Annotated in this window: 48 protein-coding genes and 1 tRNA gene (2 of these 49 cut by a window edge); 36 read left to right on the top strand and 13 right to left on the bottom strand. The window is 69.2% G+C overall.

Annotation, left to right across the window (positions count from 1 at the left end):
* Window positions 1–1,913, bottom strand: partial view of an Rne/Rng family ribonuclease gene (locus tag JCR33_RS03815; protein ID WP_198880692.1) — the 5' portion only. The gene continues 1,000 nt to the left of window position 1, outside the view; the window shows 1,913 of its 2,913 coding nt (coding positions 1–1,913); its start codon is at window positions 1,911–1,913; its stop codon lies off the left edge, out of view.
* A 774-nt stretch (window positions 1,914–2,687) separates the two neighbouring features.
* Between JCR33_RS03815 and JCR33_RS03810 the strand changes: the two genes are divergently transcribed.
* The 4 genes from JCR33_RS03810 to JCR33_RS03795 all read left to right on the top strand — a co-directional run bounded on the left by JCR33_RS03810 (window position 2,688) and on the right by JCR33_RS03795 (window position 8,447).
* On the top strand, window positions 2,688–3,917 hold the full coding sequence (locus JCR33_RS03810) for an N-acetylmuramoyl-L-alanine amidase (protein WP_198880691.1): 1,230 nt from the start codon (window positions 2,688–2,690) through the stop codon (window positions 3,915–3,917).
* Window positions 3,918–4,126: 209 nt separating this feature from the next.
* Window positions 4,127–6,592 (top strand): penicillin-binding protein 1A, encoded by a 2,466-nt coding sequence (locus JCR33_RS03805; protein WP_198880748.1) that lies wholly within the window; start codon window positions 4,127–4,129, stop codon window positions 6,590–6,592.
* Between the two features lie 114 nt (window positions 6,593–6,706).
* Window positions 6,707–7,835, top strand: a protein-coding gene (gene prfB / locus JCR33_RS03800) for a peptide chain release factor 2 (protein WP_198880690.1) whose coding sequence is annotated in 2 segments (ribosomal slippage) — window positions 6,707–6,775 and window positions 6,777–7,835 — 1,128 coding nt in all. Because the reading frame shifts where the segments join, the coding sequence is not laid out codon by codon here.
* Between the two features lie 204 nt (window positions 7,836–8,039).
* Window positions 8,040–8,447 carry a hypothetical protein gene (locus JCR33_RS03795; RefSeq protein ID WP_198880689.1) on the top strand — a complete coding sequence of 136 codons (408 nt, stop codon included), beginning with the start codon at window positions 8,040–8,042 and terminating at the stop codon, window positions 8,445–8,447.
* Window positions 8,448–8,462: 15 nt separating this feature from the next.
* Here the strand turns inward: JCR33_RS03795 and JCR33_RS03790 are convergent, their stop codons facing one another.
* The 3 genes from JCR33_RS03790 to bcp are packed head-to-tail and all read right to left on the bottom strand — an operon-like array spanning window position 8,463 to window position 10,589.
* Complete coding sequence (locus tag JCR33_RS03790) at window positions 8,463–9,233, bottom strand: extensin-like domain-containing protein (protein ID WP_198880688.1); 771 nt, start codon at window positions 9,231–9,233, stop codon at window positions 8,463–8,465.
* Window positions 9,230–10,063, bottom strand: coding sequence for a ferritin-like domain-containing protein (locus JCR33_RS03785; RefSeq protein WP_198880687.1), 834 nt, complete (start codon window positions 10,061–10,063; stop codon window positions 9,230–9,232). The genes JCR33_RS03790 and JCR33_RS03785 overlap by 4 nt, the downstream gene beginning before the upstream one ends.
* Before the next feature lie 55 nt (window positions 10,064–10,118).
* Complete coding sequence (gene bcp / locus JCR33_RS03780; protein ID WP_198880686.1) at window positions 10,119–10,589, bottom strand: thioredoxin-dependent thiol peroxidase; 471 nt, start codon at window positions 10,587–10,589, stop codon at window positions 10,119–10,121.
* Between the two features lie 124 nt (window positions 10,590–10,713).
* On the opposite strand from bcp, the gene JCR33_RS03775 reads away from it, so the two are divergent.
* The gene (locus JCR33_RS03775) at window positions 10,714–13,959 is read left to right on the top strand and encodes an AsmA-like C-terminal domain-containing protein (protein ID WP_198880685.1); all 3,246 of its coding nucleotides are present in this window, start codon (window positions 10,714–10,716) and stop codon (window positions 13,957–13,959) included.
* Between the two features lie 108 nt (window positions 13,960–14,067).
* Here JCR33_RS03775 and tyrS read toward each other — a convergent pair whose 3' ends face one another.
* The gene (gene tyrS / locus JCR33_RS03770) at window positions 14,068–15,312 is read right to left on the bottom strand and encodes a tyrosine--tRNA ligase (RefSeq protein WP_198880684.1); all 1,245 of its coding nucleotides are present in this window, start codon (window positions 15,310–15,312) and stop codon (window positions 14,068–14,070) included.
* 67 nt (window positions 15,313–15,379) lie between these two features.
* Here tyrS and JCR33_RS03765 point away from each other — a divergent pair, with 67 nt between their 5' ends.
* Entirely contained in the window at window positions 15,380–16,522 is a 1,143-nt protein-coding gene (locus JCR33_RS03765) for an anhydro-N-acetylmuramic acid kinase (protein ID WP_332461116.1), read from the top strand.
* 28 nt (window positions 16,523–16,550) lie between these two features.
* Here JCR33_RS03765 and JCR33_RS03760 read toward each other — a convergent pair whose 3' ends face one another.
* Window positions 16,551–17,207, bottom strand: coding sequence for an alpha/beta hydrolase (locus JCR33_RS03760; RefSeq protein ID WP_198880682.1), 657 nt, complete (start codon window positions 17,205–17,207; stop codon window positions 16,551–16,553).
* 19 nt (window positions 17,208–17,226) lie between these two features.
* Here JCR33_RS03760 and JCR33_RS03755 point away from each other — a divergent pair, with 19 nt between their 5' ends.
* The 7 genes from JCR33_RS03755 to sufA all read left to right on the top strand — a co-directional run bounded on the left by JCR33_RS03755 (window position 17,227) and on the right by sufA (window position 24,139).
* Window positions 17,227–18,426 (top strand): cysteine desulfurase family protein, encoded by a 1,200-nt coding sequence (locus tag JCR33_RS03755; protein WP_332461115.1) that lies wholly within the window; start codon window positions 17,227–17,229, stop codon window positions 18,424–18,426.
* 57 nt (window positions 18,427–18,483) lie between these two features.
* Complete coding sequence (gene sufB / locus JCR33_RS03750; protein ID WP_198880680.1) at window positions 18,484–20,001, top strand: Fe-S cluster assembly protein SufB; 1,518 nt, start codon at window positions 18,484–18,486, stop codon at window positions 19,999–20,001.
* A gap of 82 nt (window positions 20,002–20,083) precedes the next feature.
* Complete coding sequence (gene sufC / locus JCR33_RS03745; protein WP_198880679.1) at window positions 20,084–20,842, top strand: Fe-S cluster assembly ATPase SufC; 759 nt, start codon at window positions 20,084–20,086, stop codon at window positions 20,840–20,842.
* Window positions 20,842–22,134 (top strand): SufB/SufD family protein, encoded by a 1,293-nt coding sequence (locus JCR33_RS24815; protein WP_232372206.1) that lies wholly within the window; start codon window positions 20,842–20,844, stop codon window positions 22,132–22,134. The genes sufC and JCR33_RS24815 overlap by 1 nt, the downstream gene beginning before the upstream one ends.
* Window positions 22,125–23,357 (top strand): cysteine desulfurase, encoded by a 1,233-nt coding sequence (locus JCR33_RS03740; protein WP_332461112.1) that lies wholly within the window; start codon window positions 22,125–22,127, stop codon window positions 23,355–23,357. Before JCR33_RS24815 ends, JCR33_RS03740 begins: the two co-directional genes overlap by 10 nt.
* A gap of 10 nt (window positions 23,358–23,367) precedes the next feature.
* Entirely contained in the window at window positions 23,368–23,745 is a 378-nt protein-coding gene (locus JCR33_RS03735) for an SUF system Fe-S cluster assembly protein (RefSeq protein ID WP_198880677.1), read from the top strand.
* Window positions 23,746–23,776: 31 nt separating this feature from the next.
* Complete coding sequence (gene sufA, locus JCR33_RS03730; protein WP_232372196.1) at window positions 23,777–24,139, top strand: Fe-S cluster assembly scaffold SufA; 363 nt, start codon at window positions 23,777–23,779, stop codon at window positions 24,137–24,139.
* Window positions 24,140–24,204: 65 nt separating this feature from the next.
* On the opposite strand, the gene JCR33_RS03725 is transcribed toward sufA, so the two are convergent.
* Both JCR33_RS03725 and JCR33_RS03720 read right to left on the bottom strand, forming a co-directional pair.
* A complete protein-coding gene (locus JCR33_RS03725; protein WP_198880676.1) occupies window positions 24,205–25,140 on the bottom strand; it encodes a hypothetical protein in 936 nt (311 codons plus the stop codon).
* 117 nt (window positions 25,141–25,257) lie between these two features.
* The gene (locus JCR33_RS03720) at window positions 25,258–26,700 is read right to left on the bottom strand and encodes a DEAD/DEAH box helicase (protein WP_198880675.1); all 1,443 of its coding nucleotides are present in this window, start codon (window positions 26,698–26,700) and stop codon (window positions 25,258–25,260) included.
* A gap of 209 nt (window positions 26,701–26,909) precedes the next feature.
* Here JCR33_RS03720 and JCR33_RS03715 point away from each other — a divergent pair, with 209 nt between their 5' ends.
* Window positions 26,910–28,496, top strand: a complete 1,587-nt coding sequence (locus JCR33_RS03715) for a gamma-glutamyltransferase family protein (RefSeq protein WP_198880674.1) — start codon at window positions 26,910–26,912, stop codon at window positions 28,494–28,496.
* Between the two features lie 82 nt (window positions 28,497–28,578).
* Here the strand turns inward: JCR33_RS03715 and JCR33_RS03710 are convergent, their stop codons facing one another.
* Entirely contained in the window at window positions 28,579–28,872 is a 294-nt protein-coding gene (locus JCR33_RS03710; protein WP_198880673.1) for a hypothetical protein, read from the bottom strand.
* Window positions 28,873–28,993: 121 nt separating this feature from the next.
* The gene (locus JCR33_RS03705) at window positions 28,994–30,556 is read right to left on the bottom strand and encodes a S8 family serine peptidase (RefSeq protein WP_198880672.1); all 1,563 of its coding nucleotides are present in this window, start codon (window positions 30,554–30,556) and stop codon (window positions 28,994–28,996) included.
* Between the two features lie 269 nt (window positions 30,557–30,825).
* On the opposite strand from JCR33_RS03705, the gene JCR33_RS03700 reads away from it, so the two are divergent.
* The 10 genes from JCR33_RS03700 to JCR33_RS03655 all read left to right on the top strand — a co-directional run bounded on the left by JCR33_RS03700 (window position 30,826) and on the right by JCR33_RS03655 (window position 41,249).
* On the top strand, window positions 30,826–31,344 hold the full coding sequence (locus JCR33_RS03700; protein ID WP_198880746.1) for an RNA polymerase sigma factor: 519 nt from the start codon (window positions 30,826–30,828) through the stop codon (window positions 31,342–31,344).
* Window positions 31,341–32,153 (top strand): zf-HC2 domain-containing protein, encoded by an 813-nt coding sequence (locus tag JCR33_RS03695; RefSeq protein ID WP_198880671.1) that lies wholly within the window; start codon window positions 31,341–31,343, stop codon window positions 32,151–32,153. Before JCR33_RS03700 ends, JCR33_RS03695 begins: the two co-directional genes overlap by 4 nt.
* Window positions 32,154–32,653: 500 nt before the next feature.
* Window positions 32,654–33,625, top strand: coding sequence for an ABC transporter substrate-binding protein (locus tag JCR33_RS03690; RefSeq protein ID WP_198880670.1), 972 nt, complete (start codon window positions 32,654–32,656; stop codon window positions 33,623–33,625).
* Window positions 33,626–33,657: 32 nt separating this feature from the next.
* Window positions 33,658–34,449 (top strand): ABC transporter permease, encoded by a 792-nt coding sequence (locus JCR33_RS03685; RefSeq protein WP_198880669.1) that lies wholly within the window; start codon window positions 33,658–33,660, stop codon window positions 34,447–34,449.
* Window positions 34,446–35,234, top strand: a complete 789-nt coding sequence (locus JCR33_RS03680; protein WP_198880668.1) for an ABC transporter ATP-binding protein — start codon at window positions 34,446–34,448, stop codon at window positions 35,232–35,234. Before JCR33_RS03685 ends, JCR33_RS03680 begins: the two co-directional genes overlap by 4 nt.
* The gene (locus JCR33_RS03675; protein ID WP_198880667.1) at window positions 35,234–35,977 is read left to right on the top strand and encodes an ABC transporter permease; all 744 of its coding nucleotides are present in this window, start codon (window positions 35,234–35,236) and stop codon (window positions 35,975–35,977) included. The genes JCR33_RS03680 and JCR33_RS03675 overlap by 1 nt, the downstream gene beginning before the upstream one ends.
* 26 nt (window positions 35,978–36,003) lie before the next feature.
* Window positions 36,004–37,548, top strand: a complete 1,545-nt coding sequence (locus JCR33_RS03670; protein ID WP_198880666.1) for an amidohydrolase family protein — start codon at window positions 36,004–36,006, stop codon at window positions 37,546–37,548.
* Window positions 37,545–38,405, top strand: a complete 861-nt coding sequence (locus JCR33_RS03665; protein ID WP_198880665.1) for an FAD binding domain-containing protein — start codon at window positions 37,545–37,547, stop codon at window positions 38,403–38,405. Before JCR33_RS03670 ends, JCR33_RS03665 begins: the two co-directional genes overlap by 4 nt.
* Window positions 38,402–38,893 (top strand): (2Fe-2S)-binding protein, encoded by a 492-nt coding sequence (locus JCR33_RS03660; protein WP_332461111.1) that lies wholly within the window; start codon window positions 38,402–38,404, stop codon window positions 38,891–38,893. The genes JCR33_RS03665 and JCR33_RS03660 overlap by 4 nt, the downstream gene beginning before the upstream one ends.
* Window positions 38,886–41,249 (top strand): xanthine dehydrogenase family protein molybdopterin-binding subunit, encoded by a 2,364-nt coding sequence (locus JCR33_RS03655; protein ID WP_198880664.1) that lies wholly within the window; start codon window positions 38,886–38,888, stop codon window positions 41,247–41,249. Before JCR33_RS03660 ends, JCR33_RS03655 begins: the two co-directional genes overlap by 8 nt.
* A 6-nt stretch (window positions 41,250–41,255) precedes the next feature.
* Here JCR33_RS03655 and JCR33_RS03650 read toward each other — a convergent pair whose 3' ends face one another.
* From JCR33_RS03650 to JCR33_RS03645, 3 genes are all read right to left on the bottom strand, one after another.
* Entirely contained in the window at window positions 41,256–41,858 is a 603-nt protein-coding gene (locus JCR33_RS03650) for an LOG family protein (protein WP_198880663.1), read from the bottom strand.
* Window positions 41,859–41,941: 83 nt separating this feature from the next.
* Complete coding sequence (locus tag JCR33_RS25210) at window positions 41,942–42,073, bottom strand: hypothetical protein (RefSeq protein WP_269751134.1); 132 nt, start codon at window positions 42,071–42,073, stop codon at window positions 41,942–41,944.
* A 119-nt stretch (window positions 42,074–42,192) separates the two neighbouring features.
* Complete coding sequence (locus JCR33_RS03645) at window positions 42,193–44,760, bottom strand: cellulase family glycosylhydrolase (protein WP_198880662.1); 2,568 nt, start codon at window positions 44,758–44,760, stop codon at window positions 42,193–42,195.
* Between the two features lie 213 nt (window positions 44,761–44,973).
* Here JCR33_RS03645 and JCR33_RS03640 point away from each other — a divergent pair.
* From JCR33_RS03640 to JCR33_RS03585, 12 genes are all read left to right on the top strand, one after another.
* Window positions 44,974–45,047: transfer RNA gene (locus JCR33_RS03640), tRNA-Cys, on the top strand.
* A 92-nt stretch (window positions 45,048–45,139) separates the two neighbouring features.
* Window positions 45,140–45,841, top strand: coding sequence for a protein-L-isoaspartate O-methyltransferase family protein (locus JCR33_RS03635; RefSeq protein ID WP_232372195.1), 702 nt, complete (start codon window positions 45,140–45,142; stop codon window positions 45,839–45,841).
* 254 nt (window positions 45,842–46,095) lie between these two features.
* Entirely contained in the window at window positions 46,096–47,472 is a 1,377-nt protein-coding gene (locus JCR33_RS03630) for a TolC family outer membrane protein (protein WP_198880661.1), read from the top strand.
* Between the two features lie 172 nt (window positions 47,473–47,644).
* Complete coding sequence (locus JCR33_RS24810) at window positions 47,645–48,685, top strand: PopZ family protein (protein ID WP_232372193.1); 1,041 nt, start codon at window positions 47,645–47,647, stop codon at window positions 48,683–48,685.
* A 77-nt stretch (window positions 48,686–48,762) separates the two neighbouring features.
* A complete protein-coding gene (ccmI, locus tag JCR33_RS03620) occupies window positions 48,763–49,908 on the top strand; it encodes a c-type cytochrome biogenesis protein CcmI (protein ID WP_198880660.1) in 1,146 nt (381 codons plus the stop codon).
* Window positions 49,905–50,387 (top strand): cytochrome c maturation protein CcmE, encoded by a 483-nt coding sequence (gene ccmE, locus JCR33_RS03615; protein WP_198880659.1) that lies wholly within the window; start codon window positions 49,905–49,907, stop codon window positions 50,385–50,387. Before ccmI ends, ccmE begins: the two co-directional genes overlap by 4 nt.
* Window positions 50,388–50,408: 21 nt before the next feature.
* The gene (locus tag JCR33_RS03610; protein ID WP_198880658.1) at window positions 50,409–52,400 is read left to right on the top strand and encodes a heme lyase CcmF/NrfE family subunit; all 1,992 of its coding nucleotides are present in this window, start codon (window positions 50,409–50,411) and stop codon (window positions 52,398–52,400) included.
* Entirely contained in the window at window positions 52,397–52,861 is a 465-nt protein-coding gene (locus JCR33_RS03605; RefSeq protein WP_198880657.1) for a cytochrome c-type biogenesis protein, read from the top strand. Before JCR33_RS03610 ends, JCR33_RS03605 begins: the two co-directional genes overlap by 4 nt.
* A complete protein-coding gene (locus JCR33_RS03600) occupies window positions 52,861–54,069 on the top strand; it encodes an alpha/beta fold hydrolase (protein ID WP_198880656.1) in 1,209 nt (402 codons plus the stop codon). The genes JCR33_RS03605 and JCR33_RS03600 overlap by 1 nt, the downstream gene beginning before the upstream one ends.
* A 136-nt stretch (window positions 54,070–54,205) precedes the next feature.
* Window positions 54,206–55,723: a Do family serine endopeptidase gene (locus JCR33_RS03595; protein WP_198880655.1), complete on the top strand. Its 1,518-nt coding sequence runs from the start codon at window positions 54,206–54,208 to the stop codon at window positions 55,721–55,723.
* A gap of 70 nt (window positions 55,724–55,793) precedes the next feature.
* Window positions 55,794–56,474 (top strand): response regulator transcription factor, encoded by a 681-nt coding sequence (locus JCR33_RS03590; protein WP_198880654.1) that lies wholly within the window; start codon window positions 55,794–55,796, stop codon window positions 56,472–56,474.
* Between the two features lie 73 nt (window positions 56,475–56,547).
* Window positions 56,548–57,671, top strand: the 5' portion of a protein-coding gene (locus JCR33_RS03585) for a sensor histidine kinase (RefSeq protein WP_198880653.1). The gene runs 346 nt beyond the window's last position; the window shows 1,124 of its 1,470 coding nt (coding positions 1–1,124); its start codon is at window positions 56,548–56,550; its stop codon lies off the right edge, out of view.

The raw sequence follows: 57,671 nt of genomic DNA, 5'->3' as shown, positions 1-57,671 counted from the left end.
GCCACCGACGAGGTGGAGCGCACCATGCCGGTGCCGCCGCAGACGGGGCAGGGGACCATCGAGGTCTCCACCATGCCTTGGCGGATGCGCTGGCGGCTCATCTCCAACAGGCCGAAGGGCGAGATGCGGCCCACCTGGATGCGCGAGCGGTCGAGCTTCAGCGCGTCCTTCAACCGCTTCTCCACGGCCCGGTTGTGCCGGCGCTCGTCCATGTCGATGAAGTCGATGACGATCAGCCCCGCAAGATCGCGCAGACGCAGCTGCCGCGCCACCTCGTCGGCCGCCTCGAGGTTCGTCTTGAGCGCTGTCTCCTCGATGGAATGCTCCTTGGTGGAGCGCCCCGAGTTGACGTCGATCGACACGAGCGCCTCGGTGGGGTTGATGACAATGTAGCCCTTCGACGGCAACGTCACCTCGGGCGAGAACATCGCATCGAGCTGCGCTTCGATCCCGAAGGCGGTGAAGATCGGCGTCGGCTCGCGGTAGGCCTTCACGTTCTTGGCATGGCTCGGCATGAGCATGCGCATGAAGTCCTTCGCCTCGCGGTAGGCGGCTTCGCCCGACACGAGCACCTCGTCGATCTCCTTGGAGTAGAGATCGCGGATGGCGCGCTTCACGAGGTTGCCCTCCTCGTAGACGAGGGCCGGGGCGATCGACTGGAGCGTGAGGTCGCGCACGCTCTCCCAGAGACGGATCAGATATTCGAAGTCGCGGCGGATCTCGGTCTTGGTGCGCGAGGCACCGGCGGTGCGCAGGATGATACCCATCCCTTCCGGCACTTCGAGCTCGGCGACGAGGCCCTTCAGCCGGTTGCGGTCCGATGCGTCGGTGATCTTGCGCGACACGCCGCCGCCGCGATCGGTGTTGGGCATCAGCACCGAATAGCGGCCGGCGAGCGACAGATAGGTGGTGAGGGCCGCGCCCTTGGTGCCGCGCTCTTCCTTGACCACCTGCACCAGCAGGATCTGGCGCCGCCGGATCACCTCCTGGATCTTGTAGGTCTTCTTCGGGTTCGAGCGGCGCCGCTCCGGGATCTCCTCCATGACGTCGCTGTTGCCGAGCGAGGTGACCTCGCTCGCGCCGTCGTCGGCGTCCTGGTCGTCCGAGACGACCGGGTCGGCGAGGCCGTCGTCGGACTTCTTGGTGGTCTTGCTGGTGGTGCGGCGGCGGCGCGTCGGGCGCTTGGGGGCGGGTTTTTCCTCCTCCGCGGCGTCGGCTGTCGAGGCGTCGGCGGCGCTCGCCTCCTCGCCGGACTCGGCGAGCGTGGCCTCGGCGGCTTCGCCGGGCGCCTCGTCGTCCACCGGCGCGGCGTCCGCAGGAGCGGGCGCGGCGGCCTCCATGTCGCTCGTCGGATTGTCGTCGCCGGCGTCCGCTTCGGCGCTGGTGTCGGAGGCCGGGGCGGCCTCCGCGTCGGCGGTCACCTCGGCGGCCGTTTCGGCAGGTGCCTCCGCCGGCTCTTCGATCACCTCGACGGGTTCGCTCGCGGCGTCCTCGGACGGAGCGCTCTGCGTCGCGGCCGGCTCGGAGGCCGTCTCTTCGGCGACCGCCGCTTCGGCCTTCGCCGCGGCGCCCTTCGAGCGTGAGCGGCGGCGCTTGGTGCGGGCGGGGGCGGGCTCTTCCTCTTCCGCGACGCGCTCGTCGGCGAGGAGGGCAGCGCGGTCGGCCTGGGGGATCTGATAGTAGTCGGGGTGGATCTCGCTGAAGGCGAGGAAGCCGTGCCGGTTGCCGCCATATTCGACGAACGCGGCCTGCAGCGAGGGTTCGACCCGCGTAACCTTGGCGAGATAGATATTACCGCGCAGCGGCTTCTTGCTGGCGGCCTCGAAATCGAAGTCCTCCACCCGCTTGTCGCGCATCACGACGACGCGCGTCTCCTCCGGGTGGATCGCATCGATCAGCATCTTGTTGGACATGAATGAGCTCCTGGCTCCGCGAGCGGCGGCCTTTGGGGCCGGCTTCCGCATCCGAGCGGGCCGATGTGACGGGATGAACTGGCGCGATACGCCCGCGCGCCGGCAAGGCCGGCCGGGCGGTCATGGCGCCGACGAGGTAGCTTCGGGCCGGATGGCCGAAGCGTGAGGTCTGGTGCGCTGATGGCGCGCCGGGAAGGTCGGGGCGCCGACGGGCGAGCCGTCTCGCACCGCATGAAACTCCGCACGAAACGCGCCGGCGGCCGGGATGGCCGAGGCGGCGCGGTCGAGCCGCAGTGGGTATGGGGGTATCGGCAAGCACCGAAAGCGCAGGAACGCCGCACTCCGTGGCGGCGGACGGCAACGTGGCCGTCGACGAGACGTGGCGCGGTGAGGCGTCGGCCGGGCGGGGAAGCCCCGTCACGTCCGTCCTCTCATCATCGCCCGTCGTCCATGACATTCGTCTGTCGTCTCCTGCACCAGGCGACGGAAATAAGGCCGCCGGTGCGGGCCATTCTCCCGGGTCGGCGGCATCGCGTTTGCGTGTGCCTGGCCGTGCCTCGAGATCAAGCGCCCGAAAATGGGATCGCTCAGGATCCGCCCGTTGCCCCAAAACCATACCGAGGTCAACGAGTCGCAACCTATCGGCAAAGATTGTTGTCCACAACACGTTCGTGCACCGCCGATTGCGCGACGGTGCGTCCGATAGGGACTCGATCTCCACGGCGACTTCCCGCAAAAGGGTGGGGGCCGCTCAATATGAAGGTCCGCAATCATATGGTCACGGCTCGGCTCGATAGTAAGATCCTCGCGATCGTCCTCGTGATGTTTGCGGCGCTCGCCGCGATGGCGGGACGGAGCGCGTCGGCGGCCGAGGCTGCGGCGACCAGTGCCAGCTTCACCAGCATAGACGGCGGCACGCGCTTCACGCTGGAATTGAGCGAGGAGCCCGTGCACCGCATCTTCGCGGTGGAGGGGCCACCGCGCCTCGTCGTCGACCTCGATCACGTCACCTTCGACATCGCCGAGCCGGGTGAGGCGTCGGGCCTCGTCTCGGCCTATCGTTTCGGGGCGTTGACGCCGTCGTCGGGCCGCATCGTGTTCGATCTCAAGGAACCGGCCCTCATCACGCGCCAATTCTATCTTCCCTCGCTTGCCGGCCGGCCGGGGCGCCTCGTGCTCGATCTCGCCTCGGCCGCACCGGAACGCTTCGCGCTCGCCGCCAGCAACGCTTCGGCCGCGGCCGAGCAGGAAGAGCCGGGCGCACCCGCCAAGAGCGGCCCCGTCGTGGTCATCGACCCGGGGCACGGCGGCATCGACCCCGGGGCGATCACCGAGGATGGCATTGAGGAGAAGGACGTGGCGCTCGCCTTCGCCAAGCGCCTGCGCAAGGACCTGGAGCGCATCCCCAACCTGACCGTCCGCCTGACCCGCAACGACGATCGCTTCCTCTCGCTCAACCGCCGCATCCGCATCGCGCGGGCCTACGGGGCGGACCTCTTCGTATCGATCCACGCCGACGCCGCGCCGCAGGACTACGTTCACGGCTCCACCATCTACACCCTGTCGGAGCGCCCCTCCGACGCCGAGGCCGCCGCGCTCGCCGCGCGGGAGAACCTCGCCGATTCGGTGTCCGGCTCCATCGAGCCGCAGCGTCAGGAGGAGGTGAGCAGCATCCTCGCCGATCTCCTGCGGCGCGAGACCAAGTCCTACTCGTTCGAGTTCGCCGAGCACCTCATCACCCAGCTCGGCGCGTCGGTGCGGATGAACTCCAACGCCCATCGCTACGCCCGCTTCCGCGTCTTGATGGCCCACGACATCCCGTCGGTTCTCCTCGAGCTCGGCTACCTCACCAACGCGGAGGACACGCGCGATCTCCTCACCGAGGCGTGGCAGGTGCGCGCCAGCGCCTCCGTCGCTCAGGCGGTGGCTGATTTCTTCGCGATCAACCCGGTCGCGGAGGGCAAGAGGCACGCCAGCGACCAGGGGAATATGACGACTCGGTAACGCTCTGTGGGCGCCGAGAGTCTTGCCGGGGAGGCTAATTTTAGGTACGCCCACTCGATGAGCGCGCATTGGCGCGACGGGCGCGATCGTCGGGTCTGAAAGAGAGCGGCGGAAGCACTGGTTGGGTCGCCGGTTCGACGACCTCAGCTCCGGTCTACACAAGTTGGACGCTTGTTCGAACGACCACCCTCGGGAGACGCGTAACCGTGTTGAGATTTTTCGTCGGCTTCCTCGGCTTTCTGTTTTCTGTCGGATCGGTGTTGGGGCTGATCGCCGCGGCAGGCGTCGGCATCTACATTGCCCGGATGTCGGACGAGCTGCCCTCGGTCAACGTCCTGCGTGACTACGAGCCTCCGGTGATGACCCGCATCCACGCCGCGGACGGTTCGCTGGTCGCCGAGTATGCCCGGGAGCGACGACTCTTCCTGCCGATCCAGGCGATCCCCGAGCGGATCCGCTACGCCTTCCTGTCGGCCGAGGACTCGAGCTTCTACCAGCACTCCGGCGTCGATCCGCAGGCGATCATCCGCGCTCTCGTCACCAACCTGCGCAACCGCGGCACCGATTCGCGGCCCGTCGGCGCCTCCACCATCACCCAGCAGGTGGCCAAGAACTTCCTGCTCACCAACGAGGTGAGCTACGAGCGCAAGGTCAAGGAGGCGATCCTCTCCCTGCGCATCGAGGCGGCGTTCACCAAGGACGAGATCCTGGAGCGCTATCTCAACGAGATCTATCTCGGCCTCGGCGCCTACGGCGTGGCGGCCGCCGCGCTCGTCTACTTCGACAAGTCGGTGCACGAACTGACCCTCGCCGAGACCGCCTATCTCGCCGCTCTGCCCAAGGCGCCCAACAACTACCACCCGTTCCGCGCACCCGAGCGGGCCATCGAGCGGCGCAACTGGGTGCTGGAGCGCATGGCCGTCGACGGCGTCATCACCGAGGAGGAGCGCCGCGAGGCCGCCGCGGAGCCGCTTCGCGTGAAGCCCCGTGCTCGCTCCAAGTTCCTCTTCGCCTCCGAATATTTCGCCGAGGAGGTGCGCCGCGAGCTCATCGAGCTCTACGGCAACGACGCCCTCTACGGCGGCGGCCTCTCGGTGCGCACCTCGCTCGACCCCGAGCTGCAGATCATGGCGCGCAAGGCGCTGATGGACGGCCTCATCAAGATCGACATCCGCAAGACCGGCTATCGCGGCCCGATCGAGGAGCTCGACCTCAACGCCAGCGAGGACTGGGGCCCCAAGGTCGGCTCGGTGGAGGGCCTCTCCGACGTGCCGGAGTGGAAGGTGGCGATCGTCCTCTCCTCCAGCTCCGGCGAGGCGATCATCGGCATCCAACCCGAGCGTGAGGTGTGGGGCGCGCTCTCCACCGAGCGCGAGCGCGGCCGCATCACCCGCGGAGACATTCCCTGGCGGTCGGGCCGTCGACCCGGTCAGCACGGCTATCGGGCGATCAGCCGCGTCAGCGACGTGCTGCAGCCCGGCGACGCCGTCTATGTGCAGAAAGGCGAGGGCGACCACTGGACGCTGCGCCAGGTGCCGGAGATCCAGGGCGCTCTCCTTGCCATGGACCCGCACACCGGCCGCGTTCTCGCCCTCATGGGTGGCTTCTCGTTCGCCGATTCGGAGTTCAACCGCGCGACGCAGGCCTGGCGCCAGCCGGGCTCCTCGTTCAAGCCCTTCGTCTACGCCGCCGCCCTCGACAACGGCTACACGCCGTCCTCCGTCATCCTCGACGGTCCCATCGAGATCCGCTCCGGCAACGAGATCTGGCGGCCGAAGAACTACGGCGGCAAGTTCGCCGGCCCGTCCACGCTGCGCACGGGCATCGAGCGCTCGCGTAACGTCATGACCGTGCGCCTCGCGAAGGACATGGGCATGCCGCTCGTCGCCGAGTACGCCGAGCGCTTCGGCATCTACGACAATCTCGGCCTCTATCTGCCGATGGCCCTCGGCGCGGGCGAGACCACGGTGAAACGCCTCGTCGGCGCCTACGCCATCATCGCCAACGGCGGACAGCGGCTGCAGCCGACCCTGATCGACCGCATCCAGGACCGGCACGGCCGCACCGTCTTCCGGCACGACAACCGCCGCTGCGACGGCTGCAATGTCACCGCCTGGCGCGACCAGCCCCCGCCCACCGTCATCGACGAGCGCGAGTACGTCCTCGACCCGATGACGGCCTATCAGATCACCTCGATCATGGAGGGGGTCGTGCAGCGCGGCACGGCGACTGTGGTCAAGAAGCTCGGCAAGCCCGTCGCCGGCAAGACCGGCACGACCAACGACGAGAAGGACGCCTGGTTCGTCGGCTTCACGCCGGACCTCGTCGCGGGTGTCTTCATCGGCTACGACGAGCCGAAGCCGATGGGGCGCGGCTCCACCGGCGGCCAGCTCGCCGCGCCGATCTTCCTGGAGTTCATGACCGACGCGCTGCGCGGCAAGCCGGGCATCGAGTTCCGTGTCCCGGAGGGGATCAAGCTGATCCCGGTCAACCGCATCACCGGTCGGCAGGTGTCGGGTTCGGGGCCGGGCGTCATCCTGGAGGCGTTCAAGCCGGGCACGGCGCCGGGCGACACCTTCTCGATCATCGGCCTCAACGACAATCAGCCCACGCGCAACCGCGTCACGCGCGAATCGGAGCGGGCGGTGCTGTCGGGAACCGGCGGCCTCTACTGAGCCACCGCCTCGCTGTGCCGACGCGTGCGCCGCGGCGGCGCGGCGGATGCCTTGCACCGTGCCGCACTGGTGGGCTAGCAAGGCGTCCCACAACTTCAGAGTATCGGGTGGCCTGTGCGCGCCGAAACGGAAAACCTCGTAGACGAGATCAAGCAGGCACTCAGCCTGCTGAGGAGGCATCTTTGACTGGGATGATGCCGTCAAACGCCTCGATGAGCTGAACGCCGCCGTCGAGGACCCCTCGCTCTGGGACGACGCCCAGCGTGCGCAGAAGCTGATGCAGGAGCGTCAGCGCCTCGAGACCCAGATCAACACCATCAATGGCATCGAGACCGAGCTCAACGACGCCGTGGAGCTGATCGAGCTCGGCGAGATGGAGGACGACACCGACGTCGTCACCGAGGCCGAAGGCCAGCTCACCGCGCTGAAGAACGATCTCGGTAAGAAGCAGATCGCCGCCCTCCTTTCCGGCGAGGCCGATCGCAACGATGCCTATCTCGAGGTGCATGCCGGGGCCGGCGGAACCGAGTCGCAGGACTGGGCGCAGATGCTGCTGCGCATGTATGTCCGCTGGGCGGAGCGCGCCGGCTTCAAGGTGAGCACGCTCGAATACAACGACGGCGAAGAGGCCGGCCTCAAGTCCGCCACCATCGAGGTGAAGGGCGAGAACGCCTATGGCTGGCTGAAGACCGAATCGGGCGTCCATCGCCTGGTGCGGATCTCGCCGTTCGATTCGCAGGCTCGCCGCCACACCTCCTTCGCCTCGGTGTGGGTCTATCCGGTGGTCGACGACACTATCAACATCGAGGTCAACGAAGGCGACGTGCGCGTCGACACCTACCGCGCCTCGGGTGCGGGCGGACAGCACGTCAACACCACCGATTCGGCGGTGCGCCTGACGCACATTCCGACCGGCATCGTCGTCGCCTGCCAGAACGAGCGCTCGCAGCACAAGAACCGCGCCACCGCGTGGGACATGCTGCGGGCCCGTCTCTACGAGGCGGAGCTGAAGAAGCGCGAGGAGGCCGCTCAGGCCGAAGCCGACTCCAAGACCGACATCGGCTGGGGTCATCAGATTCGCTCCTACGTGCTGCAGCCCTATCAGCTCGTGAAGGACCTGCGCACCGGCCTCGAGAGCACCGCGCCCGACGACGTGCTCGACGGCGAGCTCACGCCGTTCATGGAGGCGAGCCTCGCCCAGCGCGCCTACGGCACCGAGGTGGACGTCGCCGACGTCGAATGACGGGAGAGCCGGGCGGCCTCGAATTCCGCCCGGCATCCATCACGCCCGACAAGGCTCGATGGACGCCTCCGACGAGGCATTCGCGGATCGCCGAACCCGCTCTCACCCTTCCAATTCCCGCTGACGATGCCGCGCACTTTGCGTCATCATCCGGCCAACGTGTCCGTGCATAGGACACGTTCATATCGTCAAAGGGATTATTCCATGTTGTTGATACGACCGCTGGCCGCCGCGCTCATTGTCCTCACCGGTCTCATCGCCGTCGCCGAGACGAGCCCCGCCTTCGCGCAGACCGAGCTGCGGCCCTGCCGCGAGCGCAAGGTCGGCTCGCGAACCGTCAAGGGCAACCTCATCCACGTCTATCGGATCCGCCCCGAAGCGGGCACCGCCTGCCGCATGAACATGAACATCGGCGGCAACATCCAGATCCGCCAGGTGCGCGTCACCGAGCGGCCGAAGCGGGGCAAGCTCGTCACCGTGCGCCGCAACCAGATCGTCTATCAGGCCGGGCGCTCCACCAGCGAGGACCTCTTCGGCATCTCCTTCAACGTCATCAACAGGCACGGCACGGGCTGGGTGAACGTCGCCGTGCAGGTCCAGCCGCGCCGCTGACGGGGCGGGCGGACGCTACTCGCAGAGCCTCGCGCCGCCGCGGCGGGGGGCGAGGTCGAGATGGAGGTGATCGTCGTGCAGGGCATTGGTGGTCGGGCCGAGCACCGTGGTGAAGAGGGCGCAGGCGCCGCCACGGATCGCCGCCTGAAACGCGCGGGCAGCCTCCGCGCTGTCGGGCCGCGGCTTCACCATGACGCGCTCGCCGTCCGCCAGCACCACGCCCGACACGTCGATGGCGTTGGCGAAGGCGTGCTCGCTCAGGCGCACCGAGGTGGCGCCCGTGCGCCGCATGCGGCACTGGTAGGTGGTGCCGACCGCCACCGTCGCCACGTCCTCGGCGAGGTGGAGGCGGGCTGAGGGGGCGACCACCTCGCTCACCCAGCGTGCAAGGGCGAGGGCGGCGGGGCATCGCAGAACGGTCTCGGTGCCGAGCGAGATGCCGCCGACCGTCTTCATCCGCACCACGCGCGGCGCGCCGCAGGCCTCCTCCTCAAGCGCGCCCGCGATCGTGAAGGCCGCTCCGGCCGCCTTCAAGGCGTCGATGCAGGTGTCGTCGTCGCCGGGATCGAACCTTGTGGAGCGCCCCCTGTCGGCTTCAGCGATCGGCGGAGCGGCGTCCTGCGGGGTCGCCTTCGGCATCGGTGCGGGCCGTTCCGCCTCGCCCGGTCCGCTCGGCGCAACGGCCGGGGTAGGGGGTGTCATGCCGGGTGAGGAGCCCGCCGCGTCGGCCGCCTCGAGGGGGGAGGCGAGCAGCGCCGCGACGGCGAGGAGCCTCGCCCACCTCACGTGCGCACCACTTCGAGCGGCCGGTAGAAGCCCGGCGTCAGGCAGGCCGCCGACCGCGCCCTGTCGTTGAAGGGCGGCTTCAATGCGCCGCGAAAGTGGGTGCGTACGAGGCGGTGAAAGGCCGGCTCCGCCCGCTGCCCCGCCCTGTCGCAAAGATAGCGGAACCAGGCGGCCCCGACATAGACGTGGCCCTTCTCGTCCTCGTAGATCCGCTTCAGCACCGCCGCGCTCTCCTCATCGCCCATCTCCTCGAATGTTGCGATCATCGAGGGCGTCACGTCGAGCCCGCGCGCCTCGAGCACCAGCGGCACCACGGCGAGGCGGGCCGCAAGATCGCCGCCCGTCGCCTCCGCCGCCTGCCAGAGCCCGTCGTGGGCGGGGAGATCGCCATAGGCGGCTCCATGCTCGGCGAGCCGGTCGCACAGAAGGCCGAAGTGGAGCGCCTCCTCGGATGCGACGCGAGTCCACTGGTCGAAGAAGGACCGTGGCATGCCCTCGCCGGCGAACCGACCGACGATGTCCCAGGCAAGGTCCATCGCGTTCAGTTCGATGTGGGCGATGGCGTGCAGGAAGGCGATGCGCCCCTTCGCGCCGCCGAGCGAGCGCCGCGGCATCGCCCGCGGCGGCAAGAGCTCGGGGCGCGGCGGACGGCCCGGCCGGTTGGGCATCGCCCGGTCGAGCGTCGGTCGCGTGAGGGACAGCGTGCGACCCATCCACGCCTCCCGCGCCAAAGCGGTGAGGCGGGCTTTTTCCACAGGATCGGCGGTGCCGACGATCAGCGCGGCCGCATCGCGCAGCGAGGCATAGGGTCGCGCCGCTGGCTCGGTCATCGTCCTCGGGTCGCCGCGCTCGGCACCGGCCGGCCGCGACCGGGACGGCCGCTCCTCACGCCAGCCCCTTCGTGGCCTCCAGCACGGCTTCGGCGTGGCCGGGGACCTTCACCTTGCGCCACGCCTTCTGGATGGTGCCGTCCTTGTCGATCAGGAAGGTGGAGCGCTCCACGCCCATGTACTTGCGGCCGTACATGGACTTTTCCACCCAGACGCCGTAGGCCGTGGCGACGTCCTTCGCCTCGTCGGCGGCGAGACGGAAGGAAAGCTCGTGCTTTGCCTTGAACTTGTCATGGCTGGCCACCGAATCCGGTGAGACGCCGACGATCGCCACGCCAGCGGCTTCGAAGGCGTCGCCGAGCTCGCTGAAGGCGATCGCCTCCTTGGTGCAGCCCGAGGTGTTGTCTTTCGGATAGAAGTAGAGGACCACCGGATTGCCGCGATAGTCGGACAGGCGGATATCGCTGCCGTTGTCGCCCGGCAACGTGAAGTCGGGAGCAATGCTTCCTTCGGTTGGTTCGCTCATCGTTCATTTCCCAATAAGACCGTTCAACGCAGCCTCATAGTCGGCAATTGAAGCATACGGAAGGGAGCGTGCGCGAAGGGACGTGATGAACGGCCTGTTAGCCCATATGGCGAGGGCGACCGATATGGGGCTCCGGGGAGCCGTCGGTGGCCTCGGTGCCCTGCGCAGACCGCGTCACCTCGTTGCGGCAGCAGCGCTCGCGATCGTGCTCGTGGTGTTGCGCCTCGTCGTCGCCCCGCTGTCGCTGCCGCTCGTCTCGACGGTGGAGCAGGCGATCGCCGAGCGCACCGGCGTCGCCGTCACCATCGACGACATCGCCATGCGGCTCGGCCTCGGCGTGCTCAAGGTGGACATCAGCGGGCTGCGGACACGGCAGGACCGCATGTCGGCCTCCATCGGCCGCATCACGGTTCGCCAGGGCCTCTTCGGGCGCACCCTCGCGATCGCGCGCCCCACCGTCCGCCTCGACCCCTCCGGTGGCGGCGACCGGGGCCCGCTTCCCCGCCCGGTCGACGCCATCGCGGGGCTCGAGAAGGCGCTCGCGGCGATCACCAACGGAACCATCGACGCCGGCGTGCGCGACGTGCGAATCACCGATGGTCGCCTCGACCTCATCGTCGCGGGCCGGCCCATCACCGAGGCGCGCGTCTTCCAGAACATCAACGGCCGCTTCAGAGGAGGCCGCGACATCGCCGTCGTCCTGTCCGCCATCGGTGCCGGGGGGCCCATCGAGTTCAGCCTCGACCGACGCCGGGAGGGCGACGGCTGGACGAGCGAGATCGGCGTCGACGGGATCGTCCCGCGCGATCTCGCCCCGATGAAGCCGGTCCAGGACGGCTTCACGCTGAGCGCGCTTTTGAAGATGCGCTCGGGCCAAAAGGGTATGGTGAGCGGCGCCAGCCTGAACCTCGACGTGGGGACGGGGACCATCATCTTCGGCGCCGACCCGCCGCGCACCCTCGACAGCGCCGATCTCGCCTTCTCCCTCGATCCCGCCGCCGATCGGGTGCGGATCGAGCACGCCACCTTCGTCGCCGGCGGCACGCTGGTGACGATCGACGGCGATCTCTCACCCGGCGAGGCTCCCGACGATCCGTGGAGTTTCACTCTCTCGTCCCCCGAGGCCCACTTCGATGCGCCCGACATCGACATGCCCCCCATCGTCGTGGACGAGTTCAACGCCCGCGGTCGCCTCGATCTCGTCAACCGGCTGATCCACTTCGACCAAATCCACGCCGCCGCGCCGACGGGGCGGGTCGACGCCAGCCTGACCTTCGACGCCTCGTCCCATGGCCCCGCGCTTACCGGCGCCGCCCACGTCGGCCCCTCCACCATCTCCACGCTGCAGGGGGCGTGGCCGCCGGTCGTCGCCTACGATCCGCGCATGGCGATGCTGACCACCGTCCTCGGCGGGGTCGTGCGGCAGGGCGACATGGAGCTCGCCATGACGCCGCTGGAGCTCGACGGCAATCCCACCACCAGCGACATGATTGAGGGTGCCCTCTCGATCGACATGGATTTCGTCGACACCACGCTGACGACGCCGGAGGTGCCGATCGCCGTGCAGCGGGCGTCGGGCGCCTTCCGGATGCGCGACAAGGCGCTCTCCGCCCGCATCGACGGGGGCGTGGTGACCACCGACGCCGGCGACATCGTCGTCAAGTCCGGCACCTTCAACATTCGCGAGCTCGGCGCCCAGCCCGCGATCGCCGTGCTCACCGCCGAGGTGGAGGCGCCGGTCAGCGCCGTCGTAAGCCTCAGCCGCCGCCTCGATCTGCCGGAGCTCAAGAACACCGACCTCACCCCCGACGACGTCACCGGCCGGGTGACCGCGACCCTCTCCCTCACCACCCCGCTCGGCCCCAACGTGCCGATGGAGGACCGCCGCTGGTCGATCGACGCGCGCCTCATCGAGGCGGCCTCCAAGAAGCCGATCGGCGGCCAGACCTTCACCGAGGCCAACGTTGAGGTGCTCATCAACGAACGGCGCATCGCGGCACGGGGCCGGGCCACCATCGACGGCCTCAAGGTGGACGTGAACTACAGCGAGCTCTTCGCCGGCGAGAAGAGCGGCGGCGCCCGCTTCGTCCTCACCGACAAGGATCGCCGCGATCGGGGCATCGACACCGGCGACATGGTGCGCGGCCCGGTGGTGATCACGCTGGAGCAGGGGGAGGGGAACAAGCGCACCTTCTCCGCCGACCTCGGCGAGGCGGAAGTCTCGATCCCGGGATACGAGAAGGCCGCCGGCGCCCCGCTTCTCGCCGAGGGCGAGGTGGAGGGCTCGCCGACCACGATGACCGTCAAGAATCTGCGCGTTGACGGCGGCACCCTCGCGATCGCCGGCGGGCTCGACATCACCGACGGCGCCCTCTCCAAGGTGGACCTCACGCGCTTCGCGCTATCGCAGGGCGACCGGGCGCATCTCACCGTCGCGAGCGCCAGCGGTGGGGGATATCGCGTTTCGATGAACGCCGAGACGTTCGACGCGAGCAAGCTCGTTGAGAGCGTTCGCAAGGGCGATCTCGGCGGCGACAAGAAGGAGGACGGCGAGAAGCAGAAGCTGCCGCCCCTTTCGATCGCCGTGAAGGGGGACAGGGTGCGCCTCGGGGCCGACGCCTTCGCCACCGACCTGTCGATCGAGGCGCGCCACACCGGTAAGCGCCTCAACCGCCTCGCCGTGTCGGGCCGGCTCGACGGCGTGAACGCCGGCTCCTTCGGCGTCCAGCTCACCCCGTCGAAGACCGGCCGCCAGCTGCAGGCCGACGTCACCGAGCTCGGCCGTCTCTTGTCGGCCTTCGGCCTCTACGACCGCATGCGCGGCGGCCGCACCACGCTCGAAGCCCGCTTCGACGACGAGGACGTGCTGCAGGGCCGGGTGGTCGTCAACGACTTCCTGCTGTCCGACGAGAAGACGCTCGAGGCAATCATCGAGGGCACGAAGAAGATCAAGGACAAGAGCCCCGGCGAGCGCGGCCGCAATCCGTTGCCGCTCGCCTTCCAGGATCAGAACCTCGCCGGCGGCCTCGCCTTCGACCGCCTCAACGCCGATTTCGAGAAGAAGGGCGACGTGATCGAGATCAAGGAGGCGATCCTGCGCGGCCCGGTGCTCGGTGGCACCGCCAACGGCCGCATCGACCTCAAGGCCAAGACCGTGGTGATCAACGGCACCTTCATCCCCGCCTACGGGGTGAACAATCTCTTCGGCCGAGTGCCGCTGGTGGGCGAGATCCTCGGCGGCGGCAACAAGGGCGGGCTGATCGGGGTAACGTTCCGCCTCGCCGGGCCGATCGACAGTCCCCAGCTCTTCGTCAATCCCATCTCGGCCATCGCGCCTGGCATTTTCCGGCGGATCTTCGAGTTCCGCTAGGTCGGGGTCTGCGTCTCCGACCGGCCGCGCTCTCCCGTCTCGCCGCCGGTTCCGGGTGGAGAGCGGCTCGGCTCTCCCCCGACGGCGCGCCGGCGATCGGCCGGCGCCTCAGACGGCCTTCAGCAGCGCATGCTTCTTGCGGCCGAGCGAGAGCTTGATCACGTCGCCGTTGAGGTCGGCCGTGGTCAGGAGGCGCTTGTCGTCGGCGCACTTCTCGTCGTTGATGCGGGCGCCGCCGCCCTGGATCGAGCGGCGCGCCTCGCTGTTGGACGTCGCGAGCCCCGCCCGCACGAAGGCGGCGAGCACGCCGAGCCCGGCGGCGAGCTCGTCCCCCTTCACCTCCACCGTCGGAAGGCCGGCGGCGAGCCCTCCGGTCTCGAAGGTGGTGGCCGCCGTCGCCGCCGCACTCTCCGCCGCCTCCGCGCCGTGGACGAGGGTGGTGACGGCCGTCGCGAGCGCCTTCTTCGCCTCGTTGATCTCGGCACCCTGAAGGGCCGACAGCCGGGAGATCTCGTCGAGCGGCAGCGTGGTGAAGAGCTTCAGGAAGCGCTCCACGTCGCTGTCCTCGGTGTTGCGCCAGAACTGCCAGTAGTCGTAGGGGCTCGTCATGTCGGCGTTGAGCCACACGGCGCCCTCCGCCGTCTTGCCCATCTTGGCACCGGAGGCGGTGGTGATCAGCGGTGAGGTGGCGCCGAAGAGCTCCACCCCGAGGATGCGCCGGCCGAGGTCGATGCCGGAGACGATGTTGCCCCACTGGTCCGATCCGCCCATCTGCAGGCGGCAGTCGTAGCGTCGGTTGAGCTCCACGAAGTCGTAGGCCTGGAGCACCATGTAGTTGAACTCCAGGAACGACAGCGGCTGCTCGCGGTCGAGCCGCAGGCGCACCGAATCCATCGACAGCATGCGATTGACCGAGAAGTGCCGCCCCACGTCGCGCAGGAAGGGCACGTACTCGAGCGTGTCGAGCCAGTCGGCGTTGTCGGCCTTGATCGCGGCGTTGTCGTGCTCGGAGAAGTCGAGAAAGCGCGAGAAAATCTGGAAGATGCCGCGCTTGTTCTCCTCGATCGTCTCCGGCGTCAGGAGCTGGCGCGAGGTGTCGCGGCCCGAGGGGTCGCCGATGCGCGTGGTGCCGCCCCCCATCAGGACGATCGGGCGGTGTCCGGTCTGCTGCAGCCAATGGAGCAGCATGATCTGCACGAGGGAGCCCACATGAAGGCTCGCGGCGGTACAGTCGAAACCGATATAGGCTGTCACCATCCCCTCGGCACAGAGGGCGTCGAGGCCTTCGGCGTCACTCATCTGGTGGATGAAGCCGCGGTCGGTGAGCGTGTTTATGAATTCGGAGCGAGGCATGGGCTTTCCGTATGCACCCTATGACGAGGATGGCAACACCGTGCTGCGCCATCCCGTCCATGTGCCGATACCCGCAAGCGTGATCGGTGTCATCAGCGGCACATCGATGGATGGCGTGGACGTCGCCCACCTCATGACGGACGGCGAGGCGCACATCGAGCGCGGACCGGGGATCTCCCACCCCTACAGCGCGGCCCAGCGCGAGGCGATTCGCGCGGCGATGGGGGACGCCATGGCCGCCCCCGACGGGGCGAGCCGCACGCCTCTTCTCGACGAGGCCGAGCGCGCCGTCACCGAGGCCCATTGCGAGGCGATTGCCCGGTTCATCGAGCAGACCGGCATCGCCCCCGACCTCATCGGCTGGCATGGGCAGACCGTGGCGCATGCGCCGGAGCGACGCTTCACCATGCAGATCGGCGACGCGGCGCTGATGGCCTCCCACTTCGACGTGCCGGTGATCTCCGACTTCCGCACCGCCGACGTGCTCGCCGGCGGCCAGGGGGCGCCGCTGGTCCCGGCCTATCACCGGGCGCTCGCGCGCCAGGCGCATCTCGCGGAGCCCGTGCTCGTGATCAATCTCGGCGGTGTCGCCAACGTCACCTTCATCGACCATGACGCGCTCGTCGCCTTCGACACCGGCCCGGCGAGCGCCCTGATCGACGACGAGATGGCGACGACGGGCGCCGCTTTCGACGCCGAGGGGGCGACGGCGGCCTCGGGCACCGTCGACGAGGCGGTGCTCATGGAGCTGATGCGCCACCGCTACTTCGCCGAGCCCGCGCCGAAGTCCCTCGATCGCGACGCCTTCCGGGCGTTCGCCGCCGGCCTCGTCGGCACGCTTGGCTTCGCCGACCGGATCGCGACGCTCACCGCCTTCACCGCCGAATCGCTCGCCGCCGGGGTGCGGCTCTTCGCCCGCCGGCCGCAGACGGTGATCGCCGCGGGCGGCGGCACCCACAATCGCACCATGATGCGGATGATCGAGGAGCGGCTCGGTGTGCCGGTGCGCACGGCGGACGAGACGGGGTTCTCGTCGGATTTCATGGAGGCGGAGGCGTTCGCCTACCTCGCGGTGCGCAGCCACCTGGGGCTCACCTACACCTATCCCGGGACCACCGGCGTCGCCGCGCCCCATACGGGCGGGCAGCTGTCGCTGCCGCCCGACCATCGGGAAGCGGCGAGCGCAGAGGAGGCGCACCCGCCGCACTGATGCGGCGGGGCAGGGCGGTAGGGCCTCGTCAGGCCGCCGATTCGGCCCGGCCGAGACGGCGGTCGAGGTAGCCGGAGCAGATCCCCATCAGCTCGTCCACCTGGTTCTCGAAGAAGTGGTTGGCACCGGGGATGATCGTGTGATCGATCACGATGCCCTTCTGCGTCTTCAGTTTGTCGACGAGCGTCTGGGTGTCCTTCGGGATCGCCACACGGTCGCGATCGCCGTGCACGATGAGCCCGGAGGAGGGGCAGGGGGCGAGGAAGGAGAAGTCGTGCAGGTTCGCCGGAGGGGCGACCGAGATGAACCCTTCCACTTCCGGCCGGCGCATCAGAAGCTGCATGCCGATCCATGCGCCGAACGAGAAGCCCGCGATCCAGCATCCCCGCGCTTCGGGGTGGATCGCCTGCAGCCAGTCGAGCGCCGATGCGGCGTCGGCGAGCTCGCCGGCCCCGTGATCGAACTCGCCCTGGCTGCGCCCGACACCGCGGAAGTTGAAGCGGAGCACCGTGAAGTTCCGCTCCTTGAACATGTAAAACAGATTATAGATAATCTGGTTGTTCATGGTGCCGCCGAAGTGCGGGTGCGGGTGCAGCACGATGGCGAGCGGCGCGCGCCGGTCGGATGACGCTTGCAAGCGTCCTTCGAGGCGGCCGGCGGGGCCGGTGAAGATAACCTCAGGCATCACAGACCCGTTGTTGTTGGTGAGCGCGGTTATTTATCAACGGCACTCGACGAATCAAGCATTTCTGGAAGGCGACGGCGTGTCTCACCCCGCAGAGAGGCTCTATCTCGACTGGAATGCCACCGCGCCACTGACCGCGAGCGCCCGTCAGGCAGCGATATCGGCTATGGCGGCCGGTGGCAATGCGTCGTCTGTGCATGCCGAGGGACGGGCGAGCCGGGCGCTGGTGGAGAAGGCGCGCCGGGCGCTCGCCACTCGGTTTCGCGTCGCGACCGACGGGGTCACCTTCACCTCCGGCGGCACGGAGGCGAACACGATGGTGCTGACGCCCGGTCTCGCCCGGGCCGGAAGCGCGCCCGTCGAGCGACTGATTGTCTCGGCGGTGGAGCATCCGGCGGTGCTCTGCGGCGGCCGCTTCGGGGCGGAGGCGGTGCGCGTCGTCGCCGTCGACGATGCCGGGCGGATCGACCTCGGGGCCCTCGAAGCGGCGCTCGCAGACGATGCCCGTCCCGCCCTCGTGTCGGTGATGGCGGCGAACAACGAAACCGGCGTGATCCAGCCTCTCGCCGACGTCGCCGCCCTTGCCGAGCGCTACGGCGCGATCCTCCATACCGACGCCGTCCAGGCGTTCGGCCGGATTCCGGGGGCCGCGCTCCGCGCCGACCTCGTGACGGTGTCGGGCCACAAGATCGGCGCGCCGCCCGGGGTGGGTGCGCTGATCCGCCTCGGCGACGTCGTCGTGCCGCCCTTGGTGCGGGGTGGTGGGCAGGAGCGGGGTGCACGCGCCGGCACCGAGAACGTTCCCGCCATCGCCGGCTTCGCCGCGGCGCTCGAGGAACCCGCAGCCGATCCGCTCGGGTGGACCGAAACCGCCCGCGCCCGGGACGATTTCGAGGCGACGCTCCTTGAAACCTTCCCAGATGCGCGCATCTTCGCAAGAGGAGTGCCGCGCCTTCCCAACACCACGTTGCTGTCCGTCGGGGACGTACCGGCAGAGCTCGCGCTGATCGGGCTCGATCTGGCGGGGGTCTCCGTGTCCTCCGGCTCGGCCTGTTCGTCCGGCAAGGTGGGGGTCAGTCACGTGCTCCTCGCCATGGGCGTCGGGGAGGCGGAGGCCCGCAGTGCGATCCGTGTGAGTGCGGGTCCGCTGGGGGCCAATGACGCCTTCCAGCGTTTTTTGGTGGCGCTCCAACGGGTCATTGTGCCAATGGGACCCTGACCTATCTTTAGAAAGTGTCCAACCTGCGGGCTTTGAACCCGTGCGGAGGGAAATGGTATGCCAGCGGTTCAGGAAACGATCGATCGCGTCGCAGCGATCGACGTCGACAAGTATAAGTACGGTTTCGTAACGGACATCGAATCCGAAAAGGCCCCGAAAGGGCTTTCGGAAGAGGTGATTGCGTTCATTTCTGCCAAAAAAGGCGAGCCCGAATGGATGCTTGCCTGGCGGTTGGAGGCCTATAAGCGCTGGAAGACCATGACCGAGCCCGAATGGGCGATGGTCGACTACCCTCCGATCGACTACGACAGCATCTACTACTACGCCGCGCCGAAGGGGACGAGCGCCCCGAAGAGCCTCGACGAGGTGGACCCCGAGCTTCTACGGACCTACGAGAAGCTGGGTATCCCCTTGAAGGAGCAGGAGATTTTGGCCGGCGTGCGGAAGCAGGGCGAGCCCAGCGATCTCGACGAGATCGCCGGTGACGCGCCCTACAGCCGCGTCGCGGTGGACGCGGTGTTCGACTCGGTCTCCGTCGTCACCACGTTCAAGGACGAGCTCGCCAAGGCGGGCGTGATCTTCTGCTCGATCTCCGAAGCGGTCCGCGAGCATCCCGAGCTCGTCCAGAAGTATCTCGGCACCGTGGTGCCGACGAGCGACAACTTCTTCGCCACGCTCAACTCGGCGGTGTTCACCGACGGCTCGTTCGTCTACGTCCCCCCCGGGGTGCGCTGCCCGATGGAGCTGTCGACCTACTTCCGCATCAACGAGCAGAACACCGGCCAGTTCGAGCGCACGCTGATCATCGCCGACAAGGGAGCGTACGTCTCCTACCTTGAGGGCTGCACCGCGCCGCAGCGCGACGACAATCAGCTGCATGCCGCCGTGGTGGAGCTGATCGCCCTCGACGATGCCGAGATCAAATATTCTACGGTTCAAAACTGGTACCCCGGCGACGCCGAGGGGAAGGGCGGCATCTACAACTTCGTCACCAAGCGGGGCGATTGCCGCGGGGCGCGCTCCAAGATCTCCTGGACGCAGGTGGAGACCGGCTCGGCCATCACCTGGAAGTACCCGAGCTGCATTCTGAGGGGCGACGACAGCCGCGGCGAGTTCTACTCCATCGCCATCTCCAACGGCCGCCAGCAGATCGATTCGGGCACGAAGATGATCCACCTCGGCAAGAACACGTCGAGCCGCATCATCTCGAAGGGCATCTCGGCGGGCCGCTCCTCGAACACCTATCGGGGGCTGGTGCGGGCGAACCCCAAAGCGAAGAACGCGCGCAACTACACCCAGTGCGATTCGCTGCTCATCGGCGACAAGTGTGCCGCGATCACCATTCCCTACGTGGAATCGCGCACCGGCACCGCCCAGTTCGAGCACGAGGCGACCACCTCCAAGATCTCCGACGATCAGCTCTTCTACTGCCGTGCCCGGGGCATCGGCGAGGAAGAGGCGGTGGCCCTCATCGTCAACGGCTTCGTGCGCGACGTCATCCAGCAGCTCCCCATGGAGTTCGCGGTGGAAGCGCAGAAGCTCATCGGCGTCAGCCTGGAAGGCTCCGTCGGCTAAGCGCCGGCGGACCTCCGCTCCATCCCCTTTTGCCAGGCGCCGCGGGTCCGTCCGCAGGCTGCCGCAACGACATGAGACGAGAATGCTCAGCATCGAGAACCTGCACGCCAGCGTCGAGGACGGCGAGAGCACCCGCGAGATCCTGAAGGGCCTCGACCTCGAGATCTGGCCCGGCGAAGTGCACGCCATCATGGGGCCCAACGGCGCCGGCAAGTCCACCCTCGGCCACATCATCGCCGGCAAGGACGGCTACGACGTGACCGAGGGAACGATCAGCTTCAACGACGAGAATCTCCTGGAGATGGCACCGGAAGAGCGTGCCGCCGCGGGCATCTTTCTCGCCTTCCAATATCCGGTGGAAGTGCCGGGCGTCGCCACGATGACCTTCCTCAAGGCCGCCCTCAACGCCCAGCGCGAGGCGCGCGGCGAGAAGGCGCTGTCGACGCCGGAGTTCATGAAGGCGGTGAAGACCGCTGCCGACAAGCTCGGCGTCAAGCAGGAGATGCTGCGCCGGCCGATCAATGTCGGGTTCTCCGGCGGCGAGAAGAAGCGTAACGAGATCATGCAGATGGCCTTGCTTCAACCGAAGCTCGCCGTGCTCGACGAGACCGATTCGGGGCTCGACATCGATGCCTTGCGCATCGTCTCGGAAGGCGTGAACTCGCTGCGTTCGCCGGAACGCTCCTTCCTCGTCATCACCCACTATCAGCGGCTCCTCGACTACATCGTGCCCGACCACGTGCACGTCCTCGCCGGCGGGCGCATCGTGCGCTCGGGTGGGCCGGAGCTCGCCAAGGAGCTCGAGGAGCGCGGCTACGCCGAGTTCCTCGAGGCCGCGTGATGAGCGCCGCGCAGACGGAGGCGGAGCGCACCCTCGCAGCCCTTTTCGAGAGCCGCTCCGCGAGCTTCACCAAGGCCCCCATCGATGCGGCCCGTGCCGACGCCTTCCGCCGGTTCGCCGCGAACGGGCTGCCGCACCGGCGCGTCGAGGCCTATAAGTACACCGACCTCAAGGCGCGGCTGCGCCGGCTGCCCGAGCCGGCGGGACCGGCCGACAATGCACGCGTCGCCGCCACTCTCGCAGCCCATCCGCCGCTGCAGGAAGGGGCGACCCGCGTGCTCATCGCCAACGGCCGCTATCACGGCGCCATCGGCGAGACGATCGGCGGGATCCGCATCGCCTCCCTCCTCGGAGAGGGGGCGGAGACGGAGGGCGTCGGCACCCTCGTCGCCGCCAGCGACGATCCGCTCACCCTCGCCAATGTCGGCCTCTTCGAGGGCGGCGTCTCAATCCACGTCGATGCGCCCTCCGCTCGCCCGCTCGAGATCGTCCACGTCGCCAACGACGAGAGTCTGGTGATGGGTCGCATCGCGGTCTTCGTCGCACCCGGCGCGTCGGCGAACGTCGTGGAGCGCGTCATCGGCGGCCGCGACGCGGTGCTGAACACCCTCGCCGAGCTCACCATCGCGGAGGGCGCACGGGTCGACTGGATCCGCATCGCCGACGGCGCGTCTGAGGCGAGCACCGACCTCTCCTCGCTGCACGTGCGGGTGGCCGAACGCGGCCGGCTCGAGCATCTCACGGTCTCCACCGGCCTCGGCCTCGCCCGCGCCCAGGCGTTCGCCCACGTGGCGGGCGACGAAGCCGACGTCAACTTCCGCGCCGCCACCGTCGCGATCGGCAAGCGCCACGCCGACAACACGCTGGTGCTGCGCCACGACGCGCTCAACTCGACATCGTCGGAGGTCTTCCGCTCGGCCGTCGGCGACGGCGGCACCGCCATCGTCCAAGGTCGCATCCTCGTCGCTCCCGGCGCGCAGAAGACCGACGCGCGGATGATGTCGAACGCCCTCTTCCTCGACGAGACCGGCGAGGTGGTGAACAAACCGGAGCTCGAGATCTTCGCCGACGATGTCCAATGCGGCCACGGCGCGACGTCGGGCGATCTCGACGAGGAGATGGTGTTCTACCTGCGCGCCCGCGGCGTGCCGGAGGTCTCCGCCCGCCGCCTGCTCGCCGAGGCCTTCGTGGTGGAGGCGCTGGAGCGCGTCACCGACGAGGCGCTGCAGGACAAGCTCGCCGATCACCTGCGCGGCGCGCTCGACGTCATGGGAGGCAAGACGTGGAGCTGAGGGCGCCCTTCGACGTGGAGGCCGTCCGAGCCGACTTCCCGATCCTGCGCCAGGAGATCCACGGCAAGCCGCTCGTCTACCTCGACAACGCCGCGTCGGCCCAGAAGCCGCAGGCGGTGCTCGACCGCATCATGCAGGCCTACAGCGAGGACTATGCCAACGTCCATCGCGGCCTGCATACGTTGGCGAACCGCTCCACCGAGGCCTACGAGGGGGCGCGCGAGACCGTGCGCCGCCACATCAACGCCGCCTCGGCCGACGAGGTGATCTTCACCCGCTCCTCCACCGAGGCGATCAACCTCGTGTCCAACGCCTGGGGGAGGGGCCACATCGGCGAGGGCGACGAGATCGTTCTCTCCGTCATGGAGCACCACTCCAACATCGTGCCCTGGCACATGCTGCGCACCGAGAAGGGCGCCGTCCTCAAGTGGGTGGAGCTCGCCGAGGACGGCTCGCTCGACATGGCCTCGTTCGAAAGCGCGCTGTCGGAGCGCACCAAGCTCGTCGCCATCGTGCACATGTCGAACGTTCTCGGCACGGTGACGCCGGTCGCCGACATCGTCGAGATCGCCCACGCCCGCGGTATTCCCGTGCTCGTCGACGGCAGCCAGAGCACCGCCCACGGGCCGGTCGACGTGCAGGCCCTCGACTGTGACTTCTTCGCCTGCACCGGCCACAAAATCTACGGGCCGACCGGGATCGGCGTCCTCTACGGCAAGCGCGCCATCTTGGAGGAGATGCCGCCCTTCCTCGGCGGCGGCGAGATGATCGCCGCGGTGGGGCGGGACGAGATCATCTACGCGGGACTGCCCAATCGCTTCGAGGCGGGCACCCCGCCGATCGTCCAGGCGATCGGCCTCGGCGCGGCCCTCGACTATGTCGCCGAGATCGGCTGGGATCGGATCCACGCCCACGAGATGGCCGTGCGCGACTACGCGCGCGAGCGGCTGCGCGGCATCAACGCGCTGACCCTCTACGGCGATGCGCCGGGCAAGGGTGCCGTGTTCGCCTTCAACCTCGAGGGGGCGCATCCGCACGACGTCGCCACCATTCTCGACCGCGAGGGAGTGGCGGTGCGGGCCGGAACCCACTGCGCCGAACCGCTGATGGACGCCCTCGGCACCACGGCGACGTGCCGTGCATCCTTCGGCCTTTACAACACCGTGGCCGAGGTCGACCGCCTTGCGGAGGCGATCGAGAAGGCCCATAGATTCTTTGTGTGAGGAGGGTTTGATGGACGCCGTCAGCGACGCGAAGGCTCTCGAAACCGTGGACGCGCCCGATTCGGCCATCCCGGCGGAGGAACTCGACCGCATCACGGCCGACATCGTCGCCGCTCTGAAGACGGTGTACGACCCCGAGATCCCCGTCGACATCTACGAGCTCGGCCTGATCTACCGCGTCGACATCGAAGACGATCGCTCGATTTCGGTCGACATGACGTTGACGGCGCCGGGCTGCCCGGTGGCCGGCGAAATGCCGGGTTGGGTGGAGAATGCCCTCGGCGCCGTGGAAGGCATCGGACCGATCACCGTCAACATGGTGTTCGATCCCCCGTGGGATCCCTCGCGCATGTCGGACGAGGCGCGCGTCGCGCTCGATATGTACTGACCGCGCCGCCCGGCGCGAAGGAGGAGACGAGATGCCCCGTAAAGCCGTGATGACGATGAGCGACGCCGCGGCCGAGCGCGTGCGCGAGATCATGTCGCAGAGCGATCCGCCGATGGCCGGCCTGCGCGTCGGCATCAAGAAAGGCGGCTGCGCGGGCATGGAGTACACCATAGAAACCGTTGCCGAGCCCGATCCGAAGGACGAGGTGGTGGAAGCCGACGGTGCCCGCGTGTTCGTCGACAAGATGGCCGTGCTGTTTCTGCTCGGCACGCGGATGGACTACGAGGTGACGAAGTTCCGCTCGGGCTTCGTGTTCCAGAACCCCAACGAGGTTTCGGCCTGCGGCTGCGGCGAATCGGTGGAGCTGCGGCCCGCCGCGGAGGCGGCCGAGTAGGCTTCACCCCGTCCGTCGGCGAGACGATGTCGCGCGCCGCTCCGCAAGGGGCGGCGCGCTTTTCGTCAGTAGGCGCGGCGGCGCTGGGCCCGGCGGATCTCCGCATCCGATTCGGCGATCACGCGCGAGGCGGGCGCCTCCTCCGCCGTCCGCAGACAGTGCTCGGCGAGGCAGACGACGCCCGCGGGGTCGTCGTCGCGGTGGAGCGCTGCGGCGCCCGCGGCAAAGATCATCGGCGAGGTCGGATTGGCGAGCGAGCGTTCGTCCACTGCCTTCTGGATGGCGGCGGCGATCCGGTTGGTGTGGACGAGGTTCTTGTCGCAGAGGACGAGACCCGCCGCGTAGGGGGCAAGGACGTAGACCTCGCCGAGATCGGCGAGCGCCTGCCGCAGCACCTTGTTGGTGCGGCTCAGGAGCCGTGCGGCACCCGGGGTGTTGGCCCCGGGAACGCGCGCGAGGCGGAGCGATACCAGAAGCAACGTATGCGGCGAGCGCTTGAACGCCGGCCCCATCCAGATCCGACGCATGTCGCGCATCAGCCGTGCCCGATCGCAGACGAACGGGACGATGTCGGTCCGCTCGAAGGCGCTCGCCACCTCGAGCGCCTGGTGCGACGCGGTGCGACGGCTGCCGTCGGCACGTGCGGCCGCGGGCTCACTCTCCGGCCGATCCGATCGCGCGTCGGGGAGCTCGATCGCCGGGGCCTCGGCAACGTCCTGGTGAACGTAGGTGATCCGATGGCGCGGCGTCTCCTGCGCGGTACGCGGGCGAGCCTCGTTGGCGGTGATGGCGCGTTTCGCCGGACCGGCAATCTGGCCCGAAGGGGGCGGCTGAAGCTCGGCGAGGGCGCTCGCGAGATCCTCGGCGATCGCCGCCTGTCGCTCCGGGGAAGGCAGACGGTGGCGCCAGGATGCGCTGCCGGCAGGCCGGGCCTCGCTCTGGACGCTGTCGGGCCCGACCATGGCCCCCGTCCGGTAGGGAATCGGAAGGGTGTCGATCACTGGATCTGCCTCGCGTTGGGCTGCATCTTGGCGTGCAGCTCATGCGCAAGGCTCGTCGAGTAGGGTTAACGACCCTTTAATATCCACAGCGCACATTAACGCTGTAGCAAGACCTCGTCAGTCGGCGTCCGCGTCGGCGGTCGACTTCGTCGTACGGCGGGGCGCAATGGGGCGGCGCAGGAAGGCCGGCACGTAGGACGTCTCGCCGAACACCAGACGGCTTTCGTCCGGCTCGCGCTCGCGGCGGCCACGCCCTTCACCCTTGCGCTCGGTACCCTGATTGTCCCGAGAGCGCTCGGGCTTGGGTGCCGTCTCGGCCTTGGGCGGCGTCGCCTCCGCCTTCTCCTGCGGCGCGGCGGCCTCCGGCGTCGCATCGGGTTTCGCGCCGCGACGCGAGCGGCGGGGCCGCTCCGTGGGCGCCGGGGCGGCGTCCTCCGCCTGCGCCTCTTCGAGCCAGGGCACCTCGCGCTTCAGCATCGCCTCGATGGCGGCGACGAGCTTCTTGTCCTCGCGCGTTGCGATGGTGAACGCCTTGCCGGAGCGCCCGGCGCGGCCGGTCCGGCCGATGCGGTGCACATAGTCTTCTGCGTTGTGTGGCACGTCGTAGTTGAAGACGTGGCTCACCTTCGGAATGTCGAGGCCGCGGGCGGCGACGTCGGAGGCGACGAGAAGCTTGATCTTCTCGTTCTTGAAGGCGTCGAGCGTCGCCATGCGCGAGCGCTGGTCCATGTCGCCGTGAAGCGCGCCGACGGAGTAGCCGTGCCGCTCTAGCGAGCGGAACAGCGTGCCGATGTCGCGCTTGCGGTTGCAGAAGATGATGCCGTTTGAGATCTCCGTCTCGTCGTCCAGTAGGCGGCGCAGCGTGGCGCGCTTTTCCTTGGGCGTCTCGCCGGAGCGCACGAAGCGCTGCTCCACCGTCTCGGCGGCGGAGGAGGGCGGGGAGACCTCCACCCGCACCGGATTGTGCAGGAAGCGGTCGACCAGCGATTGGATCTCCTTCGGCATCGTAGCCGAGAAGAACAGCGTCTGCCGCGTGATGGGCAGGAGCTTGCAGATGCGCTCGATGTCCGGGATGAAGCCCATGTCGAGCATGCGGTCGGCCTCGTCCACCACGAGGATCTCGATCTGCTGCAACAGGAGCTTGCCGCGCTCGATGTGATCGAGCAGCCGGCCGGGGGTGGCGATCACCACGTCGGCGCCGCGGTCGACCTTGCGGTCCTGGTCGGCAAAGGACACGCCGCCGATCAGAAGGGCGACGGTCAGGCGGTGGTTGACGCCGTATTTCTCGAAGCTGTCGGCGACCTGTGCGGCGAGCTCGCGGGTCGGCTCCAGAATGAGGGTGCGCGGCATGCGCGCCCGGGCGCGGCCCTTTTCGAGCAGCGAAAGCATCGGCAGAACGAACGAGGCGGTCTTGCCCGTGCCGGTCTGTGCGAGGCCCAGCACGTCGCGCTTTTCGAGCGCGTGCGGAATCGCCTCCGCCTGAATCGGCGTCGGTTTCGAGTACCCAGCGGCCTCGACGGCCGACAGCACTTTCGCGCTGAGGCCGAGTTCGTTGAACATCGGATCAGAAATGGTGCAGTTAACTCTTGGTTGGCAGGGTGGCGCGCCCGTCGCGCGGCACGTGCTGCAATGTTATTCGGCGTTGCGGCCCACAAGGTGTAGCTAGCGGAGAAAATCGTATTGTCAACGTCGGAAGGGGCGCGAATCGTGCCAAAGTGGCAGGTTTTCAGCGGATTGTTGCCAACATCTCATGTTCGGGTGATCGGGAAATGAATTTCGACGACCGCTATCATTATCGCTCGGCGCGCTCGACGAACTTCGGCGAGGCCGGAGTGGCGGCGTCGGAGCCGCTCGCCGCGTCGGCGGGACTGCGCGTCCTCGCCGCAGGGGGAAGCGCCGTCGACGCGGCCATCGCCACCGCCGCGACGCTGGCAATCACCGAGCCCGTCAGCAACGGCCTCGGCTCCGACGCCTTCGCCCTCGTGTGGGACGGCAGCAAGGTGCACGGGCTCAACGCCAGCGGCCGCGCCCCGGCGGCCTGGACGCCCGAGTATTTCGCCGGCCGCACCGCAATGCCCAACCGCGGCTGGGACACGGTGACGATCCCCGGCGCGATCTCCGCCTGGGCGGCCCTGTCGGAGCGGTTCGGCAAGCTGCCCTTCGCCGACCTTCTCACCCCGGCGATCGACTACGCCCGCAACGGCTATGGTGTCGGCCCGGTCACCACCGCCTCGTGGCGGCGGCAGGAGCCGGACCTGATCGATCAGCCCGGCTGGGCGGATGCGTTCCGTCCCGGCGGCCGGGTTCCGGCGACCGGCGAGCGCTTCATCCTGAAGGGGGCGGCGGACGCGCTGGAGCTCATCGCCGCCACGCGAGGCGAGGCGTTCTACAAGGGCGCCATCGCCGAGGCGATCGTGGCGCGCTCCCAGGCGGACGGCGGCGCCCACACGATGGACGACTTCGCGAGCCATACCGCCGACTGGGTGACCCCCATCACCATGGACGCCTACGGCCTCACGGTGCACGAGATCCCACCCAACGGGCAGGGCATCGCCGCCCTCATCGCGCTCGGTCTGATGGACCGCCTCGATCTCGGCGACGAGCCCGATTCGGTGCGCTCCATCCACCTCCAGATCGAGGCGGTGAAGGTGGCGCTCGCCGACCTCTACGCTCACGTCGCCGACCTCGAGGCGATGCGGGTGAGCCCGGCCGAGCTCCTCGACCCGGCCTATCTCGACGAGCGCGTCAAGCTGATCGATCCGGACAGGGCGCAGACCTTCGAGACCGGCAAGCCGCTCGCCGGCGGGACTGTGATTCTCACGACCGCCGACGCCGACGGCATGATGGTGTCGTTCATCCAGTCGAACTACGAGGGGTTCGGCTCGGGTTGCGTGGAGCCGACTTTCGGCGTCAGCCTGCAGAACCGCGGCAAGGGCTTCTCGCTCGATCCGGCGAGCCCCAACCTCGTCGCGCCGCGCAAGCGGCCCTTCCACACCATCATCCCCGGCTTCGTGACGAAGGGTGCCGACCCGGTGATGGCCTTCGGCGTGATGGGCGGGCCGATCCAGGCGCAGGCCCACGCCCAGTTCGTGACCCGCGTCGGCCGGTTCGGCCAGGGCCTTCAGACCGCCGCCGACGCGCCGCGCTTCCGCGTGCTCCAAGGGCTGACGATCGCCATCGAGACGCACTTCCCCGCCGCCACGCTGGAGGGGCTCGCCGCGCTCGGCCACGTGCTCGACAACGACGCCCCCGGCGCCGCCTTCGGCTTCGGCGGCGCCCAGGCCATCATGCGCGTGGGCGACCTCTACGCGGCCGCCTCCGACCCGCGCAAAGACGGTCACGCCGTCGTCCTCTGACCGCGCCCGATCACGTCGGCGTGGCTCCGCGATCGATGCGTCCGGCCTCGCTCCCCCCGTGGGCGAGGCCGGACGGCCGCCGTCAGCTCAAGGCCTCGAACAGGAGGCCGAAGGTGAGGGTGCCTTGCGAGGGAACCGCACGGTTCACCACCGACGGCAGGATGCGGTAGCGGCACCCCGCAAGCTCCGGACAGCAGGCGCCGTAGATGCCGGCGAGCCGTGCGGCGATGCAGATCTCCACCGTCCAGGTCTCGACCGGCTCGTCTCGCGGATTTCTCAGCGTCACGCGCAGATGCTTTCGACTGCCGAGATTCATGCAGTCGGTCGCCACTTCGAGCCCCCCGCTCGGAGCGACCGTGCAGGCCATTGTGCTCATCAACGCCCCCATTCGTTGTCGTCCGGGGGAGGTGGGGGCGTTCCTCGGATCAGGATGTGACGGGGGTCACAGAGTGGACGATGGGGCGGTGCCGGACCGGCGGCCCCATCGTCCGTGCCGGCTATTCGGAGGCGGCGGTGTAGGAGGCGTCCTCCACTCCCTCGGCCGGTGCGGAGGCCGCGACCACCGGAGCCTCTGTCGCTGCCGGCGCGGTGCAGAGGTCGGCCGCATTGATGAGGCCCCAGCCGAACACCCGGTCGCGGCCGGTCTCGCCGAGGTCGTCGACGTGGCCGCGCAGCCGCTCCACGATGGCGGGTTGGTCGGCGGCGCCGCCGGAGCGGGCGAGGGCGACCGCCGCCGTCACGAACGGGGCGGCGAAGGACGTGCCCGTCTTCGGCCGCGCGCCGCGCAGCGAGGCGGCGGTCCACACGTCGACGCCGGGGGCGGCGAAGTCGACGTGATCGCCCTGCACGGCGCGGCGATAGATGCGCCGGTCCTTGTCCACGGCGGTGACCGCGATGACGTTGGGGTAGGCGGCCGGATAGAGCGGATCGGCGGCGGGCCCCGCATTCCCGACGGCGGCGACGATGACGATATTCTCATCCTCGACCGCGTCGATCGCCCGCTCCAGGAGGAGGTTCGCGGGACCGGTCAGGCTGAGGTTGAGCACGTCCGGATGGCGCTGCGCCATGATGTCGAGGGCGCGCACAAGGCTGTAGGCGTCGCTGTGGGTGCGCCCGCCATCCTCTTCCGCGAAGGCGTCGATCGCGAGCAGCTTCGCCTTCGGCAGGAGGCCCTGGATGCGGTCGTCGCCCGAGCCGACGAGCACCGCGGCGACGGCCGTGCCGTGGGTCTGGCGCGAGGTGGCGGGCGCGTCGCCGACGAGGGGAATGAGGGTGACGTCGGCCGCCTTCAGCGCGTCGTGGTCGGGGTTGATTCCGGTGTCGATGATGCCGAGCGTCACGCCTTCGCCGCAGGTGGCGGGGGTGGCCGCGGGAGCGGTGACGGTGCGCGGCCAGCCGACGAGGGCGAGCTGGGTGCAGGCGAGGCCCTCGCAGCCCGGCCCTTCCGTCGGCGTATAGATCGCGTTGACGTCCACCACGGCGTCGGGCGCCGCCGCGAGCACGGCGGTGCGCGCGCTCGCGAGCGCCGTGCCCGCCGGCACCTCGAGGCGCACGACATCGCCGCCCAGCAAGCCGATCGACGTCCGCTCGATCACCGTGTAGCCCTGACCGGCGAGGGTGGAGAGCGCCCCGTCGTCGAGGCCGAAGGCGATGAGCTCGTTGGGCCGCTCGCTCGGCAGGGGCGGCAGGACGGGAGCGCTCGGCGTGGTGCTCGCGGGCGGCGAGCGGCGGGCGACGGGACGAGAGCGGCGGCGCTCGACCCGGCGCGTGCGGGTGCGCGGCGGCGGTGCCACCTGCTGCGGCGGAAGGATGACGATCACCTCTTCCTCGGGCGGCGCCGCATCGAGAGGGCGCGGCCTCAGCCAGTGATTCTGCCCGCCGCCCCCGGTATCGACGTCGCTCGAACTCGACGAGCGGCCGCCCTCTCCCTCGCCGCCGTAGCCCTCTTGCGCGGCGGCAGGCGAGACGGCGAGCGGTCCGCCGCTCCACAACACGGCGCCACCCGCGACCACGGCCGCGGCGACCATGGCGGTGCGGATCTTCACGTTCACTGGTGTCATCGGAACCCCCCGAAGTTCATCGCATTGTTAATTGCGCTCCCTGCGGTGGAGCGGCGGTAACGCCTCCGTCCGCCACGGCGCAGCGGCGAGAACGTCACCAGTCTGAAAAGCATCATCATGAAAATATTCATTCAAAAAGTGGTGGCACGGCATGATCTCATTCACAACGAACGGATCACCCATTCCTTTTATTCCAACTTTCCGGCACACACGATGGCGATGGGACAAAAGGAGGGGGCGTGAGCGCACAGGACGACACGATCGGGCCGATGCTGATCGCGTTCTTGCCGACGATGCGGCGCTTCGCGCTATCGTTGGCGCGGCAGCACGACGTGGCCGACGATCTCGTTCAGTCGGCCTGTGAGAGGGCGCTTCTCAACGCCGGGAGCTTTCAGCCGGGCACCCGCTTCGACGCTTGGATGTTCCGGATCATCCGCAATCTCTGGATCGACCGCATCCGGCGCACCAACACCCAGGCCGCCGCGCCCGTCGAGGAGGCCGACGCCGTCGTCGGGACCGACGGGGTGGCGGTGGCGACCTCGCGGCTCGAGCTCTCCGACACGGCGCAGGCGATCCACCAGCTGCCGGACGAGCAGCGCGAGGTGCTGACGCTGGTGTGCGTGGAGGGATTGTCCTATGCGGAGGCGGCCGGGGTGATGGGCGTTCCCGTCGGCACGGTGATGAGCCGTCTCGCCCGCGCCCGAACAAAACTTGCCGCGTTGCTCGCAGAAAAGGGAATAAGCGTCGGCGCCGCCCGTTCCTCCCCCACACGAGGATCAAGATCATGACCGAGTTGAACGGGGGACTGACCGACGAAATGTTGATGGCGTATGCCGACGGCGAGGCCTCGCCCGAAGAGGCGGCCGCCGTCGAGGCGGCGCTCGAGAGCGATCCGGCCATCGCCGAGCGCGTGCTGATGTTTCAGGACACGCGCGCCCTGGCGCAGACCGCGTTCGCGCCCGAGCCGGTGCCCGATGCGCTGAAGGCATCCGTCGAGGCGATGATCGCACGCCACGGATCGGCGGCGGCACCCGCCGCTCAGGACAACACGGTGCCGGCGGACGATGCCGCGGCCGAGGGCAACGTCGTCGCCTTCCGGCCGCGCCGCACGTCGGCGGCCCCGGCGCGAGGGCAGGTCTTCATGGCGATGGCGGCGTCCGTCCTCGGCCTCGCGATTGGCGTCGGCGCCTTCTTTGCCGGCAGCGAGTTCGGCGGCTCCCCGCCCGCCACCGGCCCCGCGACGGGCGGGGTGGGGCAGCTCGCCTCGCTGCCCATCGGGGAGGGGCTGCGCGCGCCCTCCGGCGAGACGGTCGCGCTCGGCGACGGGGGCGTGATGCGCGCCATCACCACCTTCCGCAACGCCTCCGGCGATCTGTGCCGCGACTTCGAGGTGGAGACCGACGAGAGCGTGACGGGCGTCGCCTGCCATCGCGGCGGCGCCTGGCAGGTCGACTTCGCCGTCGCCCAGGCCGTCGATCCGGGCGGCTACGCGCCGGCCTCGGGCGCCGAGGCGCTCGATGCCTATCTCAGCACCATCGACGCCGGTGCCCCCCTCGGCGCCGCCGAGGAGAAGGCCGCGCTCGACGCCCTTCGCTGAGACCGGCGGCCGCGAGGCCGGCCGCCGCGCACCCCGGGACGGGGGAGGGCCGATCCTCCCCCGCCGTGCGCCTGCGCCGAACCGCCCGGGATTCGAACCGTTCCGACATGCAGTGTGGTTCTGTCGCACCGCAATTGGCGTGCAGCTTGCGAGACTCGTTCGACGCGGCGGTTCGACCCATACCGCCGTCGGCGCGCACTAGGTGCGCTGAACTCTGCAAATCCGTTCGGATTTTTCGATAGACCACGGAGGGATGACGTCCCTTCGCGATGGGCCGTGATCTCGGAAAAAGAAAGGCGTGACGTAGCGCTGCGACATTCACTCCACGCGCCGGCACGTCGAGGTCCCGTCGATCATTGATTGGTTTCTAAAAAGAATCCTTCCGGCTTTTCGATTTGCAAGCCGCACCATTCGCCCGCAGTCTCCGGCCAAGACGGCACCGGCCCATCGCCTCGATGGCCCCCGGCGGCGCTCCACCACCCCGAGCGGAGGCATGGACCATGACGAAATTCGCTTCCTTAAGCACCATCGCCGGCGCGGCGGTGATCTTTGCGGCGACGGCGGCCTCGGCCGACACGATCCGCATCGCCGAGGCCGACACCTTCAGCGGCGAAGACCTCGTTCAGCTCATCGCCTACGCCAACGCCGAGGCCCGCGGCGTCGACATCGAAGTGGTGTCGCTGAAGTCGGACGACATCGTGTTCCAGGCGGTGCTGGGCGGTCAGGTCGACGTGGGCGTCGGCGACTCCTACCAGGCGATCGCCAACCTCGACGCGCCGGTGCGCAATCTCTACCAGATCCGCAAGCTCGCCTACATCCCGGTGGTCGACAAGACGGTCTACACCGACTGGCAGGACCTCGACGGTCAAACCTTCACCGTCCACTCGCGCGGCTCCGGCACCGAGACGCTGGCGCGGATCGTGGAGAACAAGACCGGCATCCACTTCAGCGACATCAGCTACGTGCCGGGCTCGGAGGTCCGCGTGGTGGCGATGCAGCGCGGCAACATCAAGGCCACCTACCTCGACCTCACCAACTCCAAGATCCTGATCGACAGCGATCCTGAGCGCTTCGCCATGCTGCCGACCGGCGATCAGGACGCCTCCGATTCCACCCTCTACATCAACACCGACTTCCTCGCCGAGCACGAAGAGGCGGTGCAGATCCTGCTCGAGGAGCTGGTGAAGGCCGCCAAGGCCACCAACGACGATCCGTCCTTCCCGGCCGCCGAGCGCGAGCGCCTCGGCCTCTTGCCCGACCTCACCGACGAGGCCGTCGCCGAGATCACGCCCTATTTCGAGCGGGCGGTCGAAGCCGGCATCTTCCCGATCGACGGGGGCGGCCGCGACGCCGCCGCAGCCGACCTCTCCTTCCTGGAGCTCGCCGGCCAGATCGAGAACGCCAGCTCGCTCGACCCGGAGAAGTTCTGGGATTTCGCCCCCCTCGACAACGCGCTCGCCAGCGTCAACTGAGGGCGACGCGCGCCGGATGAGGACAGCTTCGCGTGAGCGTTGAGGCATCAGCACCGAGCGAGACGGGCCGCAGGTCCGTCTCGATCCCGTCCTGGGGGTGGACGCTCCTGTCGTTCGCCATCGTGTTCGGGGCGTGGGAGGTGGCGGGGCGGGTGCCGATCAGCCTCGCCTTTCCGCCCTTCTCGGCGGTGGCGGCGGCGCTCGTGCGGCTGATCGCGTCCGGCGAACTGTTGCGCGCCTACGGCGAGACGATCCCGCCGCTCGTCGTGGGCGTTCTCGCCGCCGCGGTGGTCGGCATCGCCCTCGGCGTCTCGATGGGGCTGATGCGGGTCCTGGAATTCGCTTTCTATCCGCCGCTCGTCATCATGCAGACCGCGCCGGTCGCCGCGATCATCCCGCTCATCACCTTCATCTACGGCATCGGCGATCTCGCCAAGGTCGTCGCGGTGATGATCCTCGCGGTGCCGCTGACGGCGCTCAACGCCTTCGCCGGCATTCGCAACGCCGACGCCCGCCTCATCGAGATGGCGCGTGCCTTCCAGGGCTCCACGCGCCAGGTGGTCACCAAGATCATCGTGCCCGATGCGAGCGGCATGATCTTCGCCGGCCTGCGCCTCGGCGTGTCGGGCGGCTTCATCGGCATCGTGCTCGCCGAGCTCCTCATCACGCCGACCGGGATCGGCGACACCATCAGCTACTATCGCTCCGTCGCCAAGTACGCGGAGATGTACGCCGCCATCGTATCCATCATCGCGCTCGCCACCGTCACGCTGGCGCTGATCGAGACGGCGGAGCGGCGCCTGTTCGGCAAGACGCGGAGATGAGTTTGCCCGATACCACCGTCCCGGCCCGCGAGGTCGCCGTGAAGGTCGACGGCGTCGGCATGGTCTACCCGACCGGCACCGAGGCGCTGCGCGACATCGCGGTCGAGTTCCCTCGTGGCGCGCTGGTGTCGCTGCTCGGGCCCTCCGGCTGCGGCAAGACCACCCTTTTGAAGATCATCGCCGGCCTCATCGAGCCGACGCGCGGCCAGGTCATCATCAACGGCACCACGGTGCACGGGCCGAGCCCGGCGAGCGCGTTCGTATTCCAGGATTTCGCGCTGATGCCGTGGGCGACGGTGCTGCGCAACGTCGCCTTCGGGCTGGAGCTGCGCGGGGTGAGGAAGCGCGAGCGCGAGGCGATCGCCCGCAAGTACATCGCCGAGGTGGGCCTCGCGGGTGCGGAGAACCGCTATCCGCACGAAATGTCCGGTGGCATGCGGCAGCGGGCGGGCCTTGCCCGGGCGCTCGCCGTCGACGCCGACGTCCTGCTGATGGACGAGCCTTTCTCCGCGATCGACGAGCAGATGCGGCGCAAGCTCCAGGAGGATCTCCTGTCGCTCCTGCGGGTGGAGAAGAAGACGGTGATCTTCGTCACCCACTCCATCGAGGAGGCGGTCTATCTCTCCGACCGCATCGTCATCCTGTCGCCCAATCCGGGAGAGGTGTCGCAGGTGGTCGACACCAGCCTCGCCCACGAGGGCGACCCGGAGACGATCCGCCGCGATCCCCGCTATGTCGCCCTCGTCGACGAGATCTGGAGCGGCCTGAAGCGGTATCTCGACTGATGGCGCGCCGCTTCGCCCCGCTGCTGACGCTCATCGCGTGGGCGCTCGTCTGGGAGGTGGTGGCGCAATCCGTCGAGATCAGCGTGCTGCCGCCGCTCTCCTCCGTGCTCGTGGGCGTCACCGAGGTGGTGCAGCTCAAGAGCTTCCGCCTCGCCCTGCTGGAGACCGGCCGCGCCTTCGGCATCGGCATGGCGCTCTCCGTCGTCGTGGGGGTGCCGCTCGGCGTTCTGATGGGCGTCTTCCGCCCCGCCGACAGGCTCCTCAACGTCTGGGCCAACGTCTTCATCTCCGCCCCGCTCACCGCCGTGGTGCCGGCGCTGATGCCACTCTTGGGGATCGGCCAGACGACGGTGATCGCCACCGTCTTCCTGTTCGCGGTGTGGGTGATCGTGCTCGACGCGCGCGAGGGGGTGCGCAAGGTGAACCCCTCGCTCATCGACATGGCGCGCACACACCACGCCTCGCGGCTCGCGATCTTCACCAAGATCCTCGTGCCGGGCGCGCTCCCGGAGGTCTTGACCGGCATCCGCCTCGCCGTGGTGCGTGGGGTGAAGGGCGTCATCATCGGCCAGATCGTGATCGCGCTGGTGGGCTTCGGCGCGCTCTTCGATCTCTATCTGCAGACCTTCTCCATGGAGCGCTTCTGGGCGCTCGTCATCATCATCTTCGTGCTCGCCTTCCTCCTCGTGGAGGGGGTCGGGCTCATCGAACGGCGCGTTGCCTTCTACGCCAAGTCGCGCTGAGCCATCGGCCGGCGCAGGGAGTTGTCATGACTGATCCCGCTCCGCTCCTCCTCAAGGGCGGCCTCGTTCTCCAGGAAGGAGGAGACCCGCATCAGCCCCAGCGGGCCGACATCCTCGTCGAGGGCGGCCGAATCGTCGACATCGCGCCGCAGATCGACGAAGCGCGGCTCGGCGGCAAGGGCAGGGTGATCGACTGCTCCCGCCGTCTCGTCTCGCCAGGTTTCGTCAACGCCCACTACCACTCCCACGACACGCTGGCGAAGGGGGTGATGGAGGAAAAGCCGCTCGAGACCTGGCGCCTTCTCGCCCTGCCGCCGCAATACCCGAAGCGCAGCCGCGACGAGATCCGCGCCCGCACCCTTCTCGGCGCGCTCGAATGCCTGAAGTCCGGCATGACCACCGTGCAGGACATGGTGACGCTCTACCCGTTCGATCCGGAGCACCTTGCCACCGTGGTCGAGGCCTACGAGGCGATCGGCATCCGCGCGGTGGTGGCGCTGCAATATGCCGACATCCGCGGCATCGACACCATTCCCTTCTGGCGCGAGGTGTTTCCTGAGGAGCTGCACGGTCAGCTCTCCACCGCCGCCGAGCCCGACGCGCGCATCGACCAGCTCGCCCATTTCGAGGACGTCTATCTCTCCGCCGCGCCGCCCACCGACCGCATCTCCTGGGCGCTCGGCCCGTCCGCGCCGGAGCGCTGCACCCCGGCGATGATCGCCCGCACCCGCGACCTCTCCGAGCGCTACGGCCTGCCGATCTTCACCCACATCTACGAATCGAAGGGCATGGCCCTTCAGGCCCGTCTCGAATATCCCGAGCACGGCGGCTCGCTCATCCGCCGCCTCAAGGCGGAGGGCATCCTCGGTCCCCGCCTCAACCTCGCCCACTCGGTGTGGCTGCTGCCCGACGAGATCGAGATGCTCGCCGACACCGACACCGGCGTCGTCATCAACCCGCTCTCCAACATGAAGCTCAAGAGCGGCATTCCGCCGATCCGGGCGTTGCAGGACGCGGGCGTGTCGCTCGCGCTCGGCTGCGACAACTGCTCCTGCAGCGACGCTCAGAACATGTTTCAGGCGATGAAGATGTTCGCGATGCTGGTGCACATCTCCGATCCCGAGCCGGGACCCGTCCAGTCGGTGCCGGCGCTCGCGGCGGCCACCAAGGGCGGCGCGCGCGCCGTCGCCAAGGCCGACGAGATCGGCAGCATCGCCGTCGGCAAGCGCGCCGACATGGTGCTCATCGACATCGACGATCCGTCCTACGTCCCGCTCAACAGCGCGACCCGGCAGATCGTCTACACCGAGGGTGGACGCGGCGTGCGCACCGTCATCGTCGGCGGCGAGACGGTGGTGGAGGAGGGGCGTCTCACCACCATGGACGAGGCGGCGCTGCTCGAGGAGATCTGCGCCGTCATCCCCACCTTCCGCGAGGACTATGCGGCCATCGAGCGGCGCATCATGCGGCTCGAGCCCTATCTCGCCGAGGCGCATCGGCGGACCTGGGCTGAGAGCGTCGGCACCAACCGCCTGTTCACTGGGCAAGAGCGCTCGGGCGCACCGGCGTGAAGCCGGCGCCGTTCGAATATCGGCGCGCCGACACCCGCGAGGAGGCGCTCTCCCTCCTTGCCGAGCACGGCGAGGATGCGGAGATCCTCGCCGGCGGCCAGAGCCTCATGCCGCTTCTGGCGATGCGCCTCGCCCGCCCTGCGATGGTCATCGACATCAACCGCATCGGCGGGCTCGCCGGCGTCACAGAGATCGAAGACGGGATCAGCGTCGGCGCACTCACGCGCCACCGCGAGGTCGCGCGCGACGCCCTTGTCGCGCGCGACGCGCCGGTGCTGGCGAAGGCGGTGCCGCACATCGCCCACCACGGCATCCGCAACCGGGGCACCATCGGCGGCGCGCTATCGCTCGGCGATCCGGCGGCCGAGTTTCCGGCCTGCGCGGTCGCCGCCGGCGCCCGCCTGGTGCTCGCCTCCGCCGCCGGAACGCGCCGCATCGCCGCCGCCGACTATTATCTCGCCCCCTTCGAGACCGCCCGCGGGCCGGAAGACCTCCTCGTCGCCGCCGAGTTTCCGGCCGACGGGCGGGGCGCCGCCGTGGTCGAGGCCGCGCCCCGCGCCGGGGATTATGCGATCGTCGGCCTCGTCGCTCTCGCCCGGCCCTCGGGGGCGAGGTTGAGGGACGTGGAGCTCGTCTATTTCGCTGCCGGGGAGCGGCCGAACCCCGCGCCTGCCGCCGCCGCGATCCTCGCCGCCGCGGACGACGCGCGCGCCGCCCTTGCCGAAGCAGCCGAGGCGGCGCGGCGCGAGGTCGAGACCATCGCCACTCCGAGCGCCAGCGCCGCGGTGCGCCGTCACCTCGTGGGGGCGCTTCTCGGCCGCGCCGTCGCCGCGCTCTTCGAGGGAGCCCGCCCGTGATCCTCACCGAACCCGTCGCCCCCGTCACCATCGAGACCACGGTGAACGGCGAGACGGTGCGCGCCGTCGTCTCGCCGCGCCAGAGCCTCGCCGACTTCCTGCGCGACGATCTCGGCCTCACCGGCACCCGCATCGGCTGCGAGCACGGCGTGTGCGGCACCTGCACCGTCGTGTTCGACGGGCGGACAGCGCGCTCCTGCCTGCTCCTCGCCGTGCAGGCCGACGGCGCCACGATCGAGACCATCGAGGGGGCGACCCGGTCCGGACGCCTCGCCTCGCTCCAGGCGGCCTTCCGGGCCCGCAGCGCGCTCCAATGCGGCTTCTGCACGGCCGGGGTGCTTCTAACGGCCGCCGAGGTGATCGAGGAGGGGGTTTCGGACCCGACGGCACTGCGACACGCCCTGTCGGGCAACCTCTGCCGCTGCACGGGGTATCAGGCGATCGTGGAGGCCATCGCGAAGGTTGCGGCGGGAACCCCGCATGACTGAGCCCGTGACCATCGACGCTCCCGTCGGCGTGCCGCTGCCGACGGCTCGCTCGGCGCGCCTCGTCAACGGCGCCGGCCGCTTCGTCGCCGACGCCCGCCCCGCCGGAGGTCTCGAGGTGGCGTTCGTGCGCAGCGCCCACGCCTCGGCCCGCATCCTCTCCATCGATGCGGCGGCGGCGCGGGCGATGCCGGGGGTCGCAGCCGTGCTGACGGCGGCGGATCTCGCCCCCATCCTCAAGTCGTTCCGCGGCACCCACGGCGCGTTTCCCGACCTCGTCGCGCCGCGACAGACGGCGCTCGCCGCCGACATCGTCCGCTGGTCCGGCGAGCCCGTCGCCCTCGTCCTCGCCGCCTCCCGTGCGGTGGCCGAGGATGCGGCCGAGCTCGTTGAGATCGACTACGACCCGCTTCCCGCGGTCGCCGACCCCCGTGCGGCGGTCGCCGAAGGCGCCCCGGCGATCCATCCGGAGGCGCCGGACAACGTCGCCCTGACGCTGATTCACGAGAAAGGCGACGTCGACGCCGCCTTCGCGCAGGCCGCCCACGTCGCCGAGCTTGCTTTCTCGTTCGGCCGCGTCACCGGCGTGCCGCTCGAGACGCGGGGCATCGTCGCGACCTACGAGGCCGGGGAGCGGCGTCTCACGGTCTCGATGAGCCACCAGTGCCCGCATCAGATGAACGTCGAATTCGCCGGCCTCCTGGGTCTCGACGTCGAGAAGGTGCGGGTGTCCTGTCTCGACGTCGGCGGCGGCTTCGGGGTGAAGCAGCAGCTTTATGGCGACGAGCTCGCCGTCTGCGCCGCGGCGATGCTGACGGGCCGGCCGGTCCGCTTCATCGCCGACCGGCTGGAATCGATGGTCTCCGACATCCACGCCCGCGAGCACGTGGTGACGGGCCGCATCGCCGTCGACGGGGAGGGCCGGATCCTCGCCTTCGACATCGACGATCTCTTCGCCATCGGCGCCTACTCCCAGTATCCGCGATCGAGCGCCGGCGAGATCCGCTCCGTGATCGGCCTTGCCGGCGCGCCCTATCGCTTCTGCGCCATGCGCGGGCGGGCGCGGGTCGTCTTCCAGAACAAGCCGCCGTCCGGCCACTATCGCGGGGTGGGCCATCCGATCGGCTGCGCCGTCACCGAAGGGCTCGTCGACGCGGGCGCCGCCGCGGCCGGGATCGATCCGCTGGAATTCCGCCGCATCAACCTCTTGACCGCGGCGGACCTTCCTTACGCCTCGCCGAACGGCACCACCTTTCCCCGCCTAACCTTCCCGCAGTGCCTCGACGCCCTCGAAAAGGCCGTGGACCTTCCGGCCGTCCACCGCGACGTCGCGGCCGGGCGGGCGGAGGGGCGCTGCCTCGGCCTCGGCATCGTCGCTTTCGTGGAGCAGACCTCGCGCGGCTCGGGCTTTTACGGCGACGGGGGCGTCGCCGTGTCGAGCCGCGATTCGTGCACCATCCGTCTGGAGCCGACGGGGGGTCTGCGCTGCCTCTCCAGCGTGACCGAGCAGGGCCAGGGCAGCGAGATGGGGGTGACGCAGATCGTCGCCGCCGCCGTCGGCGTTCCCCTCGAGCGGGTCGAGGTGGTGACCGGCGACACCGCCGCCACGGCGCAAGGCGGCGGCACCTGGGGCTCGCGCTGTCTCGCGATCGGCGGGGAGGCGGCCTGGCACGCCGGCCGCAAGCTGCGCACGGAGATCCTGGAGCTCGCGGGCAGCCTTCTCCAGGCCGATCCCGCCACGCTGAGGCTCATGGACGGCGCGATCCACGACGCGTCCGGCGCGCGCATGAGCCTCGCCGATCTCGCGGTGACGGCGCACTATCGCCCGCACGCCTTCGGCGGCCGGCATCCGCAGCTAGTCCAGAGCGCCGACTACAGCCCGCTCGACGGACCTTTTCGGGCCGGCTCCGGCTTCCAGCTCTCCCTCGTGGAGGTCGACGTCGAGCTCGGATCGGTGAAGCTCCTGCGCCACGTGGTGGTGCACGAGGCCGGCCGCATCGTGAACCCGCTTCTCGCCGACGAGCAGATCCGCGGCGCCGTCGCCCAGGGCCTCGGCAGCGCCCTCTTCGAGGAGTTGACCTTCGACGCCGAGGGCCAGCCGCTCGCGACGACGCTCGCCGACTATCGCCTGCCGGAGGCGTCGGACCTTCCCGACATCGAGGTGGTGCACGCCAAGGCTCCGCCGATCCCGGGCTCGGCGCTCGGTGCCGCGGGGCTCGGCGAGGCGGGAACGGTGGGGGCGGCGGCGGCCGTCTTCAACGCCGTCAACGATGCTTTGGCGCCTTACGGTGGGCGCGTGTCGGCGATGCCCCTCACCATGGGGCGCATCCTCGCCGGGCTCGGCCGGGTGAAGGGGTGAGCCGCCTCAGAGGCGGTTCAGCATCGCCTCTTGCGGCGTCCGCTCTTCCTGCAGGGCGGTGTGGCGCGCGATGAGCCGCGGCACCACCTCGGCGATGTCGTCCACCACGTCGTAGGTCACGTCCCAGCCCGGGCGGATGAAGCCGTAGGTGGTCATGTGGTCGATCAGCTCGCGCAGCGGGTCCCAGAAGTTCGACACGTTGGCGAGCAGGATGGGCTTGTCGTGGCGGCCGAGCTGAGACCACGTCATCATCTCCACCACCTCCTCCAGCGTGCCGATGCCGCCGGGCAGCGCGATGAAGCCGTCGGAGCGGTCGAACATCAGCTTCTTGCGCTGATGCATGTCCTCGGTGACGACGAGGCTCGACACCTCGCGCAACATCACCTCGCGATCGTGGAGAAACTGGGGGATGACGCCGACGACCTCGCCGCCGCAGTTGAGGACGCGGCGGGCGATCTGCCCCATGAGGCCGATGGAGCCCCCGCCATAGACGAGGGTGATGCCCGCTTCGGCGATCGCCGTACCGAGGGCATCGGCGGCTTCGGAAAAGGCCGGATCCGTTCCGGTGGCCGAGCCGCAATAAACGCAAACGCTTCGTAGTGTGTCCATGACGGGAAGGCTATCACGCGCTTTTCGGGCACGCACCACAATCCATCACCCCTGCCGGCGATCGCACAAGGGAGGAGACGGCCTCAATTCGCCGGCGTCGTCGGGGCCGGGTCGACCACCGCCGGGGGCGGGTCGAACACGCCGGAAAAATACGCTCCTCCGGCGATGATGGCGAGAATGATGACGGTGGTGACGATGATGTTGGTCGGGCTCATGAAGGGCTCCAATCAGGCTCTGTCGCAGGGGGCCGGGTGGCCGCGGTGCGCACACCTTCCGATGGACGGTCGGCCACCGCAACAACGTCATGCCGGTCCGTTTCGTTCGTTCTCCCGCCTCACTGCACCGTGAGTTCGAGATCGGCGCCTGAAATCAACGTGCCGAGATCGATGCCACCCTCGTCGGCTACGAAGCCGAAGTCGACGGTCTGACCCGGCGCGATGGTTCCGTTCCACTCCACATTCTGCAGGGTGACGCGCTCGCCCTCGTCGGCGACGAGCTCCGCGCTCCACAGCTTCTCGATGTCGAAGGGCAGATCCATCGCGAGGCGCCAGCCGCTCACCGGCTGGTCCGACACGTTGTTGATGACCACGTTGAAGACCGACCCCGTCCCCCAGTCCTCCGACAGGATGAGGTCGATGGTGAGCTGCGTCTCGCCGGTCGGGTTGGCCGACACGTCGATTTCCATCGTCCCCGGCGGCTCGGCGGCGATGAGGCCGGTCGCCTCTCCACCACGGATCTCCGCGCCCTCGGCGGAGGTCAGCTCCATCGTGAAGCGCTCGGCCTTCTCGAGCTCGCTGTCGTCGTTGATGCCGACCTCGAGCGTCGCCTGGATCTCACCCGCCGGGATCACCACCGTGCCCTTGGTCGGCTGGAAGTCGTCGTGCCCGGCGCTCTCGGCGCGTGTCGTGAAGTCGATCGACACGTCGTGGTTCGCGGGCTCGGAGAGGACGATGCGGAAGCGGGCGGCGCCGGCGCCCTCGTTCACCACCGTGCTTGCGACGTCGACGAAGGGCGTCGCCCCGCGGCGCGGCGCGTCGTCGTCGACGATGACCGCGGTGCCCGAGGCGCGTACCCCGTCACTGCCGCCGATCACGAGGTAGAAGAACTCGTTGCCCTCCTGGAGGGTGTCCGGCAACAGCGGCACGTTCACCGTCTTCTGCTGCTCGCCGGGGCCGAAGGTGAGGGTGCCGGCGGTCGCCACGTAGTCGAGACCCGCCGCGGCGGTGCCGTCGGTGGTGGCGAACTTCAGCGTCACCTCGCTGTCGGCGGGCTGGGCGAGGTTCACCGTGAACGTCGCCGCGTGGCCGCCGATGTCGTCGGAGAGGGCGATGTCGGGACGCGTCTCGACGAGAAACGGGTCGAGGAGGTCGGTGACGGCGGTTCGCACGGTGGACCAGTCGTCCTCGAAGAGGCCGCCGGTATCGCCGGAATTCGGGTTGAGCGACCACCACATCCAGGGGACGCCGTTCTTCTGCATGTAGCTTTCGATGGCGTCGGCCCAGCGCGCGTCCCCGGGGGTTTCGAGCTTGGAGCCCCACTCGCCGATCAGCACGGGGGCGGTGCCGTCCTCCACCAGGTAGCCCCAGTTCTGCCGGAACTTGTCGGCGAGATCGGTGCCGTCGGTGAACCATGGCTGCGGGTGCACCGACGGCGGGTAGTCGTGTGCGGAGTAGACGAGCCGGTCGGGCACCGAGAGCGTCACCGGGTGGTCGCGCGCGCCCTGCAGGTTGCCGCCCCACCAGTAGGTGTCGCCGTCATAGGTGGAGACGCCCTCCACCACGATGAGCCAGTTCGGCGCGATGCCGAGGATCGCGTCGCCGATGCGCTCGGCCGCGGCGGCCCAGTCGGTCGCTGATCCATCGCCCCAGGTCGCGGCGTGGGGCTCGTTCATGAGGTCGGCGCCGATCACGGCCGGCTTGTCGCCGTAGCGGCGGGCGAGCGTCTCCCATTCGCCGATCACCGCGCCCTCGGTGCGGCCGTCGCCGTACCAGAGGCCGTTGTCGTTGGGGCCACTGCCGGGGCTGCCGCGGTGATAGTCGAGCAGGACGCGCAGGCCGATCTTGTCGGCATAGTCCACGATGGCATCGAGGATCTCGAGACCGCTCAGCCCCTCGAGGTCGGGGTTGAGGCCGAGATCGATGCTGGTGGGCGTGCCGCCGGTGTCGACGAGCTCGCCGGAGAGCGGCAGGCGCAGCACGTTGAAGCCGAGCGACTTCACCTCGTCCATCATCTCCCGCCAGTTGCGGGCCCAGAGGCCATGCGGGGCGAAGGTCTCCGTCTCGAAGCCGAACCAGTTGAGGCCGTTGATCTCCGCCGGCTCGCCGGCGGCGTCGACGATCACGGCGCCGCGGGCGGCGAAGGGGCCCGGCGCGAAGGTGGCGCCCGGCAGGCCGGAGCGGTCGCCCGGCGTCTCGTGCGCGATGGAGCCTTCCACGCTCACGTCGGCGTGGCCGGGTTTTGCCGTCGCGTCGGTCTCGCGCAGGTGCATGCCATTCGCCGAAAGGCGCGGCGCGTCGGGCGAGATCGGCGCCGGTGGCGTGTCGGCCACCTGGGGAGCGGGAGCGGTCGGCGCCGCCTGCTGCGCCGCGTCGGCCATAATGTCCACCTCGAAGGCGAGCGGGCGCACCGCGCCGGTGCCTTCCATCTCGAAGCCGAAGTCGATGATGCCACCGGGCGAGATCTGCTCGTTGTAGTCGGCCGCGCCGAGCACGTAGGTGCTGCCGTTCTGGCTGACGATCTGGGCGTTCCAGATGTTGACGATGCGCCCGCCGGGATCGATTTCGATGCGCCAGTCCTCGATCGGCACGCGCGCTTCGAGCGAAAGATCGACCACGGCACCGGAGTCCCAGCGCTCGCGCACGATCGTGCTCAGCCGGGCCTCTTGTGACACGACGTCGGTCATGGCTTGCTCCACGCAGTGCTCATCATCTCGTTATTCCTAGCCAATCGTGGGCCATGCGCACAGTCGGCGCCACCGGCCGTGGTCGGTTGACGCACAACCTTCGGCGGAATGTGCCCGTTGGGACGCAGCCGGACGGCGGCGCCGCACGGGCCGGGGCAAGCCTTCTCCCGCAGGCTTGCCGGGCTGAGGCGATTGGCGTAGGGAACACGGCGCGGCGACGTGGCGGAGTGGTTACGCAGCGGACTGCAAATCCGTGTACGCCGGTTCGATTCCGGCCGTCGCCTCCATTCGGGTCCGCTGCGAGCGCGAGCGCGCCGGGGTGGCGCCCCGTGCAACGGGCCGGGCGGCAAGCCCGGTGGGCGAGGACACGACGCGGGGGATGCCGTCCACCGCGCATTTGGAGAACGGCATGGGCGACGAGGCGGTGCTGCGCACACGGATGGTCAACAACCAGCTGCGCACCTTCGATGTCACCGATCATCGGGTCCAGGACGCGATGCTGACCGTGCCGCGCGAGCGATTCGTGCCGGCCGACCAGCGGGTGATCGCCTACTCCGACGAGGCCATCGCCATCCAGCGCGACGAGGTGGGCCGCCCGACGCGCACCATGACCTATCCCGCCGTGCTCGGCCGTCTTCTCCAGCTCGCCCGCGTGCAGGACGAGGACGTCGTGCTGCTCGTCGGTGCCGGCCTCGGCTACACGGCGGCCGTGCTCGGCCAGCTCGCGAGCTCCGTCATCGCGCTCGAGTGCGATTCGGAGCTCGCCGAACGTGCCACCGCCAACCTCGAGCAAAACGACGTGACCAACGTCGTCGTGGTGAATGGACCACTCGAGACGGGTTACCCGTCCGAAGCGCCGTTCGACATCGTCTTCATCGACGGTGCCATCGCCGTGGAGCCCACCGCACTGTTCGATCAGCTGAAGGACGGCGGCCGTCTCGTGGTGATCGAAGGGGAGGGACTCGCCGGTCGGGCCCGCCTCTACACGAAGGGTCCGAGCGGCGTTTCGCGGCGCGAGGCCTTCAATGCGGTGGCCGGCCTGCTGCCGGGCTTCACCAAGGCGCCGACCTTCGTCTTCTAAGCCGGCGAATCAATTCACTTGCATAGAGTGATTCGCGGTCGGTCGGACCGATTCCACCCTCCGTCGCATTGCGCGAAAGCCACAACCGGCCGTGCCGCTCAAAAGCGGTGAATAGCCCGGAAATGCCGTTGCTCAAATGCCTCACAGCGGCGATGCTCCGGTCTCTCTGAGCCCCGCCCTCAGCGTCTTTACTGGCTCTTTGCATACTGCCGATATTACTTAGCCCCATAGTCAGATGGGGTACGGGTGCAGTGGTGAAGGTTCAACCGTTCGGCATCGCGGCGCTCGCGAGTGTTGCTCTCTTGGCAGCCACGCCGACGGCGTTCAGCCAGACGCTGACGCAGTCGCTCGCAGCAGCGTATACGACCAATCCGCAACTGAACGTCGCACGGTCCAGCCTGCGCAGCATCGACGAGAACATCGCCATCGCGCGCTCGGGAAATCGGCCGACCCTGTCCGCCGCCTTCAGCCAGTCGACGCAGACGACGCGCATCCTCGGCAATCGCAGCGTGCGCGGAACGCAGGGGACGAACCCGACGGCGATCTCGTTGACCCTCACCCAGCCCCTCTTCCAGGGCTTTCAGGTTCGCAACACGATCCGGCAGGCCGAATCGGCGGTTCAGGCTCAGCGGGCCGCGCTCGAGAACACCGAGCAGAGCGTGCTGCTCGACGTCGCGACCGCGTTCCAGGACGTGATCCAGAACCGCTCCATCGTGCAGCTGCGCCAGAGCGACGTGCGCTTCCTCTCCGAGCAGGTGCGCGCCGCGCAAGACCGGTTCGACGTGGGTGAGGGGACGCGCACCGACGTCAGCCAGGCCGAAGCCCGCCGCGCCGAGGCTCAGTCGGCACTCAACTTCGCCGAGGCGAACCTTGCCGCCAGCGAGGCGACCTATCGCCAGCTCACCGGGCTCAACGCCGGCAACCTGCACAACAACTTCAACGTGGAGCGCCTGCTGCCGAAGTCGGTCGACGCCTCGGTGAAGATCGGCCAGCAGGCGCATCCCGCGATCACCGCGTCGCTGCACGACGTCGACACGGCGATGTTCAACGTGAAGGCGCTCGAAGGCCAGTTCCTGCCCACCGTCAACGTTGTTGGCGAGGCGGGCACCACCTGGAACCAGTCGAACTCCATCGATCGGCAGGATTCGGCGGCGCTTGGCCTCAACGTGTCGATCCCGATCTACCAGGGCGGTCGCGTGTCCGCGCAGGTGCGGCAGGCGAAGGAAGACCTCGGCACCTCGCGCATCCAGGTCGACCTCACCCGCGACCAGGTCCGCCAGAACACCGTCGCCTCGTGGGCGGCCTATCAAGCGTCGGTCCGCTCCATCTTCGCCGCGCGCACGGGCGTGTTCGCCGCCCAGCTCGCCCTCGACGGCGTGGTCGAGGAGCAGCGCGTCGGTCAGCGCACCACGCTCGACGTCCTCGATGCCCAGCGCGACCTCGTGTCGGCGCAGGTGACCCTGGTGGAATCGGAGCGCGACAAGGAGGTGGCGGCCTTCACGCTGCTGTCCGCGGTGGGGCGCCTGACCGCTCGCCAACTCGGCCTCCAGGTGGCGATCTACCAGCCCGAGCAGCACACCAATGCGGTGCGCGACAAGTGGTTCGGACTGCGCACGCCGGACGGACGCTGATCGCCGTCGGCGCGACGTAGCGACGTTTCTCGCGACACGACGGCGTGTTTCACCTGTGAATGAAGGGCGCGTTGACGCGTCCTTCATCCTTTGCCGCGCGCCCCCGATGCTACCATCCAACCGTCACTGATTGATTCGCGGCCGGTTTCGGCCTTCGAAGGGAGACGGTGCGATGGATGACCTGTTGGCTTCGATCCGCAAAATCATCGCCGACGGGCACGGCGACCCCGAAGAAGCGGTCAGAGCCGCCGAGCCCGCCTCCCACGACCCGTCCGACGCCTCGGCACCGAGCGGCGCAGCCGACAGCCTTCCCGACATCCTGGAGCGCTCCATCATGGAGGCGTTCAGCGCCGTCGACGATGCCGACGACGAGGGCGAAGCCGACGACGCCCCCGACTATGTCGGCGAGGCGGATCTTCTCGACGAGGACGCCGAGGCGGAGGAGAACGACGCCGCCGCGACGCTGACCTCGATCGCGACCGCCATCGCTGCCGAATGCCAGGTGCGCAAGGAGCGCTCGGCCGAGCCGGTCGCCGACCGAGGCGGCGAGGCGGAGCCGGTGCGCTGGCGTCCATCGGTTCTGTCGGAGCCCGGGATCGTCGACCGCCAGGTGAGGGCGCGTGCCGTCGAGCCGGCCGAGCTCGCCGTGGCGGGGCCGCCGCTGCCGCCGGAGTTCTCGTCCTCCTCGGCGCAAGCCGCTCCGGCGCGCGGTGCCGCGAGCGCCATCGCCGGCCTCAAGGCGCGCCTCGACCCGCGCTTCGTGCCGGGCCGCAGCGCGCCGCGCGAGCGCGCCAGCCTGCGCGAGGCCGACGTGCAACACGAACCCGACATGCGACACGACGCGGCGACGCCGCCTCCCATGCCACAAGAGACCCGGTCCAAGACCGATCAGAGGACTGCCGACATGACCGATAGCGCCACCGTCGATGCCCATGCCGAGGCCGCGGGCAACATGTTCCGCCGGCAGCCCGCTCCGGCGCGCAGCGAGGTCGCCGAAGACGGCCTCACCAGCCAGCGCACGCGCCAGCAGGTGAACGGCTCGTTCGAGCAACTGTCGCGGACGATCCTGTCGAACAATCCGCGCACGCTCGAGGATCTCGTGCGCGACATGATGCGTCCGCTGCTGCGCGAATGGCTCGAAGCGAACCTGCCCGACATCGTCGAGCGGCAGGTGCGCCAGGAGATCGACCGGGTCGCCTCGCGCGGCCGCTGACCGCCATTAAGCCCGGCGACGGCCCGCGTCGAACGGAGCGCTTGCGTTAGGGCGTCCGCCGCCGCAACTAAGGTCGGATGTTGCTCTGGTTCGCCATCGCCGCTCTGATCGTCCTCGCGCTCGCGGGACTGCTGATCCCGCTCGTCGTCGCGGCGCCGACCGTGTCGGACGGCGAGGACGTGGGCGTGTTCGCCGCGCAGCTCGACGAGGTCGAGGCGGACAGGGCGCGGGGCCTCCTGGGCGAATCGGAGGCGGAGAGCGCGCGCACCGAGATCGCCCGCCGCCTGCTGCGTGCCGACAAGAGCCGGCGGACGATCGCGAGGCCCGCGCGTCGCGCCTGGATCGCGGCGATCGTGGTCGTCCTGTTCGTGCCCGCCTTCGCGGTGCCGGCCTATCTCTTCCTCGGCCGGCCCGCCTACCATGATCAGCCGCTCGCCGCCCGTCTGGTGCCCAAGCCCGACGATTCGCTCGCGACGCTCGTCGCCAAGGCCGAGGCCCGCCTCGCCGAGACGCCCGACGACGGCAACGGATGGGCGGCGATCGCCCCGGCGCTGCGCCGTCTCGGCCGGTTTCAGGACGCCGCCGCAGCCTACCGCCGCGCCAGCGAGCTGCTCGGCGAGAGCGCCGACCGCCTCGCCGGCGAGGCGGAAAGCCTCGTCCTCGCCGACAACGGCAAGATCGGCCCTGCGGCGACGGACCTCCTGCAGCGAGCCGCGGCGCTCGATCCCGCCGCGCCGGGGCCGGCGATCTTCCTCGCCGTCGCGGCACGCCAGCGCGGTGACATCGAGGATGCCGCCGCGCGCTGGCGCACCCTGCTCGCCGGGGCGGACGGGAGCGAGCCGTGGCGTCCGATTGCCGCGGCGGAAATCGATCAGCTTCGCGGTATGGAGGGGGGCGAGGATCTCGACATCGCCGTGCCGGCGCCGCCGGCCGGGCCCGACGCTGCAGCGGTCGCCGCCGCGTCCAACATGACCCCCGAGGCGCGCCAGGCGATGGTGGAGGGGATGGTGGCACGACTTGCGACGCGACTCGACAGCGACGGCGGTGCGCCCGACGAATGGCTGCGCCTGGTGCGTGCCTACCGCGTGCTCGGTGACGAGGACGCCGCCCGCGCTGCCGCCGAGAAGGCGCTGAAAACCATTCCCTTGGACGATCGCACCGCGTTCGCCTCCGCCGACGGAGTCAAGGATCTCGTCACCGCGCCGCAGGAGGCGAGCCAATGAGACGGGCAAGCCGCAAGGCACGCCGGCTGGCGCTGTTCACCGTGGCGGGCGCTGCGCTCGCCCTCGCCGCGTCGCTGGTGTTCTACGCACTCGGCGACCGCATCACCTATGCGGCGACGCCGACGGAGCTCGTCGGCGGCGACCATCCCCTCGGCCAGCGCGTGCGGCTCGGCGGCCTCGTCGAAACCGGATCGGTGGTCCGCGGGGCCGACGGTCACGTGGAGTTCGCCGTCACCGACACCAAGAGCCGCGTGCCGGTCACCTACGTGGGCATCCTGCCCGACCTCTTCCGCGAGGGGCAGGGCGTGGTCGCCGAGGGCCGGCTGAATGCGGCCGGCATCCTCGCCGCCGACACGGTGCTTGCGCGGCACGACGAGACCTATATGCCCAAAGAGGTGGTGGACGCCCTCAAGGCCCAAGGCCGCTGGCAGGGCGACGTCCGCGCCGGCATGACGGAGCGTGCCGGACGTGTCGACTGAGCCGGGCGGGGAGGGCGCGCGATGCTGAACGAGCTGGGGCACGTCGCCCTCATCCTCGCGCTCGCGGTCGCCATCGTGCAGTCGCTCGCCCCGATCGTCGGCGCCCGCCGGGGCGACGCGCGGCTGATGGCGATGGCCACCCCGACGGCCGTCACCACCTTCGCGCTGGTGGCGCTCGCCTTCGTCGCGCTGACGACGGCCTACGTGCGGTCCGACTTCTCGCTGGTCAACGTGTTCGAGAACTCCCACTCCCAGAAGCCGCTGATCTACAAGATCTCCGGCGTGTGGGGGAACCACGAGGGCTCGATGCTGTTGTGGGCGCTGATCCTCACCGTGTTCGGCATGCTGGCGGCAACCCTCGGGCGGGGCATGCCGGCGAGCCTGCGCGCCACGGTGGTCGCGGTCCAGGGGTGGATCGCGACGGCGTTCCTCCTCTTCATCCTCGCGACGTCCAATCCATTCGAGCGCCTGTTGCCGGCTCCGTTCGAAGGACGCGACCTCAACCCGCTTCTCCAGGACATCGGCCTCGCGATCCATCCCCCGCTTCTCTATCTCGGCTATGTGGGCTTCTCGATCGTCTTCGCCTTCGCGGTGGCGGCGCTCATCGAGGGGCGGCTCGATGCCGCCTGGGCGCGCTGGGTGCGGCCGTGGGCGCTCCTGTCCTGGATCTTCCTCACCCTCGGCATCGCGATGGGCTCCTACTGGGCCTATTACGAACTCGGCTGGGGCGGCTGGTGGTACTGGGATCCGGTGGAGAACGCCTCCTTCATGCCCTGGCTCGCCGGCACGGCGCTGCTCCATTCGGCGGCCGTCATGGAAAAGCGCGACGCGCTCAAGGTGTGGACGGTGCTCCTCGCCCTCATCACCTTCTCGCTGTCGCTGCTCGGCACCTTCCTGGTGCGCTCCGGCGTGCTCACCTCGGTGCACGCCTTCGCGTCCGACCCCACCCGCGGTCTCTTCATCCTGATGATCCTCGTCCTCTTCATCGGCGGCTCGTTCACCCTCTTCGCGCTGCGGGCTGGCACGCTGCGGGCCGGCGGGGCGTTCGCGCCGATCAGCCGCGAGGGCGCGCTGGTGGTCAACAACGTGATCCTCACGACGGCCTGTGCCACCGTCCTCGTCGGCACGCTCTATCCGCTCGCTCTCGAGACGCTGACGGGCGAGAAGATCTCCGTCGGCCCGCCCTATTTCAACATGACGTTCATTCCGTTGATCACGCCGCTTCTGATCCTCGTTCCCGTCGGCCCGCTGCTTGCCTGGAAGCGGGGGGACCTCGCGGCCGCGGCCGAGCGGTTGGTGTTCGCCGGGGTGGCGGCGGTGCTCGCCGCGGCGCTCGCGGCCTGGCTCGCCGGCGGTGAGACGGCGCTGACGGCGGCGTTCGGGGTGGGGCTTGCGGGATGGCTCATCGTCGGCGGCCTCGCCGAGCTCGCCCTTCGCACCGGGCGGGGAACGGCGGGGGCGAGGCTTCGCCGCCTCCTCCACCTGCCGCGAGCGACATGGGGCAGCGCCTTCGCCCATGTCGGCGTGGGCGTGACCGTGCTCGGCATCGTCTCGTTGTCGTCGTTCGAGACCGAGGTGATCCGCGACATGGTGCCCGGCGACCAGGCGAGGATCGCCGGTTACACGCTCACCTTCGAGCGCGCCGAGCGCCGGCAGGGGCCGAACTACAACGATGCGACGGCGATCTTCGCCGTCTCCGCCGCCGGGCGCCGGGTCGCCACGCTGGAGCCCGCCCGCCGCGTCTATCCGGCTCGCCAGATGCCCACGACGGAGGCCGCCATCAAGACGTTCGGCGCCTCCCAACTCTACGTCACCCTCGGCGAGGTGACGGACGGGCGCGTGACGGTGCGCCTCTTCTACAAGCCCCTCGTCCTCTTCATCTGGATCGGGGCGCTGCTCGCGGCCTTCGGCGGTCTCCTGTCGCTCGTGGACCGGCGCCTGCGCATCGGCCTGCCGGCACCGGCGCGCCGCAAGATGGGCCCTGCGGTGCGCGCCGAAGCAGGGGCGACATGAAGCGCTCCGCGGCCCTCGTCATCGCCGCCGTTCTGTCGGCCTCCGGGCCCGCCCTCGCGGTGAACCCGTCGGAGCAGCTCGACGATCCTCGGCTCGAAGCGCGCGCCCGCGATCTCGCCGCCGAGCTGCGCTGCCTCGTCTGCCAGAACCAGTCGATCGACGAATCGGAGGCGGACCTTGCCAAGGATCTGCGCCTTCTGGTGCGTGAGCGCCTCGTCGCCGGCGACACCGACGAGGCGGTGCTCGCCTATATCACCGACCGCTACGGCAACTTCGTCCTCCTCAAGCCGCCGGTCACCGGATCGACGTTGATCTTGTGGGCGGCGCCGGCCGTCATCGCGCTGATCGCCCTCGTCGGGGCGGGGTTTTATGTGCGCGGGCGCCGTAAGGTGGCCGGCGCCGAGCAGCTTTCCGAGGAAGAGGAGGCGGAGGTGGCAGCCATTCTCGCCAAGCGTCACTGATGCGACCAGACACGCTGTCGGTCGACGGGGCCTATGGGTCGGCCCTGTCGGTGCGGGTGGAGCTGCCCATCGGACGACCCGCCGGTATCGCGCTCTTCGTCCACTGCCTCACCTGCGGCAAGGACCTCTTCGCGGCGCGTGCCATCGCGCGAGGCCTCGCGATCCGCGGCTTCCTGACGGCCCGGTTCGACTTCACCGGGCTCGGCGCGTCGGGCGGCGACTTCGCCTCCACCGACTTCTCCGCCAACGTCGAGGATGTCGTCCGCGTCGCCGAGGCGCTCGGGGCGCACTATGGCGGCCCGCAGCTCCTCGTCGGCCATTCGATCGGCGGAGCGGCGGCGATCCTCGCGGCACGGCGCCTCCCGCAGGTGACGGCCGTCGCCACCATCGGCGCGCCCGCCTCGGCCGATCCGGTCCTGAAGCACCTTGCCGCCGATCCCGACCCGAGCGCGGCCGACGGAGTGGTGCCGATCACGCTCGGCGGGCGCAGCTTCACCGTCCGTCGCGAGTTTCTCGACGACATCTCCGGCCACAAGGTGGAGGAGGCGGCGCGCGCGATGGACGCGGCCTTCCTGGTGCTCCACGCGCCGCTCGATCAGATGGTGGGGATCGACAACGCGACCCGCCTCTTCCTCGCCGCCCACCATCCGCGCAGCTTCATTTCGCTCGACGCCGCCGACCACCTCCTGGAGCGCGACGAGGATGCGCGCTATGCCGCCGACGTGGTGGCCGCCTGGGCGAGCCGCTACGTCATCGCGCCCGAAGCGCCGGAGCTGCCGGAGGGAACCGTGCGCGCGGAGGATGCCGGCGGTCCCTTCCGCACGCTGATCGCGACCGGCGGCCACGCGATCCCCGCCGACGAGCCGCGCTCGGCCGGCGGTGAGGACACCGGCCCCTCGCCCTACGATCTCCTCGCCGCGGGCCTTGCCGCCTGCACCTTGATGACGCTGCGCCTCTACGGCGCCCGCAAGGGGTGGACGGTGGAGGCGAGCGTCGACGTGGTGCACGAGAAGGTGCATGCCGAGGACGTCGCCGAGGCGACCGTCAAGCCCGGCGCCGACGGCCGCATCGATCTCTTCCGGCGGATGATCCACTTCGCGTCGTCGACGCCGCCCGACCAGCGCAAGCGGCTTCTCGAGATCGCCGATCGCTGCCCCGTCCACCGCACCCTCGAGCGCGGCGCCGCCATCATCACCACCGCCGTCTAAACGCGTGGAAAAGTCGCCGACGCGCCAAGGCTTACGAAATCGTCACACTGCGGACAGTGCGACGTAATGTGATCACTCATATCTTGGCCACCAAGCCCGATCGTTTGAGGGCTATCGGATGCCGAGAGGAGTTTCTATGGCACTCAAATTGACCCCGTCGTCGAAGCGCCGCACGAGCGTGCTGCTCGTCGGCACTTTCCTTCTGGGTGCGGCCGGCGCAACGTTCTTCGATGGGAGGACGACGACCCCCGCGTACGCTCAGAACCTCTCCGAACAGGTTCCGCAGACGGCCAGCCGCAATGCTCCCGGGTTCGCCGACATCGTCGACCGCGTGAGCCCGGCGGTGGTGTCGATCCAGGTCAAGAGCCACGCCCGCCGCCAGCTTTCGTCGTTCGAGGGCACCCCCTTCGAGCACTTCTTCGAGGAGTTCAGCGACCGCTTTGGTGGCAACCGGGAGCGCTTCGGCCAGCAGCGCCGTGACCGTGGCCGTCAGTTCTCCATGGGCCAGGGTTCCGGCTTCCTCATCTCCAAGGACGGCTACATCGTCACCAACGGCCACGTTGTGGACGGAGCCGAAGAGGTGAGCGTCGTCCTGCACAATGGCGACGTGCTCGATGCCGAGGTGATCGGCGTCGATGATCGGACCGACCTCGCCCTCGTCAAGGTGAAGCGCGATCAGGACTTCCCGTTCGTGACCTTCGCCACGCACGAGACGCGCGTCGGCGACTGGGTAATGGCTGTCGGCAACCCGTTCGGTCTCGGCGGCACCGTGACGGCAGGTATTGTGTCCGCACGGGGCCGCGAGATCGGCGCGGGTCCCTACGACGACTTCATCCAGATCGACGCGCCCATCAACCGCGGCAACTCCGGTGGGCCGACCTTCAACCTCAACGGCAACGTGGTCGGCGTGAACACCGCCATCTACTCGCCGTCGGGCGGCTCGGTGGGCATCGGCTTCGCCATCCCGGCCTCGATCGCCTCCAACGTCGTCGCCGACCTGATGGACGACGGCACCGTGACGCGGGGTTGGCTCGGCGTGCAGATCCAGCCGATCACCCCGGAGATCGCCGAGAGCCTCGGCCGCAACGACGTGGTCGGCGCGCTCGTGACGCAACCGCAGTCCGGCAGCCCCGCCGACCAGGCCGGCCTCACGGCGGGCGACGCCATCCTCTCCGTCGACGGCAAGAAGGTCGACGGCCCGCGCGACCTTGCGCGCACCATCTCCTCCCGCTCGCCGGGCGACACGGTCACGCTGAAGATCTGGCGTCAGGGCAAGGCCGAGGACGTCGACGTCAAGCTCGGCACGCTGAAGGCCGACGACGGCGACAACAGCGAGCGCCGGATGTCGCGCAACGAGGATCGCGGCGCGTCCGACGTTCTCGGGATGACGCTCGCCCCGACCGAAGACGTCGGCATCGACGGCCCGGGCCTCGCCGTGGTCGAGATCGACCCCGAGGGCGCCGCCGCACAGGCCGGCATCCGCGTCGGCGACGTGATCCTGCAGGCCGGTGGCGTCAACACGGCCGATGCCAGCGACCTCGAGAACGGCATCCACACGGCCAACCGCGAAGGGCGCAAGAACGTCCTCCTCAAGCTGCAGACGGGGGAGAACACACGCTTCGTCGCGCTGCCGGTGGACGAAGAGCGCAGCTGACATCACCTTACGGCCGAAGGTGACGCGAGGGCCGGGCGTTCGCGTCCGGCCCTTTTCGATGGACTGAGCCATGAAAGTTCTGATTGTCGAAGACGACACCGACGCCGCGTCCTACCTCGCGCGGGGCCTCACCGAAGCGGGCCATACGAGCGAGGTCGCGGGCGACGGCGAGACGGGTCTCGAGCTCGCGTCGATGAACGAGTACGACGTGCTCATCGTCGACCGCATGCTGCCCAAGCGCGACGGCCTGTCGCTGATCGAGACGCTGCGCGCGAAGGACAGGCAGGTGCCTATCCTGGTCCTGTCGGCCCTCTCCCAGGTCGACGACCGAGTGAAGGGGCTGCGCGCGGGCGGTGACGACTACCTCACCAAGCCCTATGCCTTCACTGAGCTCCTCGCCCGCATCGAGGCGCTGTCGCGCCGCAAGCAGACGGCGGACTTCGAGGCGGTCTATCGGGTCGGCGATCTTGAGCTCGACCGCCTTTCCCACACGGTGAGCCGTGCCGGAAAGCCGGTCGTCTTGCAGCCGCGCGAGTTCCGCCTGCTCGAATATCTGATGCGCCACGCGGGGCAGGTCGTCACCCGCACGATGCTGTTGGAGAATGTGTGGGACTATCACTTCGATCCGCAGACCAACGTGATCGACGTCCACATTTCCCGCCTCCGCGGCAAGATCGACAAGGCGTTCGAGCGGCCCCTCGTTCACACCGTGCGCGGGGCGGGTTATGTGATCCGGGCCGACGCGGACTAGCCGGCTCCGCATCGGTGGGCACCGAGCAAGGGTCGGCGAGAGGAAGCCGGCCCGCGGCCGGCGAGGGGAGGGGATGAGCGAGGCACCGACCACGGCCGACGCCCTTGGCGCTCCCTCGCGCGGCCGCTCGCGTCCGATCGGCGCCGAGCGCCACCACGGCGGCCGCCTGGCACGGCTCGTGCGCACGACGGCGTTCAAGCTCACCCTCGTCTATCTCATCGTGTTCGTGGCGCTGTCGCTGGCGCTGATCGCCTACATCTCGTCCACCACGGCGCGCCTCATCGACCGCCAGCTCGAGACCGCCATCGACGGCGAGACCAGCGAGCTCGTGGCGCAGTTTCGCACCGGCAACCTCTTCAAGGTGATGGACGCCATCGAGCGGCGCTCGATGCGGCCGGACGCGAGCGTCTATCTCATCACCGACTTCTCGGGAAATCCGCTCATCGGCAACGTCGCCGAGCTGATCTACGATCCGGCCGACGCGCAGCCGGGAAAGACCTTCCCGGTGCGCTACAACCGCCTGCGCAGCGAGGCGGGAGAGCCGACGCACCGGGCGATCGCCAAGCTCTCCGTCCTCGGCGGCGGCTACCGCCTCCTCGTCGGGCGCGACGTGGAGGACCGCATCGAGTTCTCGACCATCATCCGCCGCTCGATCCGCGGGGCGATCCTCGTGGTGGTGGCGTTGGCGCTCGTTTCCTGGATCTTCCTGTCGCGCTCGGTTCTGCGCAAGGTGGACGCCATCGCCGCGAGTTCGCGCCGGATCGTCGCCGGCGACCTTGCCCGGCGCCTGCCCACCGACCAGTCGGGCGACGAGTTCGACCGCCTCGCCGACAGCGTCAACGGGATGCTCGACGAAATCGAGCGCCTCCACGCCGGCCTGCAGGAGGTGTCGCAGAACATCGCCCACGATCTCAAGACGCCGCTGACGCGGGTGCGCAACCGCCTCGACGAGATGCTGCGCCATCGACCCGAGCCCGAGGATGCCGAAGCGAGCCTCGCCGTCGCCATCGAGGAGTGCGACCAGCTCATCCGCACTTTCGAGGCGCTGCTGACCATCGCTCGCGTCGAAAGCCACTCGGCGAGGATTTCGCTGGAGCCGACCGACCTCTCGGCCCTTCTCGCCGACATGGCCGAGTTCTACGAGCCCGCCACCGAGGACGTCGGCATGCGTCTCACCACGTCGATCGCCCCGGCGAT

It is taken from the genome of Acuticoccus mangrovi (assembly GCF_016411865.1).
GTDB lineage: Bacteria > Pseudomonadota > Alphaproteobacteria > Rhizobiales > Amorphaceae > Acuticoccus > Acuticoccus mangrovi.
This window is presented reverse-complemented; position numbering and strand designations above follow the sequence as displayed.

Excerpts from the sequence above, each read along its gene's own strand:
- ccmI (WP_198880660.1), top strand. The coding sequence starts at position 48,763 with ATGTTGCTCTGGTTCGCCATCGCCGCTCTGATCGTCCTCGCGCTCGCG.
- JCR33_RS03645 (WP_198880662.1), bottom strand. The coding sequence starts at position 44,760 with ATGACCGACGTCGTGTCACAAGAGGCCCGGCTGAGCACGATCGTGCGC.
- JCR33_RS24810 (WP_232372193.1), top strand. The coding sequence starts at position 47,645 with ATGGATGACCTGTTGGCTTCGATCCGCAAAATCATCGCCGACGGGCAC.
- JCR33_RS03610 (WP_198880658.1), top strand. The coding sequence starts at position 50,409 with ATGCTGAACGAGCTGGGGCACGTCGCCCTCATCCTCGCGCTCGCGGTC.
- JCR33_RS03675 (WP_198880667.1), top strand. The coding sequence starts at position 35,234 with ATGGCGCGCCGCTTCGCCCCGCTGCTGACGCTCATCGCGTGGGCGCTC.
- bcp (WP_198880686.1), bottom strand. The coding sequence starts at position 10,589 with ATGAGCGAACCAACCGAAGGAAGCATTGCTCCCGACTTCACGTTGCCG.
- JCR33_RS03680 (WP_198880668.1), top strand. The coding sequence starts at position 34,446 with ATGAGTTTGCCCGATACCACCGTCCCGGCCCGCGAGGTCGCCGTGAAG.
- JCR33_RS03810 (WP_198880691.1), top strand. The coding sequence starts at position 2,688 with ATGGTCACGGCTCGGCTCGATAGTAAGATCCTCGCGATCGTCCTCGTG.
- JCR33_RS03705 (WP_198880672.1), bottom strand. The coding sequence starts at position 30,556 with ATGACACCAGTGAACGTGAAGATCCGCACCGCCATGGTCGCCGCGGCC.
- sufB (WP_198880680.1), top strand. The coding sequence starts at position 18,484 with ATGCCAGCGGTTCAGGAAACGATCGATCGCGTCGCAGCGATCGACGTC.
- sufC (WP_198880679.1), top strand. The coding sequence starts at position 20,084 with ATGCTCAGCATCGAGAACCTGCACGCCAGCGTCGAGGACGGCGAGAGC.
- JCR33_RS03595 (WP_198880655.1), top strand. The coding sequence starts at position 54,206 with ATGGCACTCAAATTGACCCCGTCGTCGAAGCGCCGCACGAGCGTGCTG.
- JCR33_RS03670 (WP_198880666.1), top strand. The coding sequence starts at position 36,004 with ATGACTGATCCCGCTCCGCTCCTCCTCAAGGGCGGCCTCGTTCTCCAG.
- JCR33_RS03650 (WP_198880663.1), bottom strand. The coding sequence starts at position 41,858 with ATGGACACACTACGAAGCGTTTGCGTTTATTGCGGCTCGGCCACCGGA.
- JCR33_RS03720 (WP_198880675.1), bottom strand. The coding sequence starts at position 26,700 with ATGTTCAACGAACTCGGCCTCAGCGCGAAAGTGCTGTCGGCCGTCGAG.
- tyrS (WP_198880684.1), bottom strand. The coding sequence starts at position 15,312 with ATGCCTCGCTCCGAATTCATAAACACGCTCACCGACCGCGGCTTCATC.
- JCR33_RS03715 (WP_198880674.1), top strand. The coding sequence starts at position 26,910 with ATGAATTTCGACGACCGCTATCATTATCGCTCGGCGCGCTCGACGAAC.
- JCR33_RS03690 (WP_198880670.1), top strand. The coding sequence starts at position 32,654 with ATGACGAAATTCGCTTCCTTAAGCACCATCGCCGGCGCGGCGGTGATC.
- JCR33_RS03700 (WP_198880746.1), top strand. The coding sequence starts at position 30,826 with ATGCTGATCGCGTTCTTGCCGACGATGCGGCGCTTCGCGCTATCGTTG.
- JCR33_RS03710 (WP_198880673.1), bottom strand. The coding sequence starts at position 28,872 with ATGAGCACAATGGCCTGCACGGTCGCTCCGAGCGGGGGGCTCGAAGTG.
- JCR33_RS03775 (WP_198880685.1), top strand. The coding sequence starts at position 10,714 with ATGGGGCTCCGGGGAGCCGTCGGTGGCCTCGGTGCCCTGCGCAGACCG.
- JCR33_RS03635 (WP_232372195.1), top strand. The coding sequence starts at position 45,140 with ATGCCGTCCACCGCGCATTTGGAGAACGGCATGGGCGACGAGGCGGTG.
- JCR33_RS03655 (WP_198880664.1), top strand. The coding sequence starts at position 38,886 with ATGACTGAGCCCGTGACCATCGACGCTCCCGTCGGCGTGCCGCTGCCG.
- JCR33_RS03600 (WP_198880656.1), top strand. The coding sequence starts at position 52,861 with ATGCGACCAGACACGCTGTCGGTCGACGGGGCCTATGGGTCGGCCCTG.
- JCR33_RS03735 (WP_198880677.1), top strand. The coding sequence starts at position 23,368 with ATGGACGCCGTCAGCGACGCGAAGGCTCTCGAAACCGTGGACGCGCCC.
- JCR33_RS03590 (WP_198880654.1), top strand. The coding sequence starts at position 55,794 with ATGAAAGTTCTGATTGTCGAAGACGACACCGACGCCGCGTCCTACCTC.
- JCR33_RS03795 (WP_198880689.1), top strand. The coding sequence starts at position 8,040 with ATGTTGTTGATACGACCGCTGGCCGCCGCGCTCATTGTCCTCACCGGT.
- JCR33_RS03760 (WP_198880682.1), bottom strand. The coding sequence starts at position 17,207 with ATGCCTGAGGTTATCTTCACCGGCCCCGCCGGCCGCCTCGAAGGACGC.
- JCR33_RS24815 (WP_232372206.1), top strand. The coding sequence starts at position 20,842 with ATGAGCGCCGCGCAGACGGAGGCGGAGCGCACCCTCGCAGCCCTTTTC.
- JCR33_RS03605 (WP_198880657.1), top strand. The coding sequence starts at position 52,397 with ATGAAGCGCTCCGCGGCCCTCGTCATCGCCGCCGTTCTGTCGGCCTCC.
- JCR33_RS25210 (WP_269751134.1), bottom strand. The coding sequence starts at position 42,073 with ATGAGCCCGACCAACATCATCGTCACCACCGTCATCATTCTCGCCATC.
- ccmE (WP_198880659.1), top strand. The coding sequence starts at position 49,905 with ATGAGACGGGCAAGCCGCAAGGCACGCCGGCTGGCGCTGTTCACCGTG.
- JCR33_RS03785 (WP_198880687.1), bottom strand. The coding sequence starts at position 10,063 with ATGACCGAGCCAGCGGCGCGACCCTATGCCTCGCTGCGCGATGCGGCC.
- JCR33_RS03695 (WP_198880671.1), top strand. The coding sequence starts at position 31,341 with ATGACCGAGTTGAACGGGGGACTGACCGACGAAATGTTGATGGCGTAT.
- sufA (WP_232372196.1), top strand. The coding sequence starts at position 23,777 with ATGCCCCGTAAAGCCGTGATGACGATGAGCGACGCCGCGGCCGAGCGC.